The sequence below is a fragment of the Desulfitobacterium elongatum genome (assembly GCF_055378975.1).
In genome coordinates, this window is the sequence record NZ_AP038772.1 from 2,767,664 (window position 1) to 2,825,334 (window position 57,671).

A 57,671-nucleotide genomic window follows, 5' to 3' on the forward strand; every position below is an offset into this window, starting at 1 on the left:
TTTTTGTAGGTTGGGTCAATAACTAATTTTTGAGGAATGTGGTCTATGCACAGAATAGCTGGCTTCTGATTGGCAAGGATGAGCCGTTCGACAACAATAAGTTCATCTCCCTCGTTGACCAAAAGATGCTTCGCTGCGTTTTGATCGGCCTTAGTCATGCTGGGCTTAACATAGGCAATCGATGGTATATAGCCCGCATCTGCAATTTCCTCGAGAAATTCCTTCTCAAGATCGAGTCGTGAGGTGACTTGAAGAACATGCTTATTGATGATCGTCCCGATTCCTCTGCGGCGGGTAATAAAACCCTCACCCTCTAAAGCTGCGAGCACATCACGAACGACTGTCCTACTGATCCCGAGTTTTTGTGCAAGAAGCTCTTCCGATGGTAATCTACCTGTCGTTTCAAACGCTCCATCACGCAACATCGCGATCATGACTTTACGGGCTTTGACGGATAGTTCCTCGTTATCTATTTTAGGAATCTCTGGCATGCTGCACCCCTTAACTGTAGATTCAACAGGACGTAACTCAATAATAAGTAATAAGTAATAAGTAATACTTATTTCGCAAAAAAATAAACCCAGACGTCAATTTCAGCTCAAAAATAGATGAGTGAAACTAGACCGTCTGGGTTTTTATCCCGTCGGTGTATACTTTCGCTCATAGTCAGACAATTTACGGTCGTCTGGTAGAAACTTGCGGACCCTATCTCCGCTACTATATGAACTCTTATGGAATTAAAATTCAGTTTCAAGTTTAACAGAGATATCTTGGATGGTCAACTGTAAATATCCTTTAGTGTCAATACAGCAGGGATCACCTGCTCCTGGACTTTGGTGGGACTAATACTTCGTATTTTCCTTTATTTTTACTTTGCATTATCCTTTGTAATCAAATCAAGTGCTACGGGGATATTCGCATCCACCTTTTCCCCTTTGGCGACTTTCATCGCAGTTTCAAGGGCGGTTTTACCAATCAATTCCGGCTTTTGAGCAACTGTTGCAGCCATTTTTCCATCTTTAACAGCTTTAACTGCATCGTCTGTAGCATCAAAGCCTACCACAAGAATGTTGCTTCTGCCCGCAGCCTGGAGTGCACTTACGGCACCTAAAGCCATTTCATCATTGTGGGCAAAAACGGCTTGAATATCCTTATTCCCTTGAAGGATGTTTTCCATAACAGTTAACCCTTTAGCACGATCAAAATCAGCAGGTTGGGAAGCAACCACTTTAATGTCCGCTTTGCCGTCAACGACATTGTGGAATCCTTTACCGCGGTCACGAGCTGCTGAAGTCCCAGCTATACCTTGTAGCTCAATTAAATTTCCTTTATTATTGAGAGCCTTCATTATATAGTCAGCCGCCATACTTCCGCCTTTTACATTGTCAGAAGCGATATGAGCTACGACCTTCCCTCCATTGGAAGCACGGTCAACCGTGATAACTGGGATATTCGCTTTATTAGCAGACTCCACAGCACTAACAACCGCTGCACTATCGGTCGGGTTAATCAAAATGACGCTGACTTTTTTCTGAATTAGATCCTCAATATCACTAATTTGTTTTGAAGTTTTGTCCTGCGCATCAACAACGTTCAAGGTTACACCTGCTTCCTTGGCCGCTTTTTCTGCACCATCTTTTAAGGTAACAAAGAACGGATTGTTTAGCGTTGAAATTGAAAAACCGATGGTCATAGTAGCAGGAGTCTTTGCTGTACTAGTAGTCTCAGGTTTGGTTTGAGTGGTACCGCAGCCAATTAGGGATACGGCCATAATAACAACAAGTAGAAGCGTCCAAATGGAATGTTTTCTTTTCATGTTTTATTCCCCTCTAATATTTATTTTACCGATTCAAATAACTGAGAATAGATAGTTTCGAGTTTCGCCTCCTTCGCTTGGTAATTCAACTAAACTTCTGATGGAATTTAGTATTCCACCTGAAGTAAGTTTCCTTTCACCCGGATTACTTATTTTTTGAACGATCGAGCAAGACTGCGAGCAGGATTACTGCACCTTTAACCGCTTGCTGATAAAAGGAAGAGACATTCATAAGATTGAGCCCATTATCAAGGATCCCTATAATCATCGCACCAATCAAAGTCCCAACAATCCACCCTTTTCCACCGGAGAGGCTTGTCCCACCGATGACAACAGCAGCGATCGCATCTAGCTCATAGGACATTCCGGCTGTAGGCTGTGCTGAATTTAAACGCGATGTCAGGATGATTCCACTAATTGCGGCGAAAAGGCCACTTATCGTATAGACAAAGGTCTTAACTCTAGGAGTATTGATCCCTGATAATCGAGTTGCTTCCTCATTCCCTCCGAGTGCAAAAACATGCCGACCAAAGGTAGTAAACTTTAAAATAATATAAAGAACAACAAATGAAATGAGCATCCAGATGACTGGCATCGGAATTTCAAACAAGTAACCACGACCAAACATACCGAAGGAATCTGGGAGCCCGGCGATCGGTTTACCTTGGGTATAGACGAGTGTTATTCCCCGGAAAATGGTCATGGTTGCTAAGGTCGCAATAAAGGGAGCTACCTTCCCTCGAGAAATAATAACGCCATTTACAGTTCCCATAGCCGCCCCGGAAAGGAGTCCTGCAAGAATCGCAATCGAAGGATCTGATCCAGCAGCCATCATTCCCGCAGCCAAAGCACTTGAGAGAGCAACAATCGATCCTACGGATAAATCAATACCGCCTGTCAAAATAACAAAAGTCATTCCGAAGGCTATTAGTGCATTAATTGAAACTTGGCGCAAAACATTTAAAATATTACTAACCGATAGAAAATCCGAGCTGATAATTGAAAGAATAACAACGAGCAAAATCAGTCCCAAAAGAGGACCCATGCGTTGGAGAACCCCGCTTTTTCGCCTTTCTTTAGCCATGACTTTTCCCTCCTGTTGCCGCAAACATTATATTTTCTTGTGTGGCATTTTCCCGTAAAAATTCCCCAGTAATTCGTCCTTCATGCATCACGAGGACCCGGTCGCTCATCCCTAAAACTTCAGAAAGCTCCGATGAAATCATGAGAATAGCCACACCCTCTTGAACCAGATGATTCATCAAATCATAAATCTCCCGTTTAGCCCCAATATCCACCCCGCGAGTTGGCTCATCTAAGATCAGGACCTTCGGACGAGCAGCCAACCACTTACCGATGACTACTTTTTGCTGATTTCCTCCACTCAATGATCCGACCCGTTGGTTCGGATGATGCACTTTGACATGTAACTTTTGGATACTCTTATCTACAAATTCCTGTTCCATACTGTGTCTGATAAAGCCAGAACGAGATAGGGTGCGAAGATTCGGAAGAGCCAGATTTTCCCGAACGGAAAGCTCTAAGACAAGACCTTCTCCTTTTCGATCTTCAGTAACAAGAGCAATCCCTGCTCGAATCGCATCCATCGGATTTTTTATATTCACTGCTTGATTATCCACATAAATCTTGCCGCTGTAGCTCTCTGCTCCAAAGATGGCTTTCACTAATTCTGTCCGCCCTGCTCCCATCAAACCCGCGATTCCCAGAATCTCTCCTGCCCGTAAAGAAAACCCGATATTCTTCAATTTTCCTGGTTGCGAGAGTCCTTCGACCCTTAATCGTTCTTCACCAAGGGACGTTTCTACCTTTGGGAAAAGCTCTTTGATTTCACGCCCAACCATCATATGCACAATCTCATCCATGGACGTTTCCCTGGTTTCACGTGTCCCTATATATCGGCCATCACGTAGCACCGTAATTCGATCGCTAATTTGAAAGATTTCTCCCATTCGATGGGAGATATAGATCATCCCAACCTCCTGAGCTTTCAAATTTTCGATTACTTGGAAGAGTTTTTCAATTTCCCGTTTTGTGAGTGCCGCTGTAGGTTCATCTAGAACAAGGATCTTAGCCTGCATCGAAAGAGCCTTGGCAATTTCCACCATTTGTTGTTGTCCAACGGAAAGTTCTCCAGCTAAAGTATCTGGACTTAATTCCAACCCCAGTTGGTTTAAAGATTTACGGGCTTCGTCGCGCATTTTTGACCAGTTCACGATTCCGGTCCGTCCATATTTAATCTCGCGACCCAGAAACAAATTTTCCATCACGGATAAATAAGGAATCATATTAAGTTCCTGATGGATAATGGCAATTCCTAAGTTCTGCGCCACCTTTGGTGAAGATACCACCTGTTCCGTTCCCTGAAGTTTAATTGTACCCTCATCCTTGGAATAAATTCCTGAAAGGATCTTCATCAGGGTGGATTTCCCGGCACCATTTTCCCCCATCAGAGCAAGCACTTCTCCTGACCGAAGAGACAGTTGGACCTTGTCCAAAACGCTGACTCCACTGAAGCTCTTGCTGATCCCTTCCATTTTTAAGAGATCCGCCATTCGAAATCCCTCCTTCTTTTTTGAATTAAATACTAAGCATTTAGAAAATCACGCCTGCCTCAAGCACCACATTGGCATAAGGAGTAAACTCACCCGTGCGAATAATGACCTTCGCTTCTTGGGTCAAAGTTTTAAGTTCTTCATGGGTCATGGTTTTAATCGAAACACCCGGTAAGAGGGAGAGTAATTCCTCTTTTTTTAGAGGGCTTTCCTTCTCCATCTCTATAGCAATATAGGCGGTCTCCACTTGCATCTCCTGTAAAACTGTTTCTACAGTTTCAATAAACGACGGTACTCCCTTTTTTAAAGCTAAGTCAATCCGTTTAACCTGAGGTGGAATGGGTAAGCCAGCATCTCCAATCACTATTTTATCGGTATGTCCAAGTTTACTGATCACCTTGGAAATCTCACTATTCAGTATTCCAATTTTCTTCATGTGATAAATCTCCTTCAAGATATCGGTTTAAAACTCCACCTAAAGTATGTTACTTAATCTTATAGTGAAGTTATTTTTGACTTACGGAAATGCTCCTGAACTTCTTTCAGAGTAGGCATTCCACCCTGTGCGCCGAATTTCGTCACGGCTAGAGCAGACACTTGTCCGGCAAATATCATCGCTTCCGCGATCGGCATTTTTCCAGCTAAAGCATAAGCTAGTCCACCGTTAAAAGCATCTCCCGCTCCCGTGGTATCAACGACTGGAACGCTGTGCCCTTCAACGCGGTACAGCTTTTCTCCCTTGGCTTTATATGCAGCGCCTTCAGCGCCAAGCGTAGTAATGCAGTACGAGACACCCAGATTGAGTAACCGATCCATGCCGTCTTCCAATGAAGAATTACGACCCATTCCTGCTAAAAGTTCAAGTTCTGAACGGTTCGGAGTAATATAGTCAATCTGTTGCAAAAGCTCTACGGACAAGGTTTGTGCGGGAGCTGGATTCAGCAGGACTGGCTTGCCATGTTTTTTAGCGAGCTTTACCGCATATTCCACCGTCTGAAGTGGTATTTCCAGTTGGAGTACGATTAAATCAGCTTCCCTGATCTTCTCTTCCTGCCAATCCAGATCTTCCGGTAAACATTGAGCATTCGCGCCGGGAACGACTACAATGCTATTATCTCCAGCAGCCAGAAGAATTGATGCAACACCAGTCGCACCCTTGTCTAAGACTTTGACGCCTGAAGTATCTACTCCATCCGTTTGCAGGGCCTTTAGCAAATCCTTTCCAAAGGAATCCGGACCCACTGCCCCTATCATCGCCGTTTCAGCACCTAATCGTGCTAGGGCAATCGCTTGATTTGCCCCCTTTCCCCCAGGGATGAAGTGGATTTCTTCGCCTAAGATCGTTTCCCCACGCTCGGGCGAACGTTCTGCTTTAACGACAAGATCCATATTTAAACTGCCGATGACGAGAATTTTAGGCTTCTTCATTTACATCAACACCCTCTTTCCAAGTCGACTTCCGCGGTATCAAGGTTACATCTAATTCCATGATAGTGTTCTCACTAATTCCCGTTTCAATCTCTTGGATCAACATTCTTGCAGCTAAGGCACCCATCTCATAAATCGGCTGGGCAACCGTCGTTAACTCGGGTTCAGTGATCTCCGTTAAGCTGATCCCGTCAAACCCACACACTTTAATTTTCTCCGGAACAGGAATTCCCTGATCACGCAATTCCTTCAACACTCCGACTGCCATCAAATCATTACCTGCAAAGACTCCATCGATATCCGGTTGACGCTCCAAAAGAAGTTTAATCGCCTTTCTCCCACCTTCGATATCGAAATTTCCTGGGACCGCTAAACTTGGTGAATACCAAGCCTGCCCTCCTACAACATCCTCATAACCCAGTAAGCGCTCTCGAGCTGTGATATATTCCTGAGGTCCATATATATGGGCAATTTTGCGACAACCCCTGCTCTGCAGATGTTTAACCGCAAGCTTTGCACCTTCACGATTCTGTGAACGGATAATCGGACACGTGGATATATCTAACCCCCTGTCTAAAAGAACAATTGGAACCTGATCTTTTCTTAGATGGTCAATATCCTCCTGATAAACAGTATTGGATGCAATAATAATTCCATCCACATATTTTTTCTTGAGTATCTTGATATAAGAACGCTCTTTAAAGCCAAGCCCATCAGAGTTTCCAAAGATCACGGTTAAACCCTTTTTATGGGCTACATCTTCAACCGCTCGGGCAAGCGCTGGAAAGAATGGATTCGAAATATCAGGTAAAATTAAAGCAATCGTCCCTGTCTTCTTTCCTGCTAGTCCTCGTGCTATAGAATTGGGTTCATATTGGAGTTGCTCAATAGCTTTTAGGACTTGACCTGATGTCTCAGAATTAACATTTCCACTCTTATTAATGACGCGAGATACCGTAGCTACCGATACTCCCGCCAGACGGGCAACATCCCGAATTGTCGCCATAACCTACACCTTCTTACTTCTGTAATCGGTTACATCATTCTTAACAATGATCTTATACAAAGGTAAACTTACGTATCAATAAAGCATGTAAACGGTTACATACTACTAACAATTTATCTTTTTATGAATGTTGTGTCAATACTATTTTAATCTTTCCCAGAAATCGGCAATACACGCACTATTATTGAATTTCCTTCGTTATCTACGTGGCTTACAGTAGCAAATGTTGAAGAAGGTTGACCCTATAAGAAAACCCCCATTCTCATCTTGTCGATCTTTACAAGATATGAGTGGAGGTATCTAAACCATGGTTGTTAGCTATCTAGGCAAGGCAGCTTATAACTTCCTTATAAAAATAAAAGCGATACACCAATTAACGAGATAGAAGCTCCCAATATTTCGCGTGGAAAAACCTTTTCCTTAAATAGAAGAATCGATATAGGAATAATCAAAACAGGAGTAAGCGACGTTATCGTAGAAACGACACCTGTCGGTGCGTGTTGAACCGCAAGTAACGAAAGAGACACTCCGAGGAAGGGACCAAAAATTGATCCAGTAGCGATGAACCTCATAGCGTTAGCATTCTTAAGAGCTGAAAAAAGCTTTCCCCAGCTCTTCAATACTGTTAAGACAACTACAAAACCAATTATTCCTGCTATTATTCGAATCTGAGTTGCCTGGAAGGGATCATAGGAGCCCATGCCAAATTTGCTTAGAACTAGGCCAAACGCTTGTCCACAAGCACCTAAAAAAGCATACACTAATCCCCTAGTGGGCTGAGATAGCGTCACCTTCTTCTCCCCGATACCCTTATTAAATATTACAAGAGCAATCCCACATGTCGTTATAAGCATTCCTATTGCATCTAATAGTGTGATTTTCTCTCCTAGTATAATAAAACCTGTTATGGTTGTAATCGGTGGTACAGTGGACATAATTAACATGGATATGCGTGATCCAACGACTACATAGGCCTGGAACAAAAATAAATCTCCAATAACAAAACCAATTAACCCTGACAAGGTTAACCAAAACACGTTTGCACTTGTGGCATCAATGGGGAAAAGCATTCCTTTTGTAAATAAGTTATAACTTGATATAAAGAAAAAAGCAAATACCAGACGTATTAAGTTAACAGATAAAGAACCCACTTTCTTTCCAGCAGCCTCAAAGGCGCTCGCGGAAATTGTCCAACAAAATGCTGTTATAAGTGCAGCAATTTCTCCAAAATGTGATGTTAACAATGTTATGACTCCCTTATTCAACTTATTCTACGATTGGGTAGTATTCTACTCTATTTATGCATTTCTCTACAATTCCCCAAATTTCTGCAAGGATAAAAATAACCCCTATTCCCGGATAACTTCAACAAAAAACAGATATCATAATGAAAAGAGCCGCTCGAGGAGCGGTCTTTAGCTTTTTAAGCATTCCAAATCCTTCGGCCAAAACAACTTGTCCCTTGCAAACTGAGAGCGCGATCTAAAAATTCGACGTTTTAGTTTTAGGATCATTTTACTCTCCGCAGATGATTCGTCCGCTTCGATTTTCTCAAGGGATGAACTTTTTCTCCCTCAGCTTTAAAGAACGTTCGATGACGTCGTCCCCTCCAAACGCCAAATAACATGACAATTCCTAGGGCAATAATGAAGGCCACATATTGCATAAAATCCTCTACCCTTCAAGAAACTAGTTGCTATCCTTTTGCTACTCTCCGTCGTCAGAAGAACTATCCTTATGTTTAATTTTTCGAGTGTAGTCTTTATTGGATTTATGAGGGCGTGTGCCAGTATTGAAAAGAGCTCTTGTTCTTGGCTTTCGTACTAGCGTTGATTTCTTTTTCATTGTTTCTCCTTTAACGTCCTCGACTTATTAGCATTAGCGATTCTCATACACCCTTAGATCCTTGCCGCTATGGTTAACCATGTTTCTTTCGTCAGAAAACTTTCATCCACTTGTTCTTCGAGCTCTAAGAAGCGTTTATAGGGGATACTAAAAGAAAGGACATCTTTGTCAATGAATTTACGTGCCGAGGGATCGGTTAACCCTATTATACACTTTGGATTTTCTGCCTCAACTTGTTCCAGGGCATAAAGTACGGACTGCTGACAGCCAGAACCAAAGTCCACCTTCACGTTATCCTGAGTGGGTCTATCATAATTTGCAAACCACATCAGGGCGGAAAGCTGGTCAGCATTGGCTAGGAAGATGATGATCTCAGGGGTTTCGCTCTCCTCTAGTTCAGCTAAAGGCTTAAAAATAATATAACTTTTTGTGGTGACTTCAGGTAATCCAGTCGCAAACTTTGCAGCAAGCTCCGGGTTCTTCTTATAAAATTCCCCTTCCCTGCCTCCTACACCACCGGTTGATAAGAAATATTCAATAAAACCTAATTTAAAACGGTTAAAACCCAGTCCAACTTTGCCACCCGTGCACGTAGTCGTCGGAGCATCAAAAACTGTGACTTGACCTTTAGCCGCGGAATTTAACATGGAGATTACGCAGCCCCACTTCCCTTCCTTGAACTGCAAGCCCCCTTCGGGTTTGATATCTGATCGAAATACGGCAACCGGTTGAGTTTTAAGTTTTATAGAATCTGCAATCTTGCTTTTCATTTAAAAAAACTCCTCACCTTCCAACTTCGGTTAAGATTATATTCTTATAATGTTGCTAAATTCCTTCTGGACCAAAACAAAAAAAGAAGCCTTAGGAATGCTATGCAGCACTCGTAAGCCTTCTTTAAATTAGAACCCAATCGAATAATTTTTATTTTAAACGATTTTTTACATTACCCTTTTGGCTCCTGCATACTTACTCCACCAGTAGGAGTTAAACTTAGATACCGTTACTCCCTTACTTGAAGAAGCATGAATGAACTGGCCATTCCCCATATAGATCCCAACGTGGCTAACTTGTCCCTTCGAGGTGAAACTAAAGAAGACTAAATCTCCACGCTGTAATTTACTCGCTGGTACAAAGGTTCCTACCTTATATTGGTCCCTACTTAATCTAGGAAGATTGATGCCCTGACTACGAAACGCCTTTTGCGTAAGTGCTGAACAGTCTATTCCTCGCGTAGTGGTCCCTCCCCAAAGATAGGGAGTTCCAATGTATCCTTTAGCAGTAGCGACAACTTGATTGACCCTCTCCGGACGAGTACTACTCGTTGAAGCTTGGGCAGCTGGGGCAATCATAAGTACCCCTATAAATACGGTTAATATCGTAATGAATAACTTATTCCTCATTATAATCATCTCCTTGTTATTTAATCGTTTGAACTTGTTCCCTTTTGGACAAGTCTAATTTTATCATCTAACAACTCTAAATTAAATCGTGGGTTGTTGGGTTATCTTCCATTTAATTTTTAATATGGAATATTAAGTTATAATCTAACAACTCCAGAATTACGTTACAGACAGTAAAAAACAGAGCGGAAATCGCCCTGCTTTCATATCCATTCCTTCTCTATCGGTTTTACTATCTATAGACGCTTTCGTACGTTGAAGTTATCTTGAACCAATAACCAATTCTGTGGGAATTCATTACCTAAAACCCAGTAGTAGAAGCCTCTTAAGCCAAAATCTTTAACGAGATCAAATTTTGCCTGAATACTTCGGGCATCTTCAAACCAAACCTCGTGCCTGCGTCCCTGTTCATCCGTATATCGAAACCAGGGAGCTTGAACCGTTTGATTATACTCAATGCGCTCACCATATCGGCTCGCCAGTTCTATACCCCGTTGTGGACTTATAGCCTTCGCGAATTTTCCTTTAGGCACATAAGGTAAAGTCCAGTCATAACCGTATAGAGGTATTCCCATCATTATTTTTTGACTAGGCACAACAGTTACTGCATAATTCAAGACCCTTCGCATGAGATTGATGGGGGATACGGCCTGTGGCGGACCTCCAGACCATCCCCATTCATAGGTCATAAGAAACATAAAGTCTACGACCCGTCCAATCGCTTCATAGTCGTGTCCTTCGTAAAGTACACCTCTCTGTGTTGCACTGTATTTCGGTGCCAAAGCTGCTGAGAGTGTATAACCTAAAGGTCTTAATCTCTGGGCAGCTTTCGTTAAGAAGCGGACATAACGCTCTCGATTCTCGCTTCCAAGATACTCGAAGTCAAAGTCAAGACCTTTGTAGCCTTTCCTTTGCATTACTCGGATTGCTTCATCCAATATACGATCTTGTACGGCCTCTTGGGTTAAAATAGCTGTAGCTAGTTCTGTACTAAATTGTCCATTTTCTAGGTTCGTGAGTACTAAAAGAGGAGCAACACGATTTTTTGAAGCTGCTGCAAGAGAGGGTTCATCTTCTACAGGAGTAAGACTTCCGTCGCGATTGACTGCATACGAAAAGATAGCAACATAGGTTAGCCAATCTCCAACTCTGTCAATCGCTTGCGCAGACCGACCTCGGGTTATTCTTGGATCAATATAGCCATTTGTTTCTACTGTAGGTTTTTGAACCGACTCAGAGGTTTCCCTGGTGGTTGGAATAACAAGTGTCTGTCCAACCACCAGCCGGTCAGGATGAATAAGCTGATTGCCCTCCACGATAGCTTGACTAGGTACTCCGAAGTGACGAGATAATGTCCAGACGCTATCGCCTGGCTTCACTACATGAATGTGCATAAAGAATCCTCCTTAAGGCACATAAATCCTATCTTTAACTTATGTTCTGTAAGTAAGTCATGTGAGTGTCTAAAGATATTTCGGAGCATGCTGGTTTTAGAGAGAACTGACCAGGTTTTCAAGTCTATGGGTTCTACCTAATGCAATCTAAACTTTAGTTTATACCAACAACAGGTTTATTTTTGATATACAGCCACGAGATCAAAGCGGATAGGGCACCAATTCCGCCTATGGCTAGGAAGCTGTGATTCAAACCAATACTATCTCCAAAAAAGCCAACTAAGACTGGACCTAAAAACATCCCTAATCCATAAACTGCTTGGAAAAAGCCCATAGCCGTAGCCCGCTTTTCAAAGGAGATATTCTTAATACTTAAGCCCATTAACAAGGAAAAGGATAGTCCACGGCCGAACCCCCCAATGAATTGAGATAGATAAAAAAGCTCTCAATATGCTTGATAAAGGGTATCGAAAGACAGTATATAGCAGTCAAGATGAAACCGATGACAACCGTGTTTTTTTCACCTAATCGTTCAGTGAAAACGGTTCCACTTAAGGGCGAGGCGAAAATTGCAGGCAGGGTAGCCAGTGCCGTCAGAATTCCAAGTTCAAAACTGTTGGCTCCAATAGCTTTGGCGGCTAAGGGAGTAAAGCCTAAGGCAGTGGCGTAGGTCAGAATTTGAGATAAGACTGCTAAGGAAGAAACAATCAGTAGATTGCTATCCTTAATCGTTTCTAGCAAAACCTTCAAGCGAATTGGAGTAACAGAAGTATCTACCACTTTCTCTACGACTCCGAAACTTAAAATCAGTGAACCTACCCCACCGACCGTTCCCAGAGCAAAGGCATATTCAGGCCCGAAGCTCTGCGCAACCAAGCCACCTAAAAACATTGCGATCATTTGGCCAGTATAGTTAACCGCATTGAGAATTCCCATAGCCTTAGGTGCATGTTGCCCAATGTAGTAGCTTGAAAAGAGAACCGTAAACGCGACCCAAGTCGCTGCTGATACCCCAGAAAGGGCTCGGAAGAAAAATAATGCGGGGAGGTTCTGAAAATACCACACCCCAAAACTACTGAGGATTGAGATAATGATACCCGCAATGATAAACACTTTACGCTTTCTCAACTTGTCAGACCAGATCCCAAGCGGTAACCTAATTAACATCTGCATAAGACCATAAGAACCTAAAATTATACCGAGTAGCTTATACGAAGCCCCTAAAGACTCAGCATAGGGAGATAGTATCGGGACATAGGTATATTGGGAAAACCAGTAAAGGCCCGTCATATAGCAAAATAAATAGGGCCTAAAATTCTCTTTCATTTGAATGTACCCCCATAACCTTTTAGTAAATAAAGCTGGCTTCTTATTTCTAGTTTACTAAGAATTTGTTTATAAAGTCCTGACTGTAGCATATTTTCTCTATCCTAGTGTCTATTTGCAAATGTTCCGTAGGGACTTCTCCGTCAACCTTAGTATATTATGCACAATGATATCAGAACAGTAAAAGAGGGCTTAAAACCGCTACACAAGCGAATTCTAGCCCTCTCCTTTGCTTTACGAATCTTACCAAAATGAATATTATGTAAAGTAGTTCAGAGGCAAATTCTTGTATGATTGTGATTCATGGAGGTCTTTTGGTATTGCAGTAATGCCGGTCGTCCACGGTTTGCTGGCATTCAAAGCTTCTCGTTATCTTCACCAAGTTTGGGGTAAGCAGAAGCACTGGGCAAAAATGTTTTTCCTGGCATATAGAGAGTTGAGACATAATTCAAACCCCACTTATGCTCTATGAAGCCTCTTTCTTTTACGTATACCTGAATTGGCAATTCACTTGTCTCTAAAACAGGGGCCATGCAACAGTCTACTTTTACTGAAAAATCTATCCATTCACTGAAGGTGCGGCTTTTAAATAGATTAACCATTTCCAGATAATACGGATTATCTGATTCAGGCAGTGTTAGCTGACAGGGAATGAGATCTTCTCTGTTTACCCCTCTGCAAAAGTTAGCCCAAAATTTCTCCTCTAATGCACCCAAAGTCACATAACGATTATCCTTTGTTTTATAAATTTCATACGCAATATAGTTATTATAGATACCATGTTCCTCTTTAGTTACCGACTGATGCGCTACATGAAGCCCCATTAGAGAAAGCATGCTGTCAGTTATAGAAACGTCTAAGTAAGTACTTTTACCCGTTCTTTCTCTTTGGACTAACCCTGTAAGAATAGCTTCACTGGCCACTATCCCGCCTATCAAGTCTGCCAATGCTATATACGGTTTTATGGGAGATCCGGCTTTATCTTTAAGCTGGGCTAATATACCACTTAGGGCCATATAGTTGATATCATGACCACCTAACAATGAAATTGAAGTATTTTGTCCATACCCTGATAAGGAGCAATATACAAGTGAGGGGTTTACTTTTAACAAGCTTTCATAATCAATTCCTAGTTTTTTTGTAACCCCGGGACGAAAGCTTTCAATAACGGCGTCTGCGCTTTTCACTATTTCCAAAACTCTTTGACGTTGTTCCGCATCCTTCAAATTAACCATTATACTTTTTTTGCCTCGGCTCTGACAACGGAAGATACACCCTTCTTCCCCATCGATTGTATCCATAAATCGTGCTGGATCGCCTGAAGGTTCTTCAATCTTAATTATTTCTGCTCCCCGATCTTCCAGTCGCAATGTTGCAAAAGGTCCCGGAAAATAACGAGAAAAATCAACAATTTTTATTCCAGATAGCATTGGTCCTTACCCCTCATTCTCTTTCTTCTCTAAGATTATGGTATCAAAATTTCCATTTTGTTACTCTCCCTAATTCTATCTATAATACCTTACAGTAAATCGGCTGATAGATAATAGGCAACACCTAGTACCTATCAGCCATCATTAAAAACGAATTTACTTTTTATACACAATCCTAATTTTTAATCTTATGAAATGCTGGTGGCTTTTTTAAGTTAGTAAAAAAAGACTTCCACTGGGAGCGTACTAGCAGCCTTTGAACACAGGCTTCCTCTTTTCAATGAAGGAGTAAATTCCTTCTTTATGATCTTCCGAAAGAGCCAATAGTTCTTGGTATTCAGCCTCAGTCTCAAATTCCATGCCAAGGCCCTCGAACGCATTTCTATTAACCATTGTCTTGATCTTCCCGTAAGCCAATGTCGGCCCCTGGGCCAGCTTATATGCTAATTTCATGGTCGTTTCTTCTAATAGATCTGCCGGCACAGCCTCATTCACAAGACCCCATGCGTAAGCTTCTTTGCCCGAAAAGGGTTTCGCCATCATCATCAATTCAGTCGCTTTTGCCCAACCAACCATCTTAATGAGCGTTGTGGGTGCGCCTAGATCAGGAACGAGATTCAAGTTAACAAATGGAAAAACTATCTTAGTGTCCTCAGCGGCGATCCTAAAATCACAGGCCAACGCAAGAGCAATACCTCCACCCGCTGCCGATCCATGAATCGATACGATAACCGGCTTTTGGATGGTTCTGATTTTTGTAACGATCACTCCCCATTTTCTTGCCGCAGCCCTAAAACCGCTATCTCTGCCTTCATCGATACGTTGTTTCATCTCAGCTATATTGCCACCGGCACTAAAAGCAGCTCCAGCCCCGCGTAAAACAACAACACGTACATTCGGATCGGAGCTGCTGTCATCCAGGCATTGTTCTAATTCATCATCAATGACACTGCCGGTAATGACATTTAGTCTCTCTGGATCGTTTAGCGTAATTAAGGCAATTCCATCTTTCTTTTCATAGATGATTTTTGTTAGATCCATAATTAACTCTCCTCCAGTACTCTAACTTTAGATCTTAATCGCTTGATTATAGGCATCTCTGATGGCATCCTGTATCTTTCTCGGTTTAGAAGCATCGCCAATGATGCTTAGCTTATCGATATTGCCTTGCAAATCTACATACAGGCTATTGTTAGCACGAGATCCCACAGCAAGCACAACTGTATCAGCTGGGATTACTTTCTTTTCCTCACCAGTTTCAACGAGAACGCCCTCTTTCAAAAATGCAACTACTTTTGTTAGGTTTAATGTGTTTATATTAAATTGCTTGAGGCGAGCCATCATCGACCAGCGAGAGCTCGGACCGATATCCTTGCCAATTGACTTAGCCATTTCAACAAGTGTTATCTGCTTACTTCCATGGGTCAGCAAACGATATAAGGTTTCCGGTGCCTCTGCTCGATAGAGCATAAGATGTCGTAAGGTTTCCGCATCAATGGTTCCGATCTCAGCCAGCATCAAGGCTGTTTCAACTCCTACTGCTCCTCCTCCAACGATAACAACTTGTGAACCTACTTTCGTCTTTTTCTTCAATACATCCCATGCCTGGACTACTTTGGCATCCTCTTCAGTCGTGATATTGGGCAGGATAGGTTCTGCTCCCGTAGCGATGACCACGCGGTCAAAGGCACCCTCTTTGACCTTCTCTTGTATATCTTCTTTTGTTGCTTTTTTTTGATAATGTATCTCTACGCCGAGCTTCTTACAGGCATTGGCCAGATACCTTACTAAGTACGCAAAATCGTACCGTCCTGGAGGTGCAGAGGCAACTTCAATTTGACCCCCTGGCTGACTATTTTGCTCCCATATCGTTACACTATGACCGCGCAACGCTGAAACACGAGCAAACTCCAAGCCTCCTACACCTGCTCCGATGACAAGTATCTTCTCGGGATAGGATGAGGTAAACTGTGACGGCAAAAGGGAACCCTGTAAAAGTTCGGATTCTCTGCCTGCTTCTGCGTTGCATAAACACTCAACTGTTGTGTGAGCCATAATGCGATCCAGACATCCCTGATTACAAGCCACACAAGGCCGAATTTCATCATATTTCCCTTGAATCGCTTTATTTCCCAACTCCGGGTCAGCTATAAACGGACGACCCATCGCTATAAAATCCGCATTGCCCTCATCCACAATTTCTTCACCCACGGAAATGTTCATACGGTTACTCATAATCACGGGGATCGATACGGACTCTTTAACACCTTTGCCCAAATAGCTAAAAGCGCCGTGCGGTACATCCATCGTAACCTGAGGAACTTGTGCTTCATGCCAACCGCCCGTAATGCTGATTGCATCTACTCCGGTCTTTTCTAAAGCAACGGCAATCTCCTTTACCTCAGTATTGGTATTTCCCCCATCCATGAAATCATTACCACCCAGCCTAACCGAGATAGGGTAGTCTTTTCCAACAACTTGACGAATTGAAGCAACAACCTCTAACAGAAACGTCATGCGTCCTTGCAAATCTCCGCCATAGCGATCCGTTCGTTTATTTGTTACAGAAGATAGGAATTGTCCGATCAAGTAGCCTGAATTAGTACCGATTTCGACGCCGTCAAAACCTGCCTGGACCGCTCGCTTGGCTCCGGCAGCATAAAATGCTAACAAATCCTCGATTTCGGATGTGGTTAATTCGCGCGGTGTCTCACCGGTATACCTTGAAGGAACTGCCGATGGTGCAATTGCCTCCATACCGCCATACTCCTTCGAACGAGCGTACCGCCCTTGATGTAGCAATTGAGCGAAAATCTTCGCCCCTTCCTCATGGACTACATCCGTCAAACGTTGAAGCCCAGGGATACACCGATCATCGTTCAGATAGATCATGTCATATTCCGTTTTATGGATTGGATCTATTTGTAAAGCGCCTAAGACGATCAGCCCAGCCCCTCCCCGAGCTCGCATACGATAAAACTCAACAACTCTATCAGTGATCATCCCTTTGTCGCAGTAGCCCAAACCCATGGGGGCCATAACCAAACGGTTTTTAAGTTCCAGCTGACCAATTTTCCCTGGAGAATATAATTTTGACATCACTTAGTCCTCCATAATTAAAGTTTGCTTCTCTCGTTTAAAATATCTCGACAATACCTGCTTGTTGATTTTACCATTTTCCAACTTGGGCATTTTAGCCAACTTTATCACACGATCAGGAATCTTATATTTGCTGACTTTCCCTTTGGCATAGTCTCTCAAGGTTTCCTCAGTTTCCTGAGAGTTTTCCTTCAATTGAATGAAGGCCAAGGTCTGTTCCCCCAATTCTACGTGATGTACCCCCATCACGCAGACTTCCAAGACGGCAGGGTGAGCATAATATACTTTTTCCACCTCTGCAGGATAGATATTGTATCCCCCGCGAATGATCATATCCTTCTTTCTGCCGATAATCCGGATGACCCCTAAGTGGTCAATTGTCGCTAAATCTCCCGTGTGCAGCCAGCCGTTATCTTTAAAAGCTTTCGTTGTTTCATCCGGCATCTCATAATAACCCTTCATAACCGCGTAGCCCCTGCACAGCAGTTCTCCCTCTTCTCCCGCTTCGAGCGATTCCAAATCATCATTAACCACCTTAACCTCCACTCCGTCCAAAGGCCGACCTACGGTTTGGCTACGGGTCGCTAAATCATCTTCAAAGCTCGTCATCGAAATAGCTACGCTTTCGGTAGAGCCATAAGCCACCATGATATCACAACACAGCTCTGAGCTAATCTGCCGAACGACATACTCATCACAATAAGCACCGGCGATAATACCGGTCCTTAACGAGCTGACTTCCTTTTTATTCTGCTCGCATTCGTGCAATATTCGTATAAACATAGTCGGCACCCCGTATATGACCGTCACTTTTTCCTGTTCAATAAGAGCTAAGGCTTCCTCGGGCTGGAATCTATTCATCAGGACGATCTTGCCACCAAAGTAACAGGGCAAGATCAGTCCTGTTACAATACCAAACATGTGACAGCATGGTATGGGGACAAGAAAATTATCTTGACCTGCAGCACGCAGATGATATCCAATATTCCTTGCAGAACGATACAGGCTCTCATAAGTCAGTTCTACCCCTTTGGGACTCCCTGTTGATCCCGAGGTAAACATGATAACAAACAAATCTTCATAAGGATTAATTTTAACGGACTCAAATGTCTTATTTCTCCCTGCTTCTAACAGTTCCGAAAAGGATTGGTACCCTTCTTCTTTAAACCTAACAGTTATTAGTTCGTACATATCGCTATTTTTTTGTAAACAAGTCAATTGCGACGGACCGCCAACAAAAACCATTTTGGGACGGATAGTTTTTAGACGTTCGTCCATTTCTTCTTTTTCAGAAACGAAATTACAGGGAATGAGGATAGCACCGCATTTAGCCAAAGCAAAAAAGATAACAATAAATTCATGCCAATTCGGAATAAAGGTCAAAACCTTGTCGCCTTTTTGAAGATTCAACTGAACTAAAGCAGCCGCTGTTTGATGGATTTCCTCCTTAAGCTCCTGATAAGACATTCTCCGTAGTCCGTCAAATATAACCTCTCGATCAGGTGTTTCTTCTGCCCAATAATCAACAATGCTCTGGAAGGTTCTGTCCATGTACATTCCCATCTCTTTTCTAATCATCCTAGCTGCATACCCTTAACAGTCTATCCCCATCTGAACTCTACACCTAAGGTTCCAGTGGGAAACTCCCATTTTTCTAAAATCGTTTTCCCACACAGTACTCGACAGGTTCCACATTCGAGACATCCGGCATAATCGAAATGAATCCCGCCTTTTTCGTCTAACTTATAAAGTCCTGCCGGACAAGCCAGGATCAGCTTCTGAAATTCCTTCATATCGATATCTCCAGCCTTCAAGACAATATGGGCATTTTCTTCATCGACATAGAATTTATCTATACCGAGCTTTTGGTCGACGTTTACAGGACTCATAGTGAGCGCACTCCTTTCCATGCATCTTTGGCTAGGTTCATGATTCCGATTTTCTTAACATGCTTGAGCATGTTCTTCATCAGCGGTTGAGCGGGCTGACCGTTCATCACAAACAAATCTGCCATCATATCCGCTGCCATGCGTGGATACCCATCGAAAATCCGGGGAGTCCCTTCTAAGAAGTGAGGGAACTTCTGGTAATGAGTGAGATCTTTCATCACAAAGCTGTCGTTTAAGAACGACTGATAACATTGCAGAAAGCTTTCACTGAAGTTCTGGGCTTCTTTAGCAGCAAGCACAGCTTTCACTGCACATTCTGCCGAGGCAACTGCAAAGTCCATGCCACGGACAGCGTAACCAAGGTTAATACAGAATCCAGCGGCATCGCCGACAACCAATACGCCATTACCAATAATTTTGGGTACCATCTTCAGTCCACCTTCGGGAACAAGGTGACCGGAATACTCGATGAGTTTACCGCCTTTGACAAGCCTTTCAATGGCGGGATGATTCTTAAAGTCCTCTAACATTTGTGGCACGGACGTGTTTCCTTCGATTAAATCACTTAAGGTCGCGACAACTCCTAACGAAATGCTGTTTTTGTTGGTATATATGAATCCACCGCCGACTCGTCCTGCGGAGGGAGTTCCCGCAAAGAGCCAGGAGGTTCCTTCATTTTCTCGGCAATTAAAGCGGTCTTCGATGACAGATGCGGGTAATTCGATAATCTCTTTGGCTCCTACAGCAACTTGACTGGGGTCTATTTCACCACGAAACCCTAGTTTTTGTGCGAGGAGTGAATTGACTCCATCGGCTAATATAGTTACATCGGCTTCGAGCTCTTCGTCTCCGGCGATAACTCCACAGACCTTTCCGTCGCGAACGATGAGGTCATCTATTCGGATTCCGGCGATGATTTCGACTCCAGCTTCTTCTGCTTTTTCTTGGAGCCACTGGTCAAAGACTCCGCGTAGTACCGAATAGGAATCACTACCTTGTACTCCGAGCATGTCAGAGTAATAATCAAGGGTTACATTACTTTCTTCGGTCATTAAGCTGATTTTTTCCCGGGTGATCTTTCGCTCGATGGGAGCTTCTTGAGCAAAGTTTGGGATGATTTTCTCAAGACTGTGGCTATAGATCCGTCCTCCGGTCACATTTTTGCTCCCAGCGTAGTTACCTCGTTCAATGAGTAACACGCCTAAGCCTTCTTTTGCCAACATATACGCGGCGACGGTACCGGCAATTCCACCACCGACTATAATGACATCAAATTTATCGTCAGACATTTTTAACATCCTTTCGTTCTCTCTTGCGAAAAGTTCTAAAAAAATACGTGAAAAAAGCGAAAACCCTGAAATCCTCGCGTCCGGATGCTTAAGCCACACTTCGTGAGAGAATCGTCAAAGAGGGTGACCTTAAACCTCATCAGCTTGTCTGATCTTCAGTTTTTTCGCTCTTATTTCTTCGGAAAAGTATTATTTTAACTTGAACTTATTTCAATTGATTGATTAAAGTAGGGAGAATTTTATACAGGTCACCGACGAGACCGTAGTCGGCTTGTTTAAAGATCGGTGCGTTTTTATCTTTATTGATGGCAATGACCACTTTCGAACGGTTTATGCCCACCATATGCTGGACCTGACCGGAGATTCCTAGGGCAAAGTAAACTTCGGGGGTTAGTATTAAGCCAGATACTCCGATATAGGTCTCTTTTGGCATCCATTTTTCCCCTTCAGCGATCGGTCTTGAACAGCCGACTTCTCCTCCGATGACTTCGGCCAACTGGCGAGCCATGTTGATATCTTCAGATTGCGCTATCCCACGACCTACACCAACTACACGTTTGGCGCTCGCTAGATTGACGGAGACTTTGGGTTTTTGTTCTTTGCTGATGACTTTCATTTTCGTCTTAGGCTCGATGAACTCAACTGTTTCTACTTCGGCTTGACTGGTTGCTGCTTCTGTTGATACGGCTAGGACTCCCGGTCCTACCATGATAACAGCTGTGGAGGTCGCTGCTTTCTCACGGCGTACCGCCGCTCCCCCATAAACCATGCGCTTAGCTTCGCCGTCTTGGGTCAATTCCATAACATCGGTGATGACGCTTGCTCCAATCATGGCGGCTAGACGTCCAGCGATACATTTTCCTCGTTTCGTCGGTGCTACCAGTAAAAAATCTGGTTTTTCTTTATTCACTAGAGCAGCGATGCTTTCTGAATAATCTTCCAGCATGGCTCCATCTTGCGCAGGGATGGACCACACTTTATCGGCACATATTACACCCTCGGGTGAACCAACGACTACTCCTTCTACTCGATCTCCCAACTGACGTGCTCCAAGACATAATTCATTAAGTGCTGTATATTTCTCAGCAAATACCCATATTTTCATTTCAATTGCCCACCTTTATTTCAATTCTCCTGAGATTTTTTCGATGAATTTCTTAATGGCTTCATCGGAATCTCCTTCGATAATATCTTGCTTACGATCCACTTGTTTCGGTGCTTTAGTTTCTATTACTTCGATGGAATTTGCAGGTTTGGCTAAACTTACATCACTTGCCTTCCAAACGCTTGAGGGCTTTTTTCCTGCAGCTAAGATTTGCTTCATGCTGGCGATACGTGGAAAATTGATATCTGAAGTTACTGATACGACTGCGGGTAAGGTCAACTCGATGGTTTCGACTTCGTCTTCCAAGGTGCGCTCAACGATGACTTTTCCGTCGGCTTCTGTAATTTTACTGATGCTATTGATTGTCGGGAGGCCAAGCACCTGACCGAGTTGGACGCCTACTTGTTGTGCATATAGATCCGCTGAACCTTCTCCACAGATTACGAGGTCATACGTGCCAATCTTTTCGATGGCTGCTTTTAAGGCTAGAGCTGTCTGATGGGTATCCATGTTTTCGAACGCTTCATCGGCAACAATAACCAAGCTTTCTGGTCCACGGGATAAAACGTTCTTCTTTAATTTCGAATCATCGATTGTTGGACCTCCAACACTCAGGGCAACTAAGGTTCCGCTATTTGCTTCGATGAGTTGGGTTCCCGCTTCGATGCTATTTAAATCGTAATTACTAATGGTCATTTTTGCTCTCTCGAACGATAGCTCGCCATTAGACTTTATGATAATATCTTCTTCGTCAGGAACAACTTTAAAACAAGTAATAATGTTCATATTTACACCTCAAATATCATATTATGAATCAATAATAGCCAAACTGACCACCTTTAGTTCTTCAACTTCTAAACGCTTATGTGCTGAAGGATTCAACAAATGAAGTTCGCACAAGGCATCTGAGAAGAATTATCAGGCTAGCATGTAGTAATTACTTCCTACTAGCCCGACTCGAAGCCTATAAGATTTTTCCTTTAGATAGTTTACTTATCTGTCTAACGGTAACAGCATCTTCATTTTCCCGTCGTTTACGATAATCTTTTTACTGTAGAGTTCTGCGATTTCTTCGGATGAATAACCGAGCTCGCTTAACACTTCTTCATTGTCCATTCCGTGGTACGCGGCCGGTCTCCACATCTTGCCGGGGTAATTTTTAAATTTAGGTACAATCCCCACAGCCCTTACAGGTGTTCCCTTGACTGACTCCCATTCCAGGATCATTTCCCTGGCTTTAACTTGAGGGTCATTCTCCAGGTCTTCAAACGTATTTACCTTATTGACGGGAAGTCCGGCTTCCAGCAATTCTGCTTGCGCTTCATAGGATGTTTTCTGAGCCAAATAAGCATTGATTGCCCCATTGAATTTTTTCCCTGCTTCACTGTTTACATAAATCAAACTTATATTTTCCGGGAAATCTTCCGTCCCATATTCTAATCCAAAGAGCGGAATAGCCTTCTTCAAGACGCCGGCACCCATTAAGAAAAATGCGATATATTCACCATCTTTGGCTTGAAAAGATCCGCACCCTGCATAAGCTGCCGGATATCCGGTCTGCTCCACAATTCTATGGGCAGAAAACCAGTCGGATATATACTGCTGACTCCGCATCAGCACTTCATATTGTGCGATATCAATACTTTCGCCAATTCCTGTTTTTTCTACTTTATGCAACGCTGCAAGGATTGACGTTGCCGAGTATAAGGCAGTCATAAAATCTGCTGTATATGGACCGACTGCAGTAGGCGCCCTCTCCGGGCCGGCATTTGAAAACATATAACCACTGAATGCCTGCGCAATAACATCATATGAAGGCCGGCCTATATAATCAGGCAGTCCTGTCTGACCAAAACCTGATATATGAACTATGATGAGTTTCGGATTCACTCCCCAAAGCACTTCATCCGATAAGCCCCATTTTTCATATTGACCACCTTTGGAAGCTTCCACAAAGACATCTGCATCCTTCAGCAGGTTCAGTAAGATCTCTTTGCCTTCGGGCGAAGGAATGTTGAGGGCAACATTCCTTTGGTTTTTTCTATCCGACTCAACGGCAAAGCTGCGGGAGAATCGTGTAATATCAGGAGCTACTGAGTTTTCCAGCCAGATTACGTCCGCTCCATACTCTGCAAGCAGTTGAACCCCAAATGGGCCTGCTGTGGATTGAGTGGCATGTACGATTTTAATTCCAGACAACGTTCCAAATTCAGGAAGATTTTTATTTCCCCACATATACAAATTCCTCCATTTTTACATGTTAGATTAATATTTACATCACTTAAATAAGACGGATGATGCATGACAAACACCAAAGTCCGAGTGTTTATTCAAGTTAATTTTGAGGATTTGGAAAATTAATGGCTATGCAAATTACTTGTTGTATTTTTTAAGAACTTGTCTTCCCGCGATGTGGACCATAATTTCATCGGTTCCACCCGCAAATTGGTTTCCTCTTGCATCTTGCCATAAACGGCTCACGCGGGTTTCAGTTGTATAGCCCAGTGCACCAAAGATTTGGAGAGCTTCTGAACAAACTTCAACAGCAGTGTTTGCAGCATAACGCTTAACTAAAGCGGCATCAAGCTGAATCGGCAATCCATTATCGAATTCCCATGCCACTTTATAAAGGAAACTTCTCATCGCTTGCAACTTAGCCTCCATATCTGTGAGCTTTTCTTGAAGCATCTGGAACTTACCGATTGATTGTCCAAATTGTACACGTTGATTAGCGTAAACGGCGGCATCATCCATTGCTGCTTGAGCTAATCCTAAACTCCATGCCACAATAATTAAGCGTTCCATCTCAAAGTTTTTTAATAAATTGATAAAGCCTTTGCCTTTTTCGCCTACACGCATACTTTCTTCGACTACAACATCGTCAAAGTAATATTCGCAAAATGGCATCATGGTTTGTCCAATTTTATGAAGAGGAGCCGTTTTTACACCGGGTGCTTTTTGTGGAACGAGCCACAAGGACATGTTCTTATTTTGATAAGACGGATCTTCATCTTTAGCAACGACTAAAACATAGGGACAGTGCTCACCGTTAGTAACCCATGTTTTTTGACCATTTAGAATAAGTTTTCCATCGACGGTTTTAACAGTTGTCATCATAGCATTGTTATCTGATCCTGCTCCAGGTTCAGAAATCCCCAAAGCGAAACAGGATTTTCCTGTTTTTTCAAAAAGATCCATGACAAATTGAATTTGTTCGGGTGAACCAAATTCACAAACATCAAACATCGCCAAGCTATTGAGAATAAACGGAGTGGATGCTCCACTTCTTCGGGTCAATTCTTCAACAAGGAGACAAAGGGTGGTGGCATCAGCAGGTGTTCCACCGTATTCTTCGGGGATTCCCATTGTAGCAAAACCTGCATCATAATAGGCTTTCGTTACTTCATTGGGAACATTATGTTCCTCAGTCCACTTTTTAACATCGGCTTCTGTGATATACCGGTCAACAAAATCTCTTACACTTTCCAAAAGTAATTCTTGTTCTTCCGTCATTTTGAAATCCATTTTCTTTCCTCCTAGTATTTTGATTAGTTGTTTAGTCGTTTAGTTCTATGAACTATTTTCCTATCGAGATTATTTAAGTGCAATTATCATGCCAAGTTCACCCATGGTGATTTAGTCGACTTTGAGCATTTTTTTATTTGCGGATGTTCAAAACTGTCTAAAACTTTGTTCACACAAGAACAAGAGAATATACGATTCCGTTTTCCATCCTTTTAGATGAACAGGTAAGGCAAAATAAAAAACTGCTGTGAATTTTTTTAACAGCAGTTTAAGGAGTACCTGTTATATTAGATGATATTCTTCCATTTTCTTATACAAAGTGCCTCTAGAAATACCCATCCGTTTGGCGATCTTTGTTTTATTCCCGTTGTATTCAATCATCAAGGTGAGCATTATTTGTTTTTCTTTCTGGGCTCTCACTTTTTCCGTTTCTTCTGGCAGGTCATCCGATCCAAATTCGTCTAGAAGTAGTTCATCCGATAAGCTCGGTAGATCCTGCAATCTCAATTCTTCTCCTGAAGCGTTATTCATGCCGCATTCTATGATATTTCTCAGCTCTCTGACATTACCTGGCCATCGATAGTTAATCAAATAACGCAAAGCCTCATTGTCCATTTGTTTTATGTTTTTATCCAAATACGAGTTGTAATAGTCAATAAAAGAATGCGCTAAAATAGGAATATCGGTAATCCGCTCTATTAAGGCCGGCAGGTGTAAATTAACCACAACTATGCGGTAATACAGATCGAGACGAAACGTCTTTTCTCTTACCATTCTTTTTAAATCCCGATTGGTTGCTGTAATCAATCGAACATCTACGGGAGTTTCAACATTACTGCCGATACGGGTAACTTTTCTTTCCTCCAGCACTCGCAACAGCATGGATTGAGCGGACATGGAAAGCTCTCCTATTTCATCAAGAAATATTGTTCCTTTATGGGCATATTCAAACTTCCCCATTGACCCTCCCTTCCTCGCTCCCGTAAATGCCCCATCAACATAACCAAACAATTCACTGGCAAGGAGTTCGGGAGATATGGAAGCACAATTCAAGGCTACAAAGGGTCCGTTCCGTACGGGACTCGAATTATGAATCGCCTGTGCAAATACTTCTTTACCGGTTCCGCTTTCCCCGGTTATTATGACAGGGCTTCGACCTTGCGCTGCTTTTATGGCCCTCTGTTTAACTTCCTTTATTAAATCAGATTCCCCAAGGATATTATCAAACGTGTAATGAGCTTGTGCATTAGATAACTTATTGACTGCCTGACGAATATATTTTTCTCCCAAAAACTTAAGCATTAAGCCGATAATATTCTGGTCCTGAAAGATTGGATTTGCAATTAAACGCATGTGTTGTATGTTAGTATGAAGGCCTTGTATTTGAATTTCATCAAAACGGAGATCCTTCCCTGTTTTCAAAATCTCTAAAGCATCTTTTAGCTCCGGAAATAATTCGGCACAATCTTGCTCTTTAATATCTGCTATGTCTAATCGACACCACTGCAATAAGGCTTGATTAGCGCTTAAAATTTTCCCGAAAGAGTCTATGAACATAATACCTTGTTCCTGATTCTGTTCATATTCACTCAACAAAGCTTCCTTAAGGCGCGTCTCAATATCTCTTCTATATGAAGTAACGATTGTCTGACTGTTACTATGATATTGTCTTAAGTAATAAATGAAAAGATCTGAAAAATGCTCTTTAGGTAAAATTATCAACGTATTTACATTTAAGCCGCCAAAATAATTTCCAAAGTAAGCATAAGTTACATACGGTGTAAATAAATCGAGATAATGTTCTTCTCCTATTACCCATGAATCTTTATTTTCGCTGGGGTTCATGGCTAATGCTGTGGTCCCAATATTTTTCTCAAGTAAGCAAGAACCTATTTTCAAACCTACAGAGTTAAGATAATCCAGTAATTGTTTATTTCCTCTTTGGGAGAAAACAGTTTGGTTCTCTTCATTCGTATAGAATAAGGCTCCATGATACTTTTTCAGCAGTTCATACAATGTCTTAGTTTCTTTCGGCAATATCGTTGATCTTATTGCACTTGCAATTGGTTTTTCTTTTATTTCATCTTCGCTAAGGTCCAACATATCCAACTCACTTAAATTTGGGTTTAGGCCCATTGCCTTACAGCGGGTCCAGGAATCTCGAATTTCCAGCCTCATATCTTCACATGGCTTTCCATCTATAAAAGGTTGACGGTGTTGAGCAAGTTCTTGATCAAAACTAATATCCAACATTTTTCATCTTCACCCTTCTTAAGAATTTAAAGCCGCCTGCCTAATACTTTAAATGACCTATGAAATACTTTAAATAACAATTTGGTGAAAGTTTTATATTCTCCAAATCTATCTCTTTGATTGTAATAATATTATAATAAATAATTCACATGGTCAATCGAGCTAATCATTTTAATACTTGAAAGATATGGAATAGCTATTATTCAACTCTTTTCTGGGTCGGTTTAGAGCTGGCTTCTGCTAAGGGCGATTCAGATTTTCTAAAGAAAGTTAAGTGTTTGGGTGATAAAATAGAGAGAGAAAGGAGTGACCTATGATGTGCGGACGGTATTTCATTGCCACAGAACAGGAAGAATATGAAATAAAAAAGATCATTGAACAGGTCAATAATCGATACAAAAATACGCACGAACTATCTGAGATGAAGACTGGCGAAATTTATCCCACAAACCTTGTGCCGGTAATCACCCCAGAGTCGCCGACGCTCATGATATGGGGCTTTACCCGTTTTGACGGCAAGGGGCAAGTCATTAATGCACGGCTGGAAACTGCGACTGAAAAACCGATGTTCCGCAAAGCTTTTGCTGAGAATCGTTGTCTGGTGCCGGCAAGCCACTATTATGAGTGGGAAAAGCTTGGAACTAAAAAGCAGAAGTATATCATTGGGTCACGGGGAACGATATATATGGCAGGACTCTATCGGTTTGAGAAGGATTCCCCTCTTCCTCGATTTGTCATACTTACCCGCCCGGCGGCTCCTAACCTTGCCTTTATTCATGACCGGATGCCGCTTATTTTACCCAAGGATATGCACGGAGCATGGTTAAATCATCACATTGATAACCAGGATGTAATGAATCGCTCGGAAGAGAATTTGATTTATGAAGGTGTTGATTTACAACCTGTTTTATTTTAGCCATTTTTCACTCTGGACTACAGCTTTTTTTCTTTTCTAACTAAACTGGGTTTACAATTGGAATGGCTCACTTCCTATAGAACGATAGATCTGTCGAACCGAAATATTTATATTTCTAGAGTTACTATCCTATTGGTATCAGCTTGATTTCCGTATATACTTGAAAGTGCAATGTATCACGTTTGCTGATCACTTGCGCTAAAGCTGTTAAGAAATTGTGGTCGAGCATCAAGACAAAGATTTTCACAACCTATTTCAAGCATTTTGCAAAGTAGACAAAATGACATTAAGGAGATCTTTAGAATGACCAAAAGCAAACTGTCTAAATCTCAAATAGATTTAAACGAAACAGAAGTAAGTCGTAAAAATGCCAGTACCAATTACGACTTACTTATTAATTCCTTAGATTGTTTAGAAGATTGTTATATATCAATCGTTGACGTAACAGGCAAAATTATTTTCTTATCAAAAGGGTTTGAAGAAGTAGATGGTTACAAGATTAGCGATGTTATAGGGAAAAACGTTTTGGATGTTTATAAATTGGGTAAAGAAAATAGTGTACATGTAATAGCAATGATTGAAAAACGGGTATTAAAAAATACTAATCTTAGATATACTTCAGCCCAAGGTAAACCTGTTGATCTCCTAATGGATATCTATCCGATATTTTCAGGAGAAGAAGTCATCGGTTCCTTTGCCGTAAGTCGCGATACAAACAAAATACAAGCGCTTACTGACATCATATTTCAACTAAAAAAGGAGCTTTCAGAAAAAAACAATACCAACGGAACCCAATTCAGTTTTGATGACATCATTGGTTCTGGTCAAGCCATGCAAAGCGTCATTAATACAGCGAAGAAAATGGCTCGCTCGGAATCACGGATTATGATTCTGGGCGAAACAGGAACAGGCAAAGAGCTCTTTGCTCAAAGTATCCATAATGCTAGTTCAAGAGCAAAAGAGCCTTTTGTCGCGGTCAACTGTTCAGCCATTCCAGATAACTTATTGGAGAGCATCCTGTTTGGGACAAATAAAGGTGCATTCACTGGAGCTGAGAATAAACCCGGATTATTTGAAGAGGCGAAAAATGGCACGCTCTTTCTAGACGAAATTAATTCTATGAACATCGTTCTTCAGTCAAAACTCTTGCGAGCCTTGGAAACGAATCGTATCCGCAGATTGGGAAGCAACAAAGAAATCCCTGTAAATCCTCGAATTATAAGCGCCATGAATATCAGTCCTGAAGAAGCCATTGAAACCGAAAAATTACGGAGTGATTTTTATTACAGACTTGCTGTGATCACTCTAAAATGCCCACCTTTACGAGAAAGAAAGGAAGACATCCTTACCTTATCCAAGTATTACATCACTCGATATAATAAGATTCTAGGGAAAAAAATCGATGAGATATCCGATGAAGTAACTCAAATACTGGTCAGCCATAATTGGCCAGGAAATGTTCGTGAGTTAAGTCATTGTATCGAGCATGCGATCAATATGGTTGATACTACAGATACTTGCCTTTTAGTGCAGCATTTGCCTTCGTTTCTTCTGGACAAAACCATCAAGAATAATATTTTGCCGATTATCGTGCCAAAAACTAACGATTATAAACAAACCATGCAACAAGTTGAAAAGGATATATTGACCCACGCACTAAAAAGAAATAACTGTAATATTAACCAAACCGCCAAAGAATTAGATTTGTCTCGACAATGTTTATTTTATAAACTGAAACGATTAGATATCGACATTCAACATGAAGTTCATATCGAATAGTTGTCTTATATTACGTTGAGACATGATCACGAATTAATAAATAGCCTTAACACTTCCGATACATTTACGATTTGAAGTGTTAAGGCTATACTCATTTTGGATCTTAGTCATCACCCGTAGCAAATCATTGTAGAAACTGCTAACAAGTCTGACCCCTTTTAACCTACCCTTGAAGTTTCGATTCCTTATTGAAGTTGCTTTTAGTTCTTTCTCCGACGGGGGTATCCTCACCCAGGTCTGAATAGCCGATCAGAACGACTGCAGCTATAATTAATGTGCATCCCAGTGATGTATACCAGGTTACTGGTTCATATAAGATAATGATACCTGCTACCATACTGACTACCGGTTCCAGTGTACTCAGTATGGAAGCATTCGCCGGGCCAATGCTTTTCACGCCTTTTATGAAGAAAACCTGTCCCAAGACGGTACAGAAAAAGCTTACCAAACCAGTATAGTACAAACCTTTTAGCGTAAGCGGCAGTGGCCAATTCCCCTGAGCCACCAGCAGTACCAGAGAGGTGAAGGATGCAATCAAGCAGCCATAAAAAGCCAGCACCAGGCTGTCCATCTTTTTTAGCTGAGGATGATCAATGAGCAACACATAAATGACAAATAAGAAGGCTGAAATTATAGCCAGGCCAACACCACGCAGAGAAAAACTACTCCCCCCTGGATCAGCTATCAGGTAGATTCCTGTCAGAGATGTCAAGAGAGCCACCCATTTATAAGATTGTAGTTTCTCACGATATATAAAATACTCGAGCATCATGACCAGTACAGGAAACAGGTAATGCAACGAAGTAGCCACGCCGGCACTAATATATGTATACGATAAGTACAGAGTTAGCATCGTGCCTGTATAACCTAGGGTACTCGCTAATAACATCGGCCCTAGCTGTTGCCTCTCTACATGAAAATCAATCTTGCGGTAGAGTATGAATATTCCCAGCATAACGGCGGCCATGCCAGAACGCAGAAAGGTAACATCGAAGGTTGTGAGGCCTGTTGCATAGGCTTGCTTGGCCCATATCGGCATCATACCGAAAAAAGTAGCTGCAACGATAAGAAAAATAATTCCTCGAAGCTTTTGCATTTGATTGTAAAGTCTAGCGAAGCACCTGTTTCCGTATTTCTCATGATTTTTATCTTTCTTCTTTAACGTCCATCAGGGCTTCGCTTCTGCTTCCTTTCAAGATTTATTGAACATACAATCCTTCTGATTCAGTTAGTTTAACCCTATTTAACCCTAAAGTGAAGCCTTTTTTATTCCAGTAACTTTTTTTGTATCTTATAGGTACAGGTTCTGGGAAAAGAGGTCCTTATTTCTATAAAGGACGGGACTTTGAATTTAGCCATACGTCCCCTGCAATAGTCTAGGATTTCCTCATTGCTAAGCTCTTCACCCTCTTTAAATATAATAAAGGCCTTCACTGCCTGGTCATGAATTGGATCAGGCACGCCAATGACCGCTGCTTCAGCAATTTTCGGATGACTCATGAGGATATTTTCAATTTCAGTGGTAGAAATATTTTCTCCTGACCTTTTAATCATATTTACCTTGCGGTCAACAAAATAAAACCAGCCTGACTCATCCACATAGCCCTTATCCCCTGTATGCATCCATCCCCCGGGCTTCAAGGTCTTTGCTGTTGCTTCCGCATCCTTATAATATTCCTTCATAATAGTTCTGCCGGGTACGCCCTTTATATAAATCTCACCGACAGTATTAGGAGGAAGCTCTTTACCTTCCTCATCAATAATTTTAGCCTCATAAGATAATCCCGCTTTACCTATAGAAGGCCAGTTTCTCTCTCCGTATGGAAAGTCGCCGATTACTCCAACGAGAGTCTCAGTTGAGCCGTAGGAAGTAAACAATCTCACATTAAAGCGCTCTTCAAAAGCATTCTTTTCATGATTAGAAAAAGGAAGATAAAAACACATTTCACGAATACAATGGTCTTTTTCCCATTCCTGTTGAGGCTGTAGCATCAGTGTACGAGCCATCATTGGTATACCCTCTGTGACCGTTGCCTTATAGTCGCAGATCTGCTTCCAAAACACCCTTGCGCTGTACTTTTCCACTGCAATTATTGTTGCACCAGCAATAAGTACAGGCATTAAGGCATTGAGCTGAAAATCAACATGAAAAGCAGGCATAATCGTTAAGTAACGATCCTCATGCCTCATCGAAAACTGCCAGGCAGCAAAAATACCTGCATATAAAATATTACAATGGGTAATAACAACGCCCTTTGGATTTGATGTGGTACCTGATGTAAACAAAATTTCCGTGACATCGTCACTGCTTAAAGGTCGCAATTCCTTTAATGTCCCGGGCTGTTTTCCCATATTTTCCCCAAAGTTTAGAGTACCGGGAATTTCCTTTTCACTTCTTGCTATGACTATAGTTTTAATACCGATATCCTTGTTCGGGCTACTTCTATCGTAAATAGGTAAAAACTCTTCTTCGATAATTGCGGTTGTAGCATCACACTTTTTGAGTATATACCCACATTCCTCGTGTTTGTATTGTGTGTTTACGGGAACCATAACAGCTCCGATTTTTGCAAGTCCAAACCAACACATCAAAAACTCAGGGCAGCTATGAAGCTGAATAACTACCTTTTCATCCTTTTTTATCCCTAAATCGAGGAAAAAATTGGCGGCCTTGTTGATTTCTTCGTTAAGCTGTGAATAGGTGAATTCACTCATCCTGCCCTTACAGTCCTCAAAGATCAAGACCGTTTTTTCGCTATATATCAGGGCTAGCTCATCCCACATATCTCGCAAAGTCTTGTTTCCCACTATATCCATTTTCTGCACCTCTGAAGATAATAATATCTAGGGTAATGAGCAGATACTTTTATTCGGAGCAGTAGACCGGGAAATACAAGACCCCCCGGTCTCTTCTCCACTAACCCAATAAAATATCATTATCCTTTAACTATGATTTCTTATTGATTATCCGTATCGAAATTCCACACCCATTGAACCTTCAGGGTATTCCCACTTCTTTACAACTGTACCTAAGCACAAAACTCTACACGTACCGCATTCCAGACACCCTGCATAATCAAAAAATAAGGTTCCATCTTCATTGAGCTTGTACAATCCTGCCGGACAGGCATTGATAAGCTTCATTTTCTCCTTTATATCAGGATAAGAAGGGTCTATTTCTATATGGGCATTCCCTTCATCCACAAAATATTTATTGACTCCTAACTTTTCTTCTACAGTTATACTCATACAGATTTCACCCCCTTCAGTCCGTCCTTCACCAGATTAATAAGACCCACTGTCTTTAAATGCCTCATAGCCTTTTTCCGCAAGGGAACTGCAGGCTTACCGTCAATAATAAACATGTCAGCCATAATATTGGACAACATAGCAGGATACTGGTTGAAAATACGGGGATTTTCCATAAAGGCAGGGAAATCCTTATAAAGAGAAAGATCCTTCATGATGAAGCTCTCATCGAGCATTTTTTTGTAGCTTTGGAGTGAGGCTGAACTAAAATCTCCCTTTTCTCTCGCCTCAAGAACGGCCTTTGCTGCCAACTCACCTGAGGCAATCGCCAAATCCATTCCTCTTACCATATAACCGATGTTTAAGCAAAAGCCTGCCGCATCGCCACAGATGAGGAAACCATCGCCATACAAGGTAGATACCATAGACATGCCTGCTTCAGGTACCACATGGCCACTTCTTTCAATAAGCTTGCCATCCTTAATTAAAGGAGCTATTTCAGGATGATTGCTAAAGCCTACAAGCATTTCCTCTATGGTTTTGTCGCTATCTCCTATATGCTGAAGACCCAGAACCAAGCCGATAGAAACGCTTTCCTTGTTGGTGTAGAGGAAACCTCCGCCGACCAGTCCATTGCTGGGAGATCCGGCATACAAACATGCGGCACCCTCATCACCTGTTAAGCCAAAACGGTCCTCAATAACCTTTGCCGGCAGTTCATAGGTCTCCTTGACTCCCACCGCAACCTGCGAAGGCTGAACCCTTTTTCTTAAGCCTGCCTTTTCAGCCAAAATAGAATTGACCCCATCGGCCAGGATGACTACATCAGCCTTCATTTCCTCACCGCCGCAGATAACACCTGTGACCCGATTATTTTCCATCATTAATTGGTCTACCTTGATACCTGCTGTAGCTATTGCTCCCGCCTCTTCTGCCTTTTCAAAGAGCCAGCGGTCAAACTTACCACGCATAACCACGTATGAATCACTACCGGTCTCGGCTAAGCGGGGAGAATGATAACTCATAGTTACAGCGTCATTATCAGTCATCATGCTGATGCACTCTTTGACAACTCTTCTCTCTACCGGTGCTTCCTCTGCAAAGTTGGGAATCAATTTTTCTAAACTGTGAGCATAGAGACGCCCTCCGGTCATATTCTTGGAACCAGCGTAATTACCCCTTTCAATGAGTAGAACCTCCAACCCCTGCTGTGCCAAAACGTAAGCCGCAGTAGAACCGGCAAGGCCTCCTCCTACGATAATGGCGTCAAATTTTTCCTCGCTCAATTCTCGTCACCACCTTAATAAGTTACGAATGATCATTATGGGTACCCTCATGGGCTAACATAAAGGCTTTTCTAAGCTTTCATTTTTGCAATGATTTGTGGGAGAACTTTATATATATCTCCGACAAGACCAATATCAGCCTGTTTGAAAATCGGTGCATTTTTATCCTTGTTGATGGCTACCAGTGTTTTTGCCTGGTTGCAACCTACCATGTGCTGAATCTGCCCTGACACACCCAGTGAAATATAGATGTCCGACTTCAAGAACACTCCAGATACACCAATATAGCGCTCCTTGCTCATCCACTTCTCACCTTCAGCAATGGGTCGGCTGCATCCCATCTCTGCTCCGATTAAAGCCGTAAATTCTTCCGCCATCATCAGATCTTCTTTGGCCGCAAAACCTCTTCCGACGCCAACAACCCGCTTCGCAGCACTTAGATTTACTAATTCAGCCTGTTTTGGACGAGTTTCCAGAACGCGAATGCCGGAATCTCCAACCTCTGGATTGATTTCGGTCACCTTTCCCTGTCTGCTTTCATCCTTTGGCATTTCTTCGAATACACCTGTTCCTACTGTTACGACTACGGTATCTGATAACGCTTTTTCTGTTCTAGTCGCTACACCACCGTAAACCATGTGTTTAACAATAATGCTGCCATCCTCAACAGTGAGCTCAGATATATTTGACAAGGCACTGGTCGCTAATTGAGATGCAATCCGACCGGCCATTAACATGCCACGGATAGAAGAATAGACCATCACTAAGTTTGCCTTTTCTGCACGTAGCAATTCCGCGATCGATTTGGAATAGGCTTCAGGCATTACTGAATCCCCAGGCTTTCCAAACAGGTATACCTGGTCAGCCCCTGCTGCAATGGCTTCTTTCGCTTGATTTTGATCACCAAATAAAACGACAGATACCTGCTCCCCCAGTTGGTGTCCTCCGCTGCACAGCTCTCCTACGGTGTTTTGATCATCGGTTATAATCCAAACATTATTTACAGTCATGAAATCTTCACCTCTTTTTTCTAATTACTTCAATTCAGCACTGAGCAGTTTCACAAAAGCATCCACAACCTCATCGGATTCGCCTTCCAGGATGTTCATCCGGCGTTCCGCTTGTTCAGGTGCCAGCGTACTCAATACGATACTGGACGGTTGATTATCCGTGACTCCGATCTCGGACAGACTGAATTTGGTCACGGGTTTCTTATTGGCAGCAATAATATCTTTCATCCCAGCGATCCGCGGGACATTTATTTCAGATGTAACAGATAGGACTGCTGGTAGGGAGATCTCCAGAACTTCAATCGCGTCTTTCAACGCCCGTTCAACAATGACTTTGTCGCCTTGTGGAGTGATTTTATTGACTGCATTGACAACCGGTAGGCCTAATAATTCACCTAATTGATTACCGACCTGCTGTGCATACAAATCAGACGAACCTGCTCCGCACAAAACCAGATCAAAGTCACCCAATTTTTTAATTGCAGCTTCCAAAACTCTAGCCGACTGATACGTATCCGCCTGTTCCATCGTTTCATCCATAACCAGATAAAGGTCATCAAGTCCTCTGGAAAGAATATCTTTTCTCAGTTTTGAATTATCTAGAATCTTTCCCCCTGCGCTCAAACCAGACAATTGGCCCCCTACCGCCTCAACAAGTTGCTTACCTGCTTCCACGGCATTAAAATCATACTGGCCGAATTTCCACTCCGCCTTATCAAAGGATATCTGTCTATCTTTTGCAACGACAATATCCTGCTCTTCAGGTACCGCCTTACAACATGATATAACTCTCATCTCTTCACCTTCCCAATTCTTTAGTAATCTGAAACACTTAGCAATTTTTTTGATCGATGAGGTGCATTCAACCACTCATGAATACACCTCATCCCCTTATTTAGCTTAAACTTCCTCAGCTTTCGGTGCTTAGGCCTTCTTGATGATACCCTTGTCATTTAGATCTTGTATACGCTCGGGTGAATATCCTATATCACTTAAGATATCTTCCGTATCCATACCCAGCGTTGGCATGGGCCGCCAGACTTGTCCCGGGTTCTTTTTGAATTTGGGAAATATATTGGGACCTTTGCACTTTTTGCCTTCCATTGTTTCCCACTCTATGAAAGCTTCACGCTCCAAGTAATGGGGATGGTTTGGCAATTCCTCGAAAGTCATCATTTTATTAGCCGCGATTTTGCAATCAGAAAAGTCTTTTTCTACTTCGTCTACGAGCTGAGTCAAAAGGTATTCTTCTATTTTTTCTTGTATGAGATCTGCTTTGGGACCATTAAGCCAAAGTGCAGTTGTGCCCTCTGGATACTCTTCAGTCCCCCAGAGATAGCCCAGTCCAATCCTATCAAGGATAGCCTTGTTCTGTTTATCCCCATAAAGACACAAGCTAAGGTAGCCATCTTTACACTTATATACCCCGATACCACATAAGTTCTGATGTCTGGCTCCTGCACGTGGATAGGTTATTCCGTCATTGAGGTAATCCATCATATAATAGGCCCCGAGGCGAAGCATAACTTCATACATGGCAACATCTATGCTCTCTCCTACGCCTGTTTTCTGAGCCTTATAAAGAGCAGCCAGGGAGGATCCCACGACCATAAGTGCCGTCATATAATCACCCGTATAAGGTGCAGCGATCATGGGTTGATCTTGAGCTCCATTTTGACTTAGGTACCCACTAAAGGCCTGGGCTGTTTGGTCGTAAGCTGCCCGGTTCACTCTATCCTCGACCCCATACTGACCATACCCAGAAACATGAACGATGACCAGGGACTTATTGTGTTCCCACAACAATTCATCCGTAAGTCCACGCTTTTCATAGACGGGTCCTTTGCTTGATTCGATAAAGATATCGGCTGTTTCGATCAGTTTTAAGAATACTTCTCGTCCTTCTTCAGAGAAGATATTCAAGGATAAGCTACGCTGATTCCGACGTTCTAATTCTTTGACATACGTCGTGTCCCTCATCGAATCCCCGTTAAACGTATTTTCAATCCAGGTAACATCTGCTCCCCATTCTGCCATCAACTGTGCTGATTGTGGACCAGCAATTTCTACTGCAGAGTACACAACTTTTAGTCCTTCTAAGTTTCCAAAAGCCGGTATATTCATGCTTTTATTCATAATTAATGACTACCTCCTCTCGTGCGATCGAAAAATTCCTACTCTACACCAGTGCACTATAAAGCCGCTTAATGCTTATCGATACTTTTTGAGTGCCTCTCTGCCGGCAGTGAGAATCTGCATTTCATCGGATCCCCCAGAGACTCTATCCACGCGAAGATCCCGCCAGAATCTACTAATACGATGGTCCCCTGCCACACCTATGCCAGCAAAAACCTGCATCGCATCATCAATAACCTCAAAAGCTGCATTCGCGCAATAATATTTACACATTGCTGCCTCGCCTGTTATTCTTTGGCCATTATCATACTTCCAGGCAGTTTCATAGAGCATATTCCGCATATTGGTGAGTTTTATTGACATATTACAAAACTTCTCTTGAATCAATTGGAACCTGCCGATCTTCTCGCCAAATTGCTCTCTCTGATTGGCATATTTAGCCGCATCTTCAAAAGCGCATAGGGCAGTGCCATAATTGCAGCATCCAACAAGGAAGCGTTCAAAGTCAAATTCTTCTTTAACACGATTAAATCCATTGCCTTCTGCGCCAAACATATCTTTTTCTTCGAGTTCTACATTGTCGAAGTAGATTTCACAGACACTGTCCATTCTCAAACCCAGCTTTTTAAGCTTCTCTTTTTTAATACCTGGTTTGTCCATGTCTACAAACCACTCTGTATATTTAGTGCCGGTCTCGGCGTCCTTTGACATAACTACCAGGTAGGGATTCGCTGCACTGCTTGTGATAAAGGTCTTATGCCCGTTTAGATATACTTTTCCGTCTTTACGAGTGTATGTGGTCTGAAGACTGCCAACATCGGAGCCCGCTCCCGGCTCAGTAATGGCCGAATTCCACATTTGCTTACCGGTACCGTGTAAAGCCATAATCTTTGCGATTTGTTCTTCGGTTCCATATTTCAAGATCGTATTAAATCCAGTCAGTTGATATAGAACATAGGTAGGCGCACCCAGTCTGCCGAGTTCTTCCCAGGCAGCTGCTACAGTTACCGCACCTGCATTAAAACCACCCTGTTCTTCGGGTAATAAAAGACTATCGATACCAATATCGGCCAGTTCTTTCACAAATCTCTCCGGATACTGGCTATTATTATCACATTCCTGAAAGTAACTTTCCCAGTTCTCTTTGGCCATCAGCTTTTGTATCGCCGCAACAAATAATTCCTGCTCATCTGTAAGTTTAAAATCCATGATTTAACCCTCCACTTATTTTGGAATTTTAATCAGTGCTCCCTTGGAGATTTCCAACGGAGCACTGCAGTTCTCCGTTATTTCCACTCAATCAAGCCAAAGTTTAGATAAGGCTTTGCTTCTGGTTCCGCAGCATTGATAACCCTAAAGTGCACAAGGTTTTCACCCATTTTCCACATTTGAGTCTTAATGGTTACCCCTGGCAAAAGCGGAGACGTAATACGAGTTTTGAAACGTGTTAATCTCTCAGGTTCTCCAGGAATGAGTGTCTTAATGATATGACGACAAGCAGCTCCTGAAGTACTGACCGCATGAAGAATTGGCTTATCATAACCAATATTTTTAGCATATTCCCAATCAATGTGCTGAGGGTGATAATCCCCTGACAATCTGTAAATGAGTGCCTGATTCTGAGGAATCTGCTCCGAGACCTCATAATCGGGTTCTCTGTCCGGTATTTCCACGATATCAGCTGGTGCTTTCGGACCTCCAAAACCACCATCATAGATTAAACAATCCCAGCTTTCGTTGGTAAATATCTTGGTACCTGTTTCATCATAGGTATCTCCTATATGCTGAGCTAACAAACCTTTACCAGGCCCACGATCATATAATCCCTTAAGCAGCACATGCGTACTTAATTTACCCGATAATTTCGTCATCGGCTGGTGAAATTTTAAATCGAAGGACCAATGAAGTGATCCGGCATAATTATAGCCATAATCAATGGTTTTAGTGACTTCACTGTCCACGATCGGCATTGCTGCAAATATAGGAAGAATTTTCAAGTCTTTTTCGTAAACATATTCCAAATCAGTTCTGCCATCGGAGGCAGCACCACAACCAAGCGCAAAAAGAATCAAATCTTTGAAATTGTAGTCACGTTCAAAAGGTCCAAAGGTTTGTCCAACCATTTCCGTTTTTATTGCCATTTTTATCATCCTTTCTTTTCCTTACAGCATTCTCAATAAAGGATTCCAGGCATCTCGAACCATCGGCTTTCCCTAAGAGGAGAGTGAACTTGAATCGGCAAGCGACATCCCCTTCGTTTCAGGAGCCCAGGCTATCGATACAACTAATCCAAGCAGCGATATTCCAGCACCCACCAACATAGCTGGCCCAATTCCATACTTCTCCATGAAGGTTGGCAATCCATAGACACCGACAACCGTTCCGAATCGACTCATAGCCATAGCTGCGCCGACAGCCGAGGCGCGAATAGCCGTTGGAAAAAGTTCGTTGGGATAAAGCCATTCGAGAATTCCTGGGCCACCGGAAGCAAAGGCATATACTGCGAACGAAGCGACAATGACCCATACTGGAGCACTTGGGAAAATTCCGAGAATGAGCATGGAGAACATCATGATAGCGAAGCTTCCAATACATAAGGGACGACGCCCCACTGAATTCAACCAAAACATCGCGGGTATACATCCTACCATAAAGAAGGTGCTGATGATGATATCCCCTAATATCGCTAAATTTCCTGATCCCAGACCGAAGGTATTCAATATTTGGGGACCAAAGGTATAAAGAGCGAACATAGGCACGACTTGGCACGTCCAGATCACGCCGACGAATACCACTCTCTTTAGATATCCACCTGTAAATATCCGGCTATACTGGGTCTTTTCGGCCACTTCTACCTCACCAAGTTCAGCATCCGGTCCAAATACTTTTTTTACAATCGCAAGGGCTTCATCGACGCGGCCCTTACTGACCAACCATCGCGGCGATTCAGGTGTACCGATCCGACCTAATTGCAGGAGAATAGCAGGAATAGCAGCACTGCCTAACATCCAGCGCCATCCCCCTGGCACATCTATCAGAAGGTACCCGACAATATCCGCCGCAGTCGCTCCAAGGTACCAAACTGCGGCTATAAATCCCATACTTAGTGCTCGATACTTACGGGGTGTAAATTCCGCGACCAAGGAAGTTGCTATAGGGTAATCCGCTCCGACGACTATACCTATAGCAAACCTGAGGATCACAAGCTGAAGTGGAGTTGTTATAAACATGGTTAAAATGGAAATTATGATTATGGCTATGATATCCACTGTAAACATGACTTGCCGCCCCACCAGATCCGTTACATACCCGAAAACTGAAGTACCGATAAACAATCCCACAAGTGCTGCCGCCCCGATCAATCCCGTCCAAAAGGCATCCAGCTGAAGTTGGGGCCCTAACTGTGTCAATGCTACGCCAACTATAACCAGGATGTACCCGTCCAAAAATGGCCCTCCACTTGCAAAGAGGATCATTTTTTTCAGATAGGGAGTCAAAGGGGAATCTTCTACCGATTTAGATAAGGCCATGTCAACATCTCCTAATTCCAAAGTATTTTATTTTTACTCTGTTTCCCGATGTTGTGCATACCCTCTCCCTTAGGCACTTTTTTCTTGATTTATCTCTTTGCTTTCATTCTTATCTCCAGTTACCCAACCAAAGACTTTAACATCTTTAAAGAAGGAAACCGGAATAAGAATGCAGACGATCATCATGGGTAAGCCCCCAACAACAGCTGCGGTTTGTAAGGGTTTTAGCCCACCTAACACAAGAAGGGATATAGCTAAAGTACCAAGCAACAGAGCCCAAACAACCCGATTTAAGCGTGAAGGTTCTTCATCATCTTTTATTTCTTTGGTCGTTACCATAGCCAACGTGTAAGCCACACCGTTAATAAAGGTCGCCGTAGAAATGAAGCAATAAACGAGAAGCACTGGCAAGACTACAGCACTGAAAGGAATCGTTGACCAAATCTCTACAATTGCCCTAGGTGCTCCATATTGTCCCATGATCGTAGCAAGGTCGATGAGTCCTTTAGCGTGAATGTCCATCGCATAATTAGTAAATACCGCGAAGAAGACCATTTCACCGAGAACAACAGCCCCTAACACCCCTAAACCAAATTCACGAAGTGTTCTGCCCTTGGAAATACGCACAAGATAAATACCATACGTAATTACGCAGTTAAGGAACCAAGCCCAGTAGAAAATTGTCCATCCTTGAGGGAACCCGGATTTTCCGATAGGATCGGTATAGAAGGTCATTCTAACGAGGTTCTGAAGCATGGTGCCGAGAGCATCTGTAAAGCCGTTTAAGATGAAAGATGTCGGACCAAATACAGCCACAAAGATAATGACCCCAAAAGCTAGATAGACTCGGATATCGCTTAAGACTTTAATACCTTTCTGCAAACCTAGATAAACACTTGTGGAGAATAAAGCTATCCAGGCAATAATAATCCAGCCATCTAAGGATAACGTATGCGGAACTCCAAATATCTTAGTGATCAATTCTGCTACCAAGGGAGTTCCCAAGCCGAGTGAGGTGCCCACTCCGGCAACCATTCCGATGATATATAGGATGTCAATAATCTTACCTGCTAATCCATCTTTATGCTTGCCGAGAATCGTACAACTGCTACTAGGTTTAACGACACTCTGTTTTCTGACAAAAAAGTTGTAACCAATGACTGCTCCAATCACAACGTACATTGCGACCGGGATAAGTCCCCAATGATACATGCCATAAGTTGCCGCCCAGGTTGAAGCTTCAAGCGAAAAGGGTTTTACTCCAAATGGGGGGGTTTGCATGTAGTAGTACCATTCAATCGTTGCCCAATAAATAAGTGCTGCACTTGAAGTTGAAGAAAACATCATTCCTAACCAAGTGCTCGTTTTGAATTCAGGCTTACCCTCGCCAAACTTTTTATCCTTGTACTTACCGAAAATTAAATACATCGCAATCCCGAAGAGGATGATGGTGTACCATTCAAACGCCCACCCCAGTTTATCAGTGGTCCAACTTAGAGCTGCATTTGAGATATCATTTGCTTTCTTAGGATCTTTAATGATTAATCCACAAATAATTGAAATAAGGACTAATGGTGGCCAGAATATGACATGATCAATTTTCATTTTTTTCTTTTCAGACATTTCTTATTCCCCTTTCCTGTAATAGACATTTCTGAGCATGTTTACTTTTTCTAACCTATGAGATGCATCTTGATCCTTGGTGCCGCCCTATGATGCCTTGCCTGAATTTCCACCTCCTTCAGATGAATAAGTCTTCGTACTTGTGATGCCTTTCTTTAGACAAACCATGATATTGCAATATTCATGCCAGATTTTCGATGCTTTTTGCGTAAATATTGCTTTTTCTTACACAAATCCAAGTCATAAATGTGCATTTTGATACAAAGTGAGTAACTATAAAATAACTCATTTAGAGTTTATGTTAAATTTTTTTGACATGTAAAATGCTTTTTCCGGGCTATCAAAGCCTATCATCGAGAGGCTTACAGGTCATGTAAAAATTTTTTAACATGAAAGAGATATTTTTCACAGCTAGAGAATCCAAATGAATTTTTGCACTTATAGAACCAGAAGACAAGGAAAAAGTTTTGCTAATCGTATCCTGGATAGTGGGTGCAATTAGGACAAATATAGAAAATAGGCCAATACCATCTTTCGATGTATGACCTATTCCCATACATTAAAAGTATTCCCTCCACTTGTCAAGAAGGGTCTGCAACCTACTATTTAGCCAAAAATTCGAATTTCTTGTTACGATAGGCTTTAAGATATTTAGCAGAGTACTCATCTCGTCCAGATAGTGTCTCCGCCGCAATCAAGCTTGCCATCATCAGGTTGTCTAAGGGGTTAATAATCAGCCCATCTAACCCTTTGCCAATTGCCATAATGGCAAAAGCATGATTCATGAATTTTCTCTCAGGTAGGCCATAGGATATATTCGATAACCCGCACATCGTATGAATCCCTTTAAATCGAGTCATAATGGCTTCGACAGAGTTAATGAATTCTACTGCGAACGTGCTGTTTACAGAGATGGGTTGTACCAGTGGATCTACATAAATGTTCTCAAGGGGTACATTATTTTGAACGAGCCTATTGATAAGCTTATCGGCAATTTTCAGCCGGTCATCCATCGTTTCTGGCATTCCATCATCACTCATACAAAGCGCAACAACTTTTAAATCCGTGCCTGCAACAACTGGAATTAACGCATCATAGCGCGCTTTTTCTAGAGATATGGAATTAACCATCGCGATGCCTTTGTGTACAGACAAGGCCGCCTCAATGGCCTTCGGGTCTGGGCTGTCTATACAGCAAGGTGCTTCAACAGCCTCTTGAACCGTTTTAACAAGCCATTGCAGGTATTCTGTTTCCTTGCCAACAAAGATACCAGCGTTAACATCAATATAATTTGCCCCAGCCTCAAATTCTTCCTTAGCTATTTTTTGAATATAGTCTGTGTCCTGAGCTTCGATAGCTGCTCCTACGACCTTACGGCTTGCGTTAATCAGTTCTCCCACAATGATCACGAATACTCCTCCTTCTTTAAGCCTAGACCACTTTACATCAACGCTTTTTTTGCACCAGCAATTATTTTTGTGAACTCTTTTTCTACTTCAACTCCTAGAGGGGCCGTCTGATGTGTTGCAATCAAGGTCTTCGCTTTTTCTTTGGCTAAATCTTCAACTTTTTGACCTTTAACAGCCCATTGTTCAAAGGTCTGTCTCTGGCTGATGGTTGGTACCCATAGTTCCCCAGAGCGTAGATACTTTCTAGTATGTTTATGCCCCAGGAAATTATCGTTGTTTGCTATGACTTCAGCTATAACATCTACTGCCAAGTTCTCATCGTTAACTTCAAATTCTTTTATGGTTCTCTGAACCACTGAAGAAATCTCATTATCCATGACCAGCATGGTGTAACACTCGACCAAGGCATTGTCCAGCGAACCCGCCGATCCAATGATGTCACTGCCCGTTAGAGCTTCCATCAACGCGTTGTAAAGATGTTCATATCCACTCTGCATATCTGCTATCTTGGAACTTCCACAATATCCACCGGGAGCAACAGGGATATGATAATACCGTCCCAATTGATTCAGTCCCGCTGACATCATACCCATTTCCGGCATTGCCCATAATCCAAGACCCGTCCTCATATCCATAAAGGTCGCACGTGAGGACATGGTTAAGGGACAACCTGGTTTAAGAAGCTGGGCCGCGATGACTCCCGCCAGTATTTCTGCATTGTGCATTGCGACGAGACCATTCATGCTCATTGGACCTGTAGCACCCATTTGTGGACAAGGCTCTACTCCTAGAGGTAGACCCGCTTCTACTACATCCATCAGCGCTTCCGCCGGATCAAAGCCATATTCCAAAGGACTGACCGGGGATATAGGCAATGTAGCCAAAGGTTTTTCCCTGAGAGCTTTTTCGCTGCCTGCCACAGCCACAAGCAGTTCTTTGATAAATTTCAATTCTCGGGAAGACTCTACGCAGATGCTGAGGGGTTTGGAAGTACTGCGCAGACAAGTAGCTGTCTCCATCGTCAGAATGATTTCCTGCGGCACGTCCCTGGGAAAGAGTGGCGAAATAATATTGACATTGTCTAGTGCATCCGCCAAGCGGGTCATATCCTCTAAATCCTTTAGGAGAGCGTCCCTACGTTTTCCGCTCTCTAGATCGATCACGGAGGGAGCACCAACCAAGGTCTGGCAGTAAGCTTTTTTTCTGCCGATTTCCAATTGATGCAGATCATTTCTACCATAGAGATTGAAGACAGCCGGTACAGTCTTCATCCCTTTGTCGATAACATCCTGGGTGAAAAGAATCCTCTTACCCTTTTCAATACAGCCATGATCTAAAAGCAGTGTGCGAAACCTTTCTGAACTCGTGCTAATTCCTACTTTTTTCAGGAGATCAAGGCTCGCTTCATGAACCTGCAAAAGTTGTGCTTCAGAATAGTAATCGAATCTCATCGTTCTACCTCCCTATTTTTTGATTGGCCGTCGAATCCTTCTCGAACTAAGCCGTCAGTCCTAAGAGCCGTTTAGCAACATCGATCGCTACCGAAGCATCCTCAGCATAACCATCGGCCCCAATAGAATCAGCCCAGTTCTGGTTAATCGGTGCACCACCAATCATCACCTTCACGTTGTTTCTGAGACCTTCTTCTTTCAGAAGTTCAATAATTTCCTTCTGTCTGTTAACCGTCGTTGTCAGAAGCGCAGAAATACCAATAATATCTGGCTGGAAATCTCGTGCTTTTTCTATAAATTTGCTCGCTGGAACATCAATTCCCAAATCCAATACTTCAAAGCCTGCCGTCTTCAACATCATAATTACAATGTTCTTGCCAATTTCATGCAGATCGCCTTGAACCGTTCCCATTAACACCCGTCCCAAGAACTCCCTTTTTTGCCCAGCCATTAATGGCTCTAATACCTTGATTCCAGCATCCATGGCTTTGGCGCCTAACAATAAATCGGGTAAGAAGTATTCTCCGGCAGCAAATAAGGCCCCTACACCCTTAATTCCTTTGGTGAGGCCATCATTAATCACCGTAATGGGTTCGATCCCAGCTGCAATTGCTTTTTCTGTCCACTCCTTGACCTGAACCACGTCGCCTTCCAGCACACCCTCACTGACTTTTTGCAAAATCTCTTCATTCGCCATGATAATCCCTCCATTTTTTAATACTGTCCTCTGCCTTTTATCTATTGCAAAAGTTATACCAACGGATATCGTTTTGTGAAAATATTTTGATAATTCTTCAAACACGCCTTAATTGCTCGATTTGATCCTTTCTTCTCATTAAATTGTTGCTCTTTACTTATCCTATTGGTCCTACTCGTCTTCCCTTAGGAAAAATAAAGAAAAGAAGTGTAGAAAAACGTAGTATTTGCTACACTTTTCTACACTTCTTTTCTTCTTTAAAGTATAAATTTATTTGATGCCCAGTTTGTGCATCCGATAATATAGGACCTGCCGGCTGATACCTAATTCCTTCGCTGCCTTGGTAATATTACCATCATGCTGTTTCAAAGCATTGATCATTCTGGAGCATTTCTGATCCTCTATCTCTGTAAACACTTCGCCATGCTTTACTTTATCATTACTTACAGAAACAGTGCCCATAAAGGATTTGAAATTTCGAGGCATATATTTGCTACTAAAAAGAGGTTCATCTTCCGAGACCATATTCATCGCTGCTTCAATCCAGTTTTTCAACTGCCTGACATTACCCGGCCAGTCATGACTCTCCAGCAGCGCGAAAACCTCTGGGGAGATTTCGCAAATATTTTTTTCCATCTTAACATTAAAACTTTTAACAAAAAAACGTGTAAGGAGGTCGATGTCCTCTTTTCTCGTGCGCAAAGGCGGGATTTCTAAGTTGATAACCGCCAGTCGGTAATATAAATCACTGCGCAAAAGGTGCTGACGGATGACTTCCTGGGGTTCAATATTGCAGCTACTAATGATGCGTACATTGACAGGAATCTCGTTCTTTCCTCCAAGGCGCCTAATTTTTCTTTCTTCCAAGGCGCGAAGCAGTTTGCTCTGTAAGCTAAGAGGCATGGAATTAATCTCATCTAAGAATAGGGTGCCGCCGTCTGCTTCCTCAAATAGACCTTCCCGGTCAATGGCACCTGTAAACACACCTTTGACCGTACCGAAAATAATTCCCTCAAGCAAGCTTTCGGGGATGGCAGCGCAGTTAATCGACACCAGAGGTTTTTGGCTTCGGCTGCTGCTGCTGTGAATACTTTGTGCGAACATCTCTTTTCCTGTACCGGTTTCCCCGTAGATGAACACGGGTGAATCCGATTTAGCCGCACTCTTGGCCCAACAGACACTATCACGAATACAAGCACTATCACCAAGGATGTCATCAAAAGTAAAATATCGTTTTTTGGCTGACGAACCACTGACCAGGACGCTTTCCAAATTCGACTGATCAAGCTTCAATCTCCTTTGCAGGTCCACTACTTTGGCAACCATCTCTTCGCTCTCTTGCAGATTTCTGTATACCGCTACAGCCCCCGCAGTTTTTTCTTCTCGTGTGACTGGAAAATTATTTCCGGTGACACGAACATACTGACCATAATTAGAACTGTAGTGTTGAACGTATGCGCCTAAGAATCGCTCAGTCCTTAAGCATTTCTCCAGAGTACTGATTTTGGGATCAAAGTGATAGACGTCCCAAGTATGTCGACCCATAATATGTTCAAGTTCAAGCCCGTCAAATTCCAATTGGACCCTATTACAGTAGACAATTCTATTTCTCGAATCAACGACCATGACCCCTTCATCAATATTGTCAAGAATGGTTCTGAAGGCCTCATTTAAAAATATAGTTCTTTCCCTATCTTGATCCTCAAGTTCGGATAGGATGACCAAAAAATATGAACCGGTGATTTCATTTCCGATGGGAAGGGTCTTTACACAAAAACTTTTATAGGGATTAAGATTAATAAACGTCTCAATCCCAGAACAATGCTCAAGAAATTCGGGAATGATTTCGGAAATATTCCTATTCGCTAATTGAACCTGGTCTCTCTGCAAAATTTCAGCAAAACGCGGGTTGAAAATTTCTACTCTACCTGCTGGATCAATGACAGCTAATCCCTGATGGATGTCCGAAATGAATGCCCCAAACAAGTCTTTAATAAGAGAACTATTGTCTTCCATTAGCACCCTTAGCCACCTGCTTCTCCATCAAATTTTACGCTACATTATTTATATACAAGTTGATTTTTACATTTTCATGCTTATACATAGGAATATTATAGTATAAAAAAGTATCGAAGGCAGAAGATTTTTTAGAATTATCAAACTGCTCTATTTCAATTTAACATAAACCAGTTGCATCAATATCCCTTCCTCATCCATCATTGGACTTTCGGGAAGAGCCCTTCAATCATGATACATATTATACTATCATATCTAACCAGAAGTCTGTTACAAAAAAAAGAGAGAACCCTAGGTAGGAAGGGCCTCTCATCACTTCAGAATCAATCGAGGTTAAACAAAATAAGGCTGATGCACGAAATGGTATTTTTGCCGTTATTATAGGACATTCCGCAACTCTTCTCCAACGCCATGACATCTATCCCATAGGCCTCGACAGATGAAACAGCTTCTTCGGGGAATCGGCATTCCTGTTCGTCAACAAGAGAACAGCGGCCACAGTACGTACAAGGGCCAACATTCAGAGGAAGGAATTCTTTGAAGGCCCCGGTACTCTTGATATCGTCCAATACCTTCCTTAATATCTTGGTATGCTCTTTGGTGCCTTCTTGCATACCTTCATAATCAAAAGAATCCTCGAGTTGAAACACCGTCTGGAATAATAGTCCTTGTTTAAACTTTAAAGCCTTTTCCTTCAACGCATTAACCGGACCCACCGCAGGAGGACACATCCAGTTTTTGTTGTAACTGCCACACGAATTTTGCTCGCATTGCGTCCTGAAGTCTTCATTAAATTGAATATCTTCGACAGCGATAATTGCTGATTGATTAGCACCGAGAGATTTTGGCAAAGACATCAACTTCTCAATATTTGAGTTCAAAGAAACAGCTCCTCTCACCTATAGCATCTAACGAAACAAGACAAATACTGTAAGACTAAATAGGAAAAGGAAACCCCTCGAAAACGGACTTCGAAGGCTTTCCTTTTGTTTCAATAGGGTGTTTAGAACATTTCTTTGCTAATTTTATCGATCGCTTCAGTGGCGCACTCGTAGACACCTGGGAAGGAACTTAAATTCAACCCTTGAGTTAGATTCGGAATAAAGTATAACTTTCCGCAATTTTTACAAGCTCTCTCTACTTCTCTGGCAACGATTTCAGGTGTCCAGGTTGGGAAGTCTACGACACCGCTATCGATATCTCCCATGAAGCTAATTTGCTTGCCGTATTTCTTGATAAGCTCAGGCGTGTTGTTGCTTGTCATGACGCCCTGCCAGATATCTATGCCCATTTCGATCATATAGGGAACCAGGTTAGCTGCATAGGAATCACCGTGGTGCACGATCAGTTCGACACCATTGGCCTTATAGAAGCCGTAGATTTTTTTATAAGCGGGTAAAAAGAACTCTTTAAACATTTCCGGAGATACAAAAGAATTCTTTTGGCTGCCCCAGTCGTCATGGTGGAATAACGCATCAGGATGGATTTTATCGATCATTACCCTTGCATATTCCAACTCATACTCCGTAAGATAATCAATGAGCTCATGCATGGCTTCAGGTTCTTCATAGAGCGACATCAATGCCCCTTCCATACCCATGAGGTTATGACACATTTCAAAGACACCGGCAAAATAAACCCCTGTAACAAATTGTTCCTTGCGGTCGACAGAATTGGCATGAGCTACAGCTGCAGCCCAAGCTTCGTCGGAGGTTTCAATAACAGGCGCTTTAACGTATTTTCTCCACTCGGTGACATCATCATCCTTCAAAACAATGTGTTCCTTGTCATGAACAGGGAACTGACCCAGCTGACCTTCCGGCCATCTGTAGGTAATGCCCCAGCCATTCTTGTGCTCCGTACCGTAGGGGCAAAAAGCATCTGCAATCATGGGAATTTCCATGATCAAGTCCATGAATTCGTACTGATTTACAAAGCGATCCGGATTCCCACCTTTGATGGTTTCCATTAAATTCTGTCTCTTCGTTAACATCAATTACGGCCTCCTCTTAGTTATACTTTGCTTCTATCCCTTGCATTAAGCGTTAACTAATTCTTTAGCTTTTACAACGGCACCACCTGCATCAGGGGCAAACCCATCCGCTGCGATGTCATCGGCCATCTGTTGGGTTACAGGTGCGCCGCCGACGATGACCTTAAAACCTGTCAATCCACTATCTTTGAGCGCTTGAACGGTTCCCTTCATTGCCGGCATGGTTGAAGTAAGAAGGCCTGAGCATGCCACTAAGGTTACATTCTCATTGTCTTTAACAGCATTAACAAATTTTTCGGCTGAAACGTCAACGCCAAGGTCGACCATTTTAAATCCAGCACTTTCGATCATCATGGAAACGAGATTTTTACCGATGTCATGAAGATCGCCTTCGACGGTACCGATGATGCAGGTACCCAAAGAAGAGGTGCTATTACCTGCAAGAAACGGTTTAAGTACATCCACACCTTTTGACATTGCTTTAGCAGCCATCAGCATTTCAGGTACGAAAAGTTCTCCTGTGGAGAATTTGTCACCAACGACGCCCATCGAGTCAACCATAGCCTGGAGAATGTCTGCAGCTGCACTTCCTTCATCCAGGGCTTCCTGCACCAAACCTGGAACGAGTTTAGCTTTTCCTGCTTCTACCTTAGCTTTTACTTCATCGATCTTTGACATTTCAATTCCTCCCATAATTTCCTATTTCGTTATTTTTTGACCAAATTTATCTTCCCTGTAAGCTCCGATGTATTCCATGCAGTATTCATCCTCACCTAAGAGTGCTTCAGTGGCATAGATCATACCCATCAAATCTCTGTTTAACGGGTTGATGATCGCACTGTCCATTCCAGCGTTCATCGCTAGGACAAGGAAAGCCTGATTAACGAGTTTTCTGGCAGGAAGGTTAAAGGAAATATTGCTGGCCCCTCCTGTTACATGGATCTTTGGGTACTGTGCTTTGATTTCCCTGATGACTTCAGTAATACTATTGATTCCGTCTTCCGAGGTGCACAGCATTTGTACCAGGGGGTCAATGTGCAAGCGGGACGGAGCAATGTTATATTCCTGTGCTTTTTTCATAAGGGCAGCAAATACTTGCAAACGTTTTTCTGCGTCTTGAGGAATCCCTGTGTCGTCGTTGAGGAGGGCAACGCATTCCCATTTCGTATCAGCAATTATCGGGAATATGACGTCAACCTTGTCCCCTTCCATGGAGACAGAATTGATAAGACCCGGCTTGTTGCAGAACTTAATGGCTTCTGCACAGATATGAACATTAGGGCTATCTATAGCAATGGGCGTATCTGTAACCTCCTGTACCAAGTCGATAAGCCACTTGAGGGTTTCGAGTTCAATGCTGTTTTCAACCGACGCACACACGTCAATGAATACAGCTCCTGCCTCTGTCTGAGCCTTAGCCAGATTGCGAATAAAGTCTGCATCCTTATCAGCGATAGCCTTTGCTACAGAAGGAATTGCACCATTGATTTTTTCACCAATAATGATCATGATGAGACTACCTCCCTTTATTATTTTAAACATTTTCATGCTAGGAACTAAGGCTTTTTAGGTATAAAATAGGAAGTATAAAATTATTTGCCCCCTTTACTGTGATGAGTTTATATGCCATTATATTAAATATTTCGACTTTTTAGAGTTTTCGCCTTTGTGCAATTTCACAATCTTTATACTTTGAACAGTACATGGTGCACTCTGCCTTGGACAAGGAGGTTTATATGGAAGATAATTCGCTTCTTTCCCACTTTTCCTTGAAGTTAGTCAAAATGCTCAGCAAAGAGTCAGGCCTGCAAGCCCTTGTCAATCTAGGGTATGAAATGCTGGGCAACCCATTTACGATAACGGACTTAAGCGGAAAGCTTCTTGCTTCAACCGGTGAAACCAAGGTAACCGATGACCCTGTCTGGAACGAGCTTAAGATGAATAATTATTTCATCTTTCAGACCTACTCGTATTATTTGAAGAATAGTCTATATAACGAGATAGCAAGAAATGAAGTCCCTTTTTACTGGTCCGATCCATACTGCAAATACCGCAGACTTATCGGAAAGATCCGTATTAACTATAACAATGAGGTAGTTTTGGTAATTTGCGCCCATAACCGGGATTTTAATAAAAGCGATGAGGAATTGCTCTCCCTGCTTTGCGATGCCTTTTCCATAGAGTTGCAAAAAACTAAATATATTCATTTCTCTCAGGAACTCATGCATCAAAGCTTTCTGCACGATTTGCTCGACGGCAAGTTTGAAGACGAAAGATTAATCAATGAACGCATGAAGGTATTAGGCTTAAAGTTTAAAAGCAACCTGCTCGTAATAAACCTTGATGTACAGAATTTTGATGCATCAAAATCAACCCTTCCCTATATAAGGGATGAAATTGAAAAGATATTATCAAACTCTAAACCCGTAATCTATAATCACAACGTTGTAATACTAGTCAGTTATGAAAACGAAATGCATTTTCTGGAAATAGAGTCAAAGGCTTTGAAAAAGTTCATAAAAACAAATAACCTACAGGCAGGAATCAGTCGCCCCTTTTCGAAATTAAAGGAAATAAAGGAATATTACCTTGAGTCGATTGAGGCGATAAAGTTAGGAAATCTCTTAAATAAGGAACAACATATATTTAAATATGAAAATTATCTGATTTACGATTTAATAAATAACTATTCCCATTCCGTAAATTATGAAAAGTTTATTCACCGTTCCTTGATTAGACTCATTGAATACGATAAGAAAAACGGCACGGAGTATGTCCGTACCTTATACACGTATCTCTGTAATTTTAAAAACATTAAAGATTCGGCTACCATTTTGAATATCCATCGTAACACCATGTTTCACAGGATTGAAAAGATAGAAAGTCATTTAAATATTGATTTAAATGACGGGGATGTATTATTCCAACTGTATCTGTCTTATAAAATTCTAGAGCTTTTGAAAATTGCTTTGCCCTGATACGATGAAACCTTGATAACCATGTAAATTCGAAGACCTCTATCCAAAATGGATAGAGGTTAAAATCTTATTGACTTAATATATGCTTCATCTTTAAAATGACCATGCTCTGTTGGGGAAAAGGTTGCATTTGGTCTTTTGTCATCCGGTTATATGGTGTCCATAAGCTTACAGACGAGTGCAAATCTGCTAGAGATTTTGCACTCGCTTTGTTATGAGTTAAACTCCTCTACCTTATCTCTCTATATTGGATAAGCAATAAATATTTATTGTATTTCGATAAATATTTATTGAAATTAGTTCTTTAAAACCTTATACTAGGTTCGAAAGGATTATAAAGGAGGACTTGAAATAACTATGGACATCTTAGGCGAAAAGGGCTTATCTAGTCTCGTTAAACGGCTTCTGGATTTAGTGTTCCTAGGCGGGCTTGGAATCTTGATCACCTTACCTTATGTAATAAGATGGTACATGAATGCTCTATCTCTAACCAGCAGCGAAAACTATAATTTTTTACTTGGATTCCTATACATAACAGGAGTCGTATGCCTTGTATTAGTGAATGAGATTCGAAAGATCTTTAAAACCCTGAATCGAAGAAACCCTTTTATGCTGGATAATGTAAAAAGTCTAAACCGAGTTGGAGTGGCATGCTTCATCATTGCGGCCGCATACCTTGTAAAGATTTTTTTCTACAACTCTGTTCTAACTGCAATTATTACCATGGTGTTTATTATTGCAGGTCTTTTTTCCGTTGTTTTGGCTGAAGTATTCCGTCAGGCCATAGAGGTTAAAGAAGAAAACGACCTAACTATATAAAGAAAGGATGCTGGAGATGGCAATTGTCGTAAACTTAGACGTAATGATGGCAAAGAGGAAAATAGGTTTGTCAGAATTAGCAGCAAAGGTTGATATTACCCTGGCAAACCTTTCTATATTAAAAAACAATAAAGCGAAGGCTATTCGTTTTTCTACCCTAGAGGCTATTTGCAATGCGTTGGACTGCCAGCCAGGGGATATTCTAGAGTACCAACGAGACGTAATCCTAGGAGGTGACAGGGATGTCAATTAGTATTCGAGAGTTAGAGAGCCAGGAGGAAGGTCTTGCGAATAAAAAGAATCTCTATCTTTTACTAGGGTCACTCGCCCTTGGTCTCTTGTTCAATTTTTTATTCTTTGAAAAACCCCTGGGTTTGTCCTATCCCCTATTCATAACAGCTCTGTATTCTTTTCTGTTCTGGAATATAAATAAGAAGCCAAAACTAAAACTGGATATCACCTTGCTGTTGGGGATATCTATAACGGCGCTTTCCTTGACCTATTTCTTCTTTTCCAATCCAATCTTTGCCGTCCTCAATTTCTTCATGATTCCCATACTATTCGTAGCCCACACACTCCTTCTAACCTCTAATAATCGGCACAAGTGGTTTGAATCGCTGTTTTTAGTAGATTTACTTCATGGAACCTTCTCCCGCCCTCTCAGAAATTGCCTGAAGCCTTTTTCTATGATCACAAAGAAGGCGAAAAGTAGCGCTAACTTAAGTAAATATTCAGTGGTCGGGAAAATCCTGGTGGGTTTGATCGTTACCATCCCTTTGTTAATCGTAATCGTTCCCCTCTTAGCTTCTGCAGATGATATATTTCGTTATTATATTGAACAAATTCCGAATCTATTTAGAGACATCAGCGCCGATCGATTTATTGCCCAATTACTTATTATTTTGGTAATCACTTGTCTCTTGTTTAGTTATGTATCGAGCTTATTCACTCCTAAGACCGAGTCGAACAATAAAATGTTTGACTTAAAAACTCTCTCTCCTGGAACGTTTCTCGATCCTATAACGGTTACAACCCTATTGGTATTGATTGACGCACTATATATCGTTTTTATCGCAATTCAGTTTTCCTACCTTTTCGGAAGCCTCACTGACGGCCTGCCTGCTAATTTTACGTACGCACAATATGCAAGAAAAGGCTTCTTCGAATTGGTTGCTGTGACTCTCATTAATCTGGTTATTCTCCTCGGCAACCTTAACTTTGTTAAAGCTTCCGGGAGAAAAATTGATAAGGTTGTAAAGATTTTAAACACCACTCTGGTGGTTAGTACCTTCATCATGCTGTTATCTGCTCACCTCAGAATGTCCTTGTACGAGGAAGCCTACGGTTTTACCTATCTGAGAATCTTAACTCATGCTTTTATGGGATACCTGTCTGTGTTGTTTTCTCTATCCTTAGCCAAAGTGTGGCGCCAATCAGTACCCTTACTCAAATCGTTCCTTATAGTATCGATTGTTGCCTATACGCTAATGAACTATATAAACATCGATAAAATAATCGTAAAGAATAATATAGAACGATTTAACCAAGGGGCCTCCATCGATATTTCCTATTTAACCACTCTCTCTTATGATGCTGTACCACAGCTAGTTGACTTTATGAACAGTACGACCGATTCAACATTGGAAAGCAATCTAGAAAACGGACTGAAGTCTAAAAAAGACTTCTTATCAAACGTTAGACCCTGGCAGTCCTTCAACATCTCCAAGTACAACGCCAAGAAAAGTTTAACCCAAGACTTGAATCCTGAACGTTAGTAAATGTAGAAGCACTCGAATGCAAAAAGGCAAACGAGTGCTTTTTCTTTAGTATTACAAGAAAGTCATCAAGGAAGCACTATAGCACTAACGACGAGAAGCTCCAGCAAAGATGCTGGAGCTTGTGATTTTATATCGTGTATTACAAATACTTACTATCAGTTGTCTATTCCTTGAAAGCTATTGTATTAAGGACTTTGCAAACATTTCTATTATATCCTCTTCGCTGGGTACGACAGCACTGTTGAGTCTATTCTTTGCGGTCAGGGCTATTTTACTATATTGACTGATTTCTTCAGCGGTGAGATCTTCTCTTTGGCCGAGAAGTTGGTTCATTAGTTCTTCAAATTGCTTGATCTCGGAAAGATCCATCGCCTTCAAAATTCTTCGAACCAAATCCGGCCGTTCTTTATCGACGAGTTTTAAGTACTCTGTTAAAAGTAGTCCATTCGCTCTGCCGTGATCAACGTCCTTAAAATAAGTCAAAGAATATCCCATCGAGTGTACGATCGTCGTTCCGGTTTGGGCAATGACTATGCCTGCCAAAAGAGAGGCCTGTAACAATTCCTCCCTTTTCTTCAAGTCAAGTATGACTTTGGACTTAGTTTTCAAGGCGTCCAACATATCGGATATACAGTCCATGATCATTCGGATACTTTCAGAGGCTAAACCATCTGATATCGTCGATGCTCTTATAGACAACATTCCTTCAACGGCATGGGATAAGGCATCAATTGCAGTATGAATTGTCGTTTCTACCGAAAGATGCTGCATATACTTTGCATCCAAAAAAGCAACGGTTGGAAACAATAAATTTGAGCTAATGCTTGTTTTTGTCTGTGCCCTATCATTGGTTAAGATAGAATACTGTGTTACTTCTGATCCAGTCCCAGCGGTCGTTGGAACTAAGGCCATAGGCAATATTTTATCTTCATAATTTCCTGAGAACAAGTTCTGCTCGTTAATATCCTGTGAGGCTAATAAGGCAATGGCTTTACCCGCATCCATAGGTGAACCCCCGCCGATGGCGATAATAAAATCCACATTATTCTCTTTTGCCAGTGAAGCTCCTTCATAAGCACAGGAGATTGTCGGATTGCTCATAACCTTATCAAACACTAAATAACGGATGCCGACTGAATCCAAAGCCGTTATAACATCTTTTTCAGAACCGTTCTTTTTCGCAGATTGTGCACCCGTTACAATCAAGGCCTTATTTCCAAGAGTTTTAAACACATTGCTGTTTTGGGTAATACAGTCACTACCCATAATGACTCGAGTAGGCATATAGAAGTTAGTGTTCATGTTTCCTCCTGATTGACTTTCGAAATTTTCGGTTGTTCTTACTATTAATCAATAATCTCTATTCTAACCCCTAGCGATGCGACCTTCAAGGGTCTTTGTGCCGTGCTTCATCCATTACACAGTGCTCCACATGCCTCGATTTAAACTTCGAGCCGCAGTTGCAGCAGAACGAATATCCTTTAATCGCACAAAAAGAAGGCTTAGGAATGCCCTACTACAGGGCACTCCTAAACCTTCTTTTCGCTCAACCTTATAAAAAACATGAGTATTCCATTTGTTCACCTCCCTATATAGCTTCTATCCAGCGTTCTATTGCTTTTA

General features: G+C 42.0%; 51 protein-coding genes and 1 riboswitch (2 of these 52 running past the window's edge). Of the genes, 6 read left to right on the plus strand and 45 right to left on the minus strand.

The annotated features are described in order from the left end of the window. The 24 genes from ACZ42W_RS12885 to ACZ42W_RS13000 form a co-directional block, all read right to left on the minus strand. Nucleotides 1-491, minus strand: partial view of a GntR family transcriptional regulator gene (locus ACZ42W_RS12885; protein ID WP_464165751.1) — the 5' portion only. The gene continues 253 nt to the left of window position 1, outside the view; 491 of the gene's 744 nt are visible here — the first part of the coding sequence; its start codon is at nt 489-491; its stop codon lies off the left edge, out of view. 152 nt (nt 492-643) lie between these two features. After that, nucleotides 644-745: riboswitch (purine riboswitch) on the minus strand. 123 nt (nt 746-868) lie between these two features. Continuing rightward, nucleotides 869-1,816: a ribose ABC transporter substrate-binding protein RbsB gene (gene rbsB / locus ACZ42W_RS12890; RefSeq protein ID WP_464165752.1), complete on the minus strand. Its 948-nt coding sequence runs from the start codon at nt 1,814-1,816 to the stop codon at nt 869-871. 145 nt (nt 1,817-1,961) lie between these two features. Next, nucleotides 1,962-2,900 (minus strand): ABC transporter permease, encoded by a 939-nt coding sequence (locus ACZ42W_RS12895; protein WP_464165753.1) that lies wholly within the window; start codon nt 2,898-2,900, stop codon nt 1,962-1,964. Beyond that, nucleotides 2,893-4,389, minus strand: coding sequence for a sugar ABC transporter ATP-binding protein (locus ACZ42W_RS12900; RefSeq protein WP_464165754.1), 1,497 nt, complete (start codon nt 4,387-4,389; stop codon nt 2,893-2,895). Before ACZ42W_RS12900 ends, ACZ42W_RS12895 begins: the two co-directional genes overlap by 8 nt. Nucleotides 4,390-4,429: 40 nt before the next feature. Continuing rightward, nucleotides 4,430-4,825 (minus strand): D-ribose pyranase, encoded by a 396-nt coding sequence (gene rbsD / locus ACZ42W_RS12905; protein ID WP_464165755.1) that lies wholly within the window; start codon nt 4,823-4,825, stop codon nt 4,430-4,432. 59 nt (nt 4,826-4,884) lie between these two features. Next, on the minus strand, nt 4,885-5,817 hold the full coding sequence (gene rbsK / locus ACZ42W_RS12910) for a ribokinase (RefSeq protein ID WP_464165756.1): 933 nt from the start codon (nt 5,815-5,817) through the stop codon (nt 4,885-4,887). Further along, on the minus strand, nt 5,804-6,823 hold the full coding sequence (locus tag ACZ42W_RS12915) for a LacI family DNA-binding transcriptional regulator (RefSeq protein ID WP_464165757.1): 1,020 nt from the start codon (nt 6,821-6,823) through the stop codon (nt 5,804-5,806). Before ACZ42W_RS12915 ends, rbsK begins: the two co-directional genes overlap by 14 nt. 347 nt (nt 6,824-7,170) lie before the next feature. Then, the gene (locus ACZ42W_RS12920) at nt 7,171-8,067 is read right to left on the minus strand and encodes a DMT family transporter (protein WP_464165758.1); all 897 of its coding nucleotides are present in this window, start codon (nt 8,065-8,067) and stop codon (nt 7,171-7,173) included. A 654-nt stretch (nt 8,068-8,721) separates the two neighbouring features. Further along, nucleotides 8,722-9,438, minus strand: coding sequence for a DUF169 domain-containing protein (locus ACZ42W_RS12925; protein WP_464165759.1), 717 nt, complete (start codon nt 9,436-9,438; stop codon nt 8,722-8,724). 168 nt (nt 9,439-9,606) lie between these two features. Then, nucleotides 9,607-10,068, minus strand: a complete 462-nt coding sequence (locus ACZ42W_RS12930) for a C40 family peptidase (RefSeq protein WP_464165760.1) — start codon at nt 10,066-10,068, stop codon at nt 9,607-9,609. Between the two features lie 236 nt (nt 10,069-10,304). Beyond that, complete coding sequence (locus ACZ42W_RS12935; protein ID WP_464165761.1) at nt 10,305-11,462, minus strand: glycosyl hydrolase family 18 protein; 1,158 nt, start codon at nt 11,460-11,462, stop codon at nt 10,305-10,307. Between the two features lie 154 nt (nt 11,463-11,616). Next, complete coding sequence (locus ACZ42W_RS12940; protein ID WP_464170999.1) at nt 11,617-11,844, minus strand: MFS transporter; 228 nt, start codon at nt 11,842-11,844, stop codon at nt 11,617-11,619. Further along, nucleotides 11,844-12,788 (minus strand): MFS transporter, encoded by a 945-nt coding sequence (locus ACZ42W_RS12945; RefSeq protein WP_464165762.1) that lies wholly within the window; start codon nt 12,786-12,788, stop codon nt 11,844-11,846. The genes ACZ42W_RS12940 and ACZ42W_RS12945 overlap by 1 nt, the downstream gene beginning before the upstream one ends. 356 nt (nt 12,789-13,144) lie before the next feature. Beyond that, complete coding sequence (locus tag ACZ42W_RS12950) at nt 13,145-14,218, minus strand: CaiB/BaiF CoA transferase family protein (protein ID WP_464165763.1); 1,074 nt, start codon at nt 14,216-14,218, stop codon at nt 13,145-13,147. Between the two features lie 246 nt (nt 14,219-14,464). Further along, complete coding sequence (locus ACZ42W_RS12955; RefSeq protein WP_464165764.1) at nt 14,465-15,259, minus strand: enoyl-CoA hydratase/isomerase family protein; 795 nt, start codon at nt 15,257-15,259, stop codon at nt 14,465-14,467. 27 nt (nt 15,260-15,286) lie between these two features. Next, complete coding sequence (locus ACZ42W_RS12960) at nt 15,287-17,317, minus strand: oxidoreductase (protein WP_464165765.1); 2,031 nt, start codon at nt 17,315-17,317, stop codon at nt 15,287-15,289. Nucleotides 17,318-17,320: 3 nt separating this feature from the next. Continuing rightward, nucleotides 17,321-18,895, minus strand: coding sequence for a class I adenylate-forming enzyme family protein (locus ACZ42W_RS12965; protein ID WP_464165766.1), 1,575 nt, complete (start codon nt 18,893-18,895; stop codon nt 17,321-17,323). Nucleotides 18,896-18,918: 23 nt separating this feature from the next. After that, on the minus strand, nt 18,919-19,206 hold the full coding sequence (locus ACZ42W_RS12970) for a ferredoxin family protein (RefSeq protein ID WP_464165767.1): 288 nt from the start codon (nt 19,204-19,206) through the stop codon (nt 18,919-18,921). After that, the gene (locus ACZ42W_RS12975) at nt 19,203-20,495 is read right to left on the minus strand and encodes an FAD-dependent oxidoreductase (protein WP_464165768.1); all 1,293 of its coding nucleotides are present in this window, start codon (nt 20,493-20,495) and stop codon (nt 19,203-19,205) included. The genes ACZ42W_RS12970 and ACZ42W_RS12975 overlap by 4 nt, the downstream gene beginning before the upstream one ends. A gap of 205 nt (nt 20,496-20,700) precedes the next feature. After that, nucleotides 20,701-21,600: an electron transfer flavoprotein subunit alpha/FixB family protein gene (locus ACZ42W_RS12980; protein ID WP_464165769.1), complete on the minus strand. Its 900-nt coding sequence runs from the start codon at nt 21,598-21,600 to the stop codon at nt 20,701-20,703. Between the two features lie 15 nt (nt 21,601-21,615). Then, entirely contained in the window at nt 21,616-22,386 is a 771-nt protein-coding gene (locus tag ACZ42W_RS12985) for an electron transfer flavoprotein (protein WP_464165770.1), read from the minus strand. A gap of 207 nt (nt 22,387-22,593) precedes the next feature. Next, nucleotides 22,594-23,835: a CoA transferase gene (locus ACZ42W_RS12990; protein ID WP_464165771.1), complete on the minus strand. Its 1,242-nt coding sequence runs from the start codon at nt 23,833-23,835 to the stop codon at nt 22,594-22,596. A gap of 138 nt (nt 23,836-23,973) precedes the next feature. Beyond that, nucleotides 23,974-25,125, minus strand: a complete 1,152-nt coding sequence (locus ACZ42W_RS12995) for an acyl-CoA dehydrogenase (protein WP_464165772.1) — start codon at nt 25,123-25,125, stop codon at nt 23,974-23,976. A gap of 282 nt (nt 25,126-25,407) precedes the next feature. Continuing rightward, the gene (locus tag ACZ42W_RS13000; protein ID WP_464165773.1) at nt 25,408-27,378 is read right to left on the minus strand and encodes a sigma-54 interaction domain-containing protein; all 1,971 of its coding nucleotides are present in this window, start codon (nt 27,376-27,378) and stop codon (nt 25,408-25,410) included. Nucleotides 27,379-27,691: 313 nt separating this feature from the next. Between ACZ42W_RS13000 and ACZ42W_RS13005 the strand changes: the two genes are divergently transcribed. Next, entirely contained in the window at nt 27,692-28,294 is a 603-nt protein-coding gene (locus ACZ42W_RS13005; RefSeq protein WP_464165774.1) for an SOS response-associated peptidase, read from the plus strand. Between the two features lie 303 nt (nt 28,295-28,597). Beyond that, a complete protein-coding gene (locus tag ACZ42W_RS13010) occupies nt 28,598-30,073 on the plus strand; it encodes a sigma-54 interaction domain-containing protein (protein ID WP_464165775.1) in 1,476 nt (491 codons plus the stop codon). A 163-nt stretch (nt 30,074-30,236) separates the two neighbouring features. Here the strand turns inward: ACZ42W_RS13010 and ACZ42W_RS13015 are convergent, their stop codons facing one another. The 19 genes from ACZ42W_RS13015 to ACZ42W_RS13105 all read right to left on the minus strand — a co-directional run bounded on the left by ACZ42W_RS13015 (nt 30,237) and on the right by ACZ42W_RS13105 (nt 51,982). Further along, entirely contained in the window at nt 30,237-31,169 is a 933-nt protein-coding gene (locus ACZ42W_RS13015; RefSeq protein ID WP_464165776.1) for a DMT family transporter, read from the minus strand. Nucleotides 31,170-31,339: 170 nt separating this feature from the next. Beyond that, entirely contained in the window at nt 31,340-32,890 is a 1,551-nt protein-coding gene (gene caiC / locus ACZ42W_RS13020) for a crotonobetaine/carnitine-CoA ligase (RefSeq protein WP_464165777.1), read from the minus strand. A 147-nt stretch (nt 32,891-33,037) separates the two neighbouring features. Continuing rightward, nucleotides 33,038-33,322 (minus strand): ferredoxin family protein, encoded by a 285-nt coding sequence (locus ACZ42W_RS13025; protein ID WP_464165778.1) that lies wholly within the window; start codon nt 33,320-33,322, stop codon nt 33,038-33,040. After that, on the minus strand, nt 33,319-34,608 hold the full coding sequence (locus ACZ42W_RS13030; protein WP_464165779.1) for an FAD-dependent oxidoreductase: 1,290 nt from the start codon (nt 34,606-34,608) through the stop codon (nt 33,319-33,321). The genes ACZ42W_RS13025 and ACZ42W_RS13030 overlap by 4 nt, the downstream gene beginning before the upstream one ends. Nucleotides 34,609-34,679: 71 nt before the next feature. After that, a complete protein-coding gene (locus ACZ42W_RS13035; RefSeq protein WP_464165780.1) occupies nt 34,680-35,618 on the minus strand; it encodes an electron transfer flavoprotein subunit alpha/FixB family protein in 939 nt (312 codons plus the stop codon). Between the two features lie 24 nt (nt 35,619-35,642). Continuing rightward, nucleotides 35,643-36,413, minus strand: coding sequence for an electron transfer flavoprotein (locus ACZ42W_RS13040; protein WP_464165781.1), 771 nt, complete (start codon nt 36,411-36,413; stop codon nt 35,643-35,645). Between the two features lie 129 nt (nt 36,414-36,542). Then, on the minus strand, nt 36,543-37,754 hold the full coding sequence (gene caiB, locus ACZ42W_RS13045; protein WP_464165782.1) for an L-carnitine CoA-transferase: 1,212 nt from the start codon (nt 37,752-37,754) through the stop codon (nt 36,543-36,545). A gap of 75 nt (nt 37,755-37,829) precedes the next feature. Then, nucleotides 37,830-38,963 carry a crotonobetainyl-CoA dehydrogenase gene (gene caiA, locus ACZ42W_RS13050; protein WP_464165783.1) on the minus strand — a complete coding sequence of 378 codons (1,134 nt, stop codon included), beginning with the start codon at nt 38,961-38,963 and terminating at the stop codon, nt 37,830-37,832. A gap of 77 nt (nt 38,964-39,040) precedes the next feature. After that, nucleotides 39,041-39,895 carry a MaoC/PaaZ C-terminal domain-containing protein gene (locus ACZ42W_RS13055; RefSeq protein ID WP_464165784.1) on the minus strand — a complete coding sequence of 285 codons (855 nt, stop codon included), beginning with the start codon at nt 39,893-39,895 and terminating at the stop codon, nt 39,041-39,043. Nucleotides 39,896-39,967: 72 nt separating this feature from the next. Beyond that, nucleotides 39,968-41,284, minus strand: coding sequence for an MFS transporter (locus ACZ42W_RS13060; protein ID WP_464165785.1), 1,317 nt, complete (start codon nt 41,282-41,284; stop codon nt 39,968-39,970). Nucleotides 41,285-41,353: 69 nt separating this feature from the next. Beyond that, nucleotides 41,354-42,907, minus strand: coding sequence for an L-carnitine/gamma-butyrobetaine antiporter (gene caiT / locus ACZ42W_RS13065; protein WP_464165786.1), 1,554 nt, complete (start codon nt 42,905-42,907; stop codon nt 41,354-41,356). A 602-nt stretch (nt 42,908-43,509) separates the two neighbouring features. Next, entirely contained in the window at nt 43,510-44,316 is an 807-nt protein-coding gene (locus ACZ42W_RS13070) for a methyltetrahydrofolate cobalamin methyltransferase (RefSeq protein WP_464165787.1), read from the minus strand. A gap of 32 nt (nt 44,317-44,348) precedes the next feature. Continuing rightward, nucleotides 44,349-45,767, minus strand: a complete 1,419-nt coding sequence (locus ACZ42W_RS13075) for a trimethylamine methyltransferase family protein (RefSeq protein WP_464165788.1) — start codon at nt 45,765-45,767, stop codon at nt 44,349-44,351. Between the two features lie 46 nt (nt 45,768-45,813). Next, a complete protein-coding gene (locus tag ACZ42W_RS13080; protein WP_464165789.1) occupies nt 45,814-46,464 on the minus strand; it encodes a corrinoid protein in 651 nt (216 codons plus the stop codon). Nucleotides 46,465-46,734: 270 nt separating this feature from the next. Next, on the minus strand, nt 46,735-48,480 hold the full coding sequence (locus tag ACZ42W_RS13085; protein ID WP_464165790.1) for a sigma-54 interaction domain-containing protein: 1,746 nt from the start codon (nt 48,478-48,480) through the stop codon (nt 46,735-46,737). A 323-nt stretch (nt 48,481-48,803) separates the two neighbouring features. Next, nucleotides 48,804-49,361 carry a DUF2284 domain-containing protein gene (locus tag ACZ42W_RS13090; RefSeq protein WP_464165791.1) on the minus strand — a complete coding sequence of 186 codons (558 nt, stop codon included), beginning with the start codon at nt 49,359-49,361 and terminating at the stop codon, nt 48,804-48,806. 122 nt (nt 49,362-49,483) lie between these two features. Further along, nucleotides 49,484-50,473: a uroporphyrinogen decarboxylase family protein gene (locus ACZ42W_RS13095; RefSeq protein ID WP_464165792.1), complete on the minus strand. Its 990-nt coding sequence runs from the start codon at nt 50,471-50,473 to the stop codon at nt 49,484-49,486. 45 nt (nt 50,474-50,518) lie between these two features. Continuing rightward, a complete protein-coding gene (locus tag ACZ42W_RS13100) occupies nt 50,519-51,151 on the minus strand; it encodes a corrinoid protein (RefSeq protein WP_464165793.1) in 633 nt (210 codons plus the stop codon). A 21-nt stretch (nt 51,152-51,172) separates the two neighbouring features. Continuing rightward, complete coding sequence (locus ACZ42W_RS13105; RefSeq protein WP_464165794.1) at nt 51,173-51,982, minus strand: methyltetrahydrofolate cobalamin methyltransferase; 810 nt, start codon at nt 51,980-51,982, stop codon at nt 51,173-51,175. Nucleotides 51,983-52,209: 227 nt separating this feature from the next. Here ACZ42W_RS13105 and ACZ42W_RS13110 point away from each other — a divergent pair, with 227 nt between their 5' ends. The 4 genes from ACZ42W_RS13110 to ACZ42W_RS13125 all read left to right on the plus strand — a co-directional run bounded on the left by ACZ42W_RS13110 (nt 52,210) and on the right by ACZ42W_RS13125 (nt 56,045). Beyond that, entirely contained in the window at nt 52,210-53,451 is a 1,242-nt protein-coding gene (locus ACZ42W_RS13110) for a PucR family transcriptional regulator (protein WP_464165795.1), read from the plus strand. Between the two features lie 357 nt (nt 53,452-53,808). Further along, nucleotides 53,809-54,270, plus strand: a complete 462-nt coding sequence (locus ACZ42W_RS13115; RefSeq protein WP_464165796.1) for a DUF2975 domain-containing protein — start codon at nt 53,809-53,811, stop codon at nt 54,268-54,270. 16 nt (nt 54,271-54,286) lie between these two features. Then, the gene (locus ACZ42W_RS13120; RefSeq protein WP_464165797.1) at nt 54,287-54,523 is read left to right on the plus strand and encodes a helix-turn-helix domain-containing protein; all 237 of its coding nucleotides are present in this window, start codon (nt 54,287-54,289) and stop codon (nt 54,521-54,523) included. After that, complete coding sequence (locus ACZ42W_RS13125; RefSeq protein WP_464165798.1) at nt 54,513-56,045, plus strand: DUF4153 domain-containing protein; 1,533 nt, start codon at nt 54,513-54,515, stop codon at nt 56,043-56,045. Before ACZ42W_RS13120 ends, ACZ42W_RS13125 begins: the two co-directional genes overlap by 11 nt. Before the next feature lie 180 nt (nt 56,046-56,225). Here the strand turns inward: ACZ42W_RS13125 and ACZ42W_RS13130 are convergent, their stop codons facing one another. Next, nucleotides 56,226-57,350 (minus strand): iron-containing alcohol dehydrogenase family protein, encoded by a 1,125-nt coding sequence (locus ACZ42W_RS13130; RefSeq protein WP_464165799.1) that lies wholly within the window; start codon nt 57,348-57,350, stop codon nt 56,226-56,228. A gap of 286 nt (nt 57,351-57,636) precedes the next feature. After that, nucleotides 57,637-57,671: the 3' end of a flavodoxin gene (locus tag ACZ42W_RS13135; protein WP_464165800.1), read on the minus strand. Its footprint extends 184 nt past the window's final position; the window shows 35 of its 219 coding nt (coding positions 185-219); its start codon lies off the right edge, out of view; the stop codon is at nt 57,637-57,639.

Bases quoted from the DNA above. Each gene is read 5' to 3' on its own strand.
- ACZ42W_RS13055 (WP_464165784.1), bottom strand. From the start codon at position 39,895: ATGGCAATAAAAACGGAAATGGTTGGACAAACCTTTGGACCTTTTGAA.
- ACZ42W_RS12985 (WP_464165770.1), bottom strand. From the start codon at position 22,386: ATGAACATTATTACTTGTTTTAAAGTTGTTCCTGACGAAGAAGATATT.
- ACZ42W_RS13015 (WP_464165776.1), bottom strand. From the start codon at position 31,169: ATGCAAAAGCTTCGAGGAATTATTTTTCTTATCGTTGCAGCTACTTTT.
- ACZ42W_RS12995 (WP_464165772.1), bottom strand. From the start codon at position 25,125: ATGGATTTCAAAATGACGGAAGAACAAGAATTACTTTTGGAAAGTGTA.
- ACZ42W_RS12930 (WP_464165760.1), bottom strand. From the start codon at position 10,068: ATGAGGAATAAGTTATTCATTACGATATTAACCGTATTTATAGGGGTA.
- ACZ42W_RS12955 (WP_464165764.1), bottom strand. From the start codon at position 15,259: ATGGATCTAACAAAAATCATCTATGAAAAGAAAGATGGAATTGCCTTA.
- rbsD (WP_464165755.1), bottom strand. From the start codon at position 4,825: ATGAAGAAAATTGGAATACTGAATAGTGAGATTTCCAAGGTGATCAGT.
- ACZ42W_RS13115 (WP_464165796.1), top strand. From the start codon at position 53,809: ATGGACATCTTAGGCGAAAAGGGCTTATCTAGTCTCGTTAAACGGCTT.
- ACZ42W_RS12960 (WP_464165765.1), bottom strand. From the start codon at position 17,317: ATGTCAAAATTATATTCTCCAGGGAAAATTGGTCAGCTGGAACTTAAA.
- ACZ42W_RS12900 (WP_464165754.1), bottom strand. From the start codon at position 4,389: ATGGCGGATCTCTTAAAAATGGAAGGGATCAGCAAGAGCTTCAGTGGA.
- ACZ42W_RS12950 (WP_464165763.1), bottom strand. From the start codon at position 14,218: ATGCTATCTGGAATAAAAATTGTTGATTTTTCTCGTTATTTTCCGGGA.
- ACZ42W_RS12895 (WP_464165753.1), bottom strand. From the start codon at position 2,900: ATGGCTAAAGAAAGGCGAAAAAGCGGGGTTCTCCAACGCATGGGTCCT.
- ACZ42W_RS13110 (WP_464165795.1), top strand. From the start codon at position 52,210: ATGGAAGATAATTCGCTTCTTTCCCACTTTTCCTTGAAGTTAGTCAAA.
- ACZ42W_RS12940 (WP_464170999.1), bottom strand. From the start codon at position 11,844: ATGGGCTTAAGTATTAAGAATATCTCCTTTGAAAAGCGGGCTACGGCT.
- ACZ42W_RS12975 (WP_464165768.1), bottom strand. From the start codon at position 20,495: ATGTCTGACGATAAATTTGATGTCATTATAGTCGGTGGTGGAATTGCC.
- ACZ42W_RS13060 (WP_464165785.1), bottom strand. From the start codon at position 41,284: ATGGCCTTATCTAAATCGGTAGAAGATTCCCCTTTGACTCCCTATCTG.
- ACZ42W_RS12935 (WP_464165761.1), bottom strand. From the start codon at position 11,462: ATGCACATTCATGTAGTGAAGCCAGGCGATAGCGTCTGGACATTATCT.
- ACZ42W_RS13000 (WP_464165773.1), bottom strand. From the start codon at position 27,378: ATGTTGGATATTAGTTTTGATCAAGAACTTGCTCAACACCGTCAACCT.
- ACZ42W_RS12990 (WP_464165771.1), bottom strand. From the start codon at position 23,835: ATGTGGGGAAATAAAAATCTTCCTGAATTTGGAACGTTGTCTGGAATT.
- ACZ42W_RS12925 (WP_464165759.1), bottom strand. From the start codon at position 9,438: ATGAAAAGCAAGATTGCAGATTCTATAAAACTTAAAACTCAACCGGTT.
- ACZ42W_RS13085 (WP_464165790.1), bottom strand. From the start codon at position 48,480: ATGGAAGACAATAGTTCTCTTATTAAAGACTTGTTTGGGGCATTCATT.
- ACZ42W_RS13035 (WP_464165780.1), bottom strand. From the start codon at position 35,618: ATGACTGTAAATAATGTTTGGATTATAACCGATGATCAAAACACCGTA.
- ACZ42W_RS13125 (WP_464165798.1), top strand. From the start codon at position 54,513: ATGTCAATTAGTATTCGAGAGTTAGAGAGCCAGGAGGAAGGTCTTGCG.
- ACZ42W_RS13120 (WP_464165797.1), top strand. From the start codon at position 54,287: ATGGCAATTGTCGTAAACTTAGACGTAATGATGGCAAAGAGGAAAATA.
- ACZ42W_RS13105 (WP_464165794.1), bottom strand. From the start codon at position 51,982: ATGATCATTATTGGTGAAAAAATCAATGGTGCAATTCCTTCTGTAGCA.
- ACZ42W_RS13005 (WP_464165774.1), top strand. From the start codon at position 27,692: ATGATGTGCGGACGGTATTTCATTGCCACAGAACAGGAAGAATATGAA.
- ACZ42W_RS13095 (WP_464165792.1), bottom strand. From the start codon at position 50,473: ATGTTAACGAAGAGACAGAATTTAATGGAAACCATCAAAGGTGGGAAT.
- ACZ42W_RS13075 (WP_464165788.1), bottom strand. From the start codon at position 45,767: ATGAGATTCGATTACTATTCTGAAGCACAACTTTTGCAGGTTCATGAA.
- rbsB (WP_464165752.1), bottom strand. From the start codon at position 1,816: ATGAAAAGAAAACATTCCATTTGGACGCTTCTACTTGTTGTTATTATG.
- ACZ42W_RS12945 (WP_464165762.1), bottom strand. From the start codon at position 12,788: ATGAAAGAGAATTTTAGGCCCTATTTATTTTGCTATATGACGGGCCTT.
- ACZ42W_RS13080 (WP_464165789.1), bottom strand. From the start codon at position 46,464: ATGGCGAATGAAGAGATTTTGCAAAAAGTCAGTGAGGGTGTGCTGGAA.
- ACZ42W_RS13040 (WP_464165781.1), bottom strand. From the start codon at position 36,413: ATGAGAGTTATATCATGTTGTAAGGCGGTACCTGAAGAGCAGGATATT.
- ACZ42W_RS12915 (WP_464165757.1), bottom strand. From the start codon at position 6,823: ATGGCGACAATTCGGGATGTTGCCCGTCTGGCGGGAGTATCGGTAGCT.
- caiA (WP_464165783.1), bottom strand. From the start codon at position 38,963: ATGGATTTTAAACTTACAGATGAGCAGGAATTATTTGTTGCGGCGATA.
- ACZ42W_RS12965 (WP_464165766.1), bottom strand. From the start codon at position 18,895: ATGATTAGAAAAGAGATGGGAATGTACATGGACAGAACCTTCCAGAGC.
- caiB (WP_464165782.1), bottom strand. From the start codon at position 37,754: ATGAATAAAAGCATGAATATACCGGCTTTTGGAAACTTAGAAGGACTA.
- ACZ42W_RS12970 (WP_464165767.1), bottom strand. From the start codon at position 19,206: ATGAGTCCTGTAAACGTCGACCAAAAGCTCGGTATAGATAAATTCTAT.
- caiC (WP_464165777.1), bottom strand. From the start codon at position 32,890: ATGGATATAGTGGGAAACAAGACTTTGCGAGATATGTGGGATGAGCTA.
- rbsK (WP_464165756.1), bottom strand. From the start codon at position 5,817: ATGAAGAAGCCTAAAATTCTCGTCATCGGCAGTTTAAATATGGATCTT.
- ACZ42W_RS13025 (WP_464165778.1), bottom strand. From the start codon at position 33,322: ATGAGTATAACTGTAGAAGAAAAGTTAGGAGTCAATAAATATTTTGTG.
- ACZ42W_RS13010 (WP_464165775.1), top strand. From the start codon at position 28,598: ATGACCAAAAGCAAACTGTCTAAATCTCAAATAGATTTAAACGAAACA.
- ACZ42W_RS12980 (WP_464165769.1), bottom strand. From the start codon at position 21,600: ATGAAAATATGGGTATTTGCTGAGAAATATACAGCACTTAATGAATTA.
- ACZ42W_RS13100 (WP_464165793.1), bottom strand. From the start codon at position 51,151: ATGTCAAAGATCGATGAAGTAAAAGCTAAGGTAGAAGCAGGAAAAGCT.
- ACZ42W_RS13130 (WP_464165799.1), bottom strand. From the start codon at position 57,350: ATGAACACTAACTTCTATATGCCTACTCGAGTCATTATGGGTAGTGAC.
- caiT (WP_464165786.1), bottom strand. From the start codon at position 42,907: ATGTCTGAAAAGAAAAAAATGAAAATTGATCATGTCATATTCTGGCCA.